Source organism: Flagellimonas alvinocaridis (assembly GCF_004916895.1).
Lineage (GTDB): Bacteria > Bacteroidota > Bacteroidia > Flavobacteriales > Flavobacteriaceae > Flagellimonas > Flagellimonas alvinocaridis.
On sequence record NZ_SNTZ01000001.1, the window covers coordinates 1,036,991 to 1,093,807 of the forward strand.

57 protein-coding genes and 1 tRNA gene (2 of these 58 only partly in view) are annotated in these 56,817 nt (G+C 42.3%); 23 read left to right on the plus strand and 35 right to left on the minus strand.

From position 1 onward, the window contains the following. On the plus strand, positions 1-1,600 hold the 3' portion of the coding sequence (locus tag EZV76_RS04665) for a glycoside hydrolase family 65 protein (protein ID WP_136565404.1). 707 nt of this gene lie to the left of the window's left edge; 1,600 of the gene's 2,307 nt are visible here — the last part of the coding sequence; its start codon lies beyond the left edge, outside the window; its stop codon occupies positions 1,598-1,600. Between the two features lie 43 nt (positions 1,601-1,643). Further along, positions 1,644-3,422, plus strand: coding sequence for an alpha-amylase family glycosyl hydrolase (locus EZV76_RS04670; protein ID WP_136565405.1), 1,779 nt, complete (start codon positions 1,644-1,646; stop codon positions 3,420-3,422). Between the two features lie 49 nt (positions 3,423-3,471). On the opposite strand, the gene EZV76_RS04675 is transcribed toward EZV76_RS04670, so the two are convergent. Beyond that, positions 3,472-3,891, minus strand: coding sequence for a hypothetical protein (locus EZV76_RS04675; protein ID WP_136565406.1), 420 nt, complete (start codon positions 3,889-3,891; stop codon positions 3,472-3,474). Positions 3,892-4,140: 249 nt separating this feature from the next. Here EZV76_RS04675 and EZV76_RS04680 point away from each other — a divergent pair, with 249 nt between their 5' ends. Beyond that, entirely contained in the window at positions 4,141-4,836 is a 696-nt protein-coding gene (locus EZV76_RS04680; RefSeq protein WP_136565407.1) for a glycerophosphodiester phosphodiesterase, read from the plus strand. Next, entirely contained in the window at positions 4,836-6,107 is a 1,272-nt protein-coding gene (locus EZV76_RS04685; protein ID WP_136565408.1) for a BaiN/RdsA family NAD(P)/FAD-dependent oxidoreductase, read from the plus strand. The genes EZV76_RS04680 and EZV76_RS04685 overlap by 1 nt, the downstream gene beginning before the upstream one ends. Here the strand turns inward: EZV76_RS04685 and EZV76_RS04690 are convergent, their stop codons facing one another. After that, positions 6,108-6,836, minus strand: a complete 729-nt coding sequence (locus tag EZV76_RS04690; RefSeq protein WP_136565409.1) for an MIP/aquaporin family protein — start codon at positions 6,834-6,836, stop codon at positions 6,108-6,110. A gap of 34 nt (positions 6,837-6,870) precedes the next feature. After that, positions 6,871-8,367 (minus strand): glycerol kinase GlpK, encoded by a 1,497-nt coding sequence (glpK, locus tag EZV76_RS04695; protein ID WP_136565410.1) that lies wholly within the window; start codon positions 8,365-8,367, stop codon positions 6,871-6,873. Between the two features lie 56 nt (positions 8,368-8,423). Here glpK and EZV76_RS04700 point away from each other — a divergent pair, with 56 nt between their 5' ends. Beyond that, positions 8,424-8,966: a DUF1697 domain-containing protein gene (locus EZV76_RS04700; RefSeq protein ID WP_236640858.1), complete on the plus strand. Its 543-nt coding sequence runs from the start codon at positions 8,424-8,426 to the stop codon at positions 8,964-8,966. 92 nt (positions 8,967-9,058) lie between these two features. Here EZV76_RS04700 and EZV76_RS04705 read toward each other — a convergent pair whose 3' ends face one another. Further along, positions 9,059-9,535, minus strand: coding sequence for a TspO/MBR family protein (locus EZV76_RS04705; RefSeq protein ID WP_136565411.1), 477 nt, complete (start codon positions 9,533-9,535; stop codon positions 9,059-9,061). A 90-nt stretch (positions 9,536-9,625) separates the two neighbouring features. On the opposite strand from EZV76_RS04705, the gene EZV76_RS04710 reads away from it, so the two are divergent. The 4 genes from EZV76_RS04710 to EZV76_RS04725 all read left to right on the plus strand — a co-directional run bounded on the left by EZV76_RS04710 (position 9,626) and on the right by EZV76_RS04725 (position 13,611). Beyond that, on the plus strand, positions 9,626-10,711 hold the full coding sequence (locus tag EZV76_RS04710) for a diphosphomevalonate decarboxylase (protein WP_136565412.1): 1,086 nt from the start codon (positions 9,626-9,628) through the stop codon (positions 10,709-10,711). A gap of 138 nt (positions 10,712-10,849) precedes the next feature. Beyond that, a complete protein-coding gene (locus tag EZV76_RS04715; protein WP_136565413.1) occupies positions 10,850-11,788 on the plus strand; it encodes a mevalonate kinase family protein in 939 nt (312 codons plus the stop codon). A gap of 9 nt (positions 11,789-11,797) precedes the next feature. Beyond that, positions 11,798-12,703, plus strand: coding sequence for a geranylgeranylglycerol-phosphate geranylgeranyltransferase (locus EZV76_RS04720; protein WP_136565414.1), 906 nt, complete (start codon positions 11,798-11,800; stop codon positions 12,701-12,703). A gap of 62 nt (positions 12,704-12,765) precedes the next feature. Continuing rightward, positions 12,766-13,611: a pseudouridine synthase gene (locus EZV76_RS04725; RefSeq protein ID WP_136565415.1), complete on the plus strand. Its 846-nt coding sequence runs from the start codon at positions 12,766-12,768 to the stop codon at positions 13,609-13,611. Between the two features lie 443 nt (positions 13,612-14,054). Here EZV76_RS04725 and argH read toward each other — a convergent pair whose 3' ends face one another. From argH to EZV76_RS04805, 16 genes are all read right to left on the minus strand, one after another. Continuing rightward, positions 14,055-15,335 carry an argininosuccinate lyase gene (gene argH, locus EZV76_RS04730; protein ID WP_136565416.1) on the minus strand — a complete coding sequence of 427 codons (1,281 nt, stop codon included), beginning with the start codon at positions 15,333-15,335 and terminating at the stop codon, positions 14,055-14,057. Positions 15,336-15,382: 47 nt separating this feature from the next. Continuing rightward, the gene (locus EZV76_RS04735) at positions 15,383-16,468 is read right to left on the minus strand and encodes a M20 family metallo-hydrolase (RefSeq protein ID WP_136565417.1); all 1,086 of its coding nucleotides are present in this window, start codon (positions 16,466-16,468) and stop codon (positions 15,383-15,385) included. Further along, on the minus strand, positions 16,465-17,244 hold the full coding sequence (argB, locus tag EZV76_RS04740) for an acetylglutamate kinase (RefSeq protein ID WP_136565418.1): 780 nt from the start codon (positions 17,242-17,244) through the stop codon (positions 16,465-16,467). Before argB ends, EZV76_RS04735 begins: the two co-directional genes overlap by 4 nt. A gap of 1 nt (position 17,245) precedes the next feature. Continuing rightward, complete coding sequence (locus tag EZV76_RS04745) at positions 17,246-17,992, minus strand: SDR family NAD(P)-dependent oxidoreductase (protein ID WP_136565419.1); 747 nt, start codon at positions 17,990-17,992, stop codon at positions 17,246-17,248. Further along, positions 17,989-18,930 carry a Rossmann-fold NAD(P)-binding domain-containing protein gene (locus tag EZV76_RS04750; RefSeq protein ID WP_136565420.1) on the minus strand — a complete coding sequence of 314 codons (942 nt, stop codon included), beginning with the start codon at positions 18,928-18,930 and terminating at the stop codon, positions 17,989-17,991. Before EZV76_RS04750 ends, EZV76_RS04745 begins: the two co-directional genes overlap by 4 nt. Further along, positions 18,927-20,054: an aspartate aminotransferase family protein gene (locus tag EZV76_RS04755; protein WP_136565421.1), complete on the minus strand. Its 1,128-nt coding sequence runs from the start codon at positions 20,052-20,054 to the stop codon at positions 18,927-18,929. The genes EZV76_RS04750 and EZV76_RS04755 overlap by 4 nt, the downstream gene beginning before the upstream one ends. A gap of 85 nt (positions 20,055-20,139) precedes the next feature. Then, positions 20,140-20,934 (minus strand): pyrroline-5-carboxylate reductase, encoded by a 795-nt coding sequence (gene proC, locus EZV76_RS04760; protein ID WP_136565422.1) that lies wholly within the window; start codon positions 20,932-20,934, stop codon positions 20,140-20,142. A gap of 66 nt (positions 20,935-21,000) precedes the next feature. After that, positions 21,001-21,975 (minus strand): N-acetyl-gamma-glutamyl-phosphate reductase, encoded by a 975-nt coding sequence (gene argC, locus EZV76_RS04765; protein ID WP_136565423.1) that lies wholly within the window; start codon positions 21,973-21,975, stop codon positions 21,001-21,003. After that, positions 21,968-23,158 (minus strand): argininosuccinate synthase, encoded by a 1,191-nt coding sequence (locus EZV76_RS04770; protein WP_136565424.1) that lies wholly within the window; start codon positions 23,156-23,158, stop codon positions 21,968-21,970. The genes argC and EZV76_RS04770 overlap by 8 nt, the downstream gene beginning before the upstream one ends. A 76-nt stretch (positions 23,159-23,234) precedes the next feature. Then, positions 23,235-23,849, minus strand: coding sequence for a GNAT family N-acetyltransferase (locus EZV76_RS04775; protein ID WP_136565425.1), 615 nt, complete (start codon positions 23,847-23,849; stop codon positions 23,235-23,237). A gap of 221 nt (positions 23,850-24,070) precedes the next feature. Continuing rightward, positions 24,071-25,423: a polyprenol phosphomannose-dependent alpha 1,6 mannosyltransferase MptB gene (mptB, locus tag EZV76_RS04780; RefSeq protein ID WP_136565426.1), complete on the minus strand. Its 1,353-nt coding sequence runs from the start codon at positions 25,421-25,423 to the stop codon at positions 24,071-24,073. 4 nt (positions 25,424-25,427) lie between these two features. Continuing rightward, the gene (locus EZV76_RS04785) at positions 25,428-26,912 is read right to left on the minus strand and encodes a cellulose synthase family protein (protein WP_136565427.1); all 1,485 of its coding nucleotides are present in this window, start codon (positions 26,910-26,912) and stop codon (positions 25,428-25,430) included. A gap of 1 nt (position 26,913) precedes the next feature. Beyond that, complete coding sequence (locus EZV76_RS04790) at positions 26,914-27,603, minus strand: glycosyltransferase family 2 protein (RefSeq protein ID WP_136565428.1); 690 nt, start codon at positions 27,601-27,603, stop codon at positions 26,914-26,916. 81 nt (positions 27,604-27,684) lie between these two features. Beyond that, positions 27,685-29,295, minus strand: a complete 1,611-nt coding sequence (locus EZV76_RS04795; protein WP_136565429.1) for a 4Fe-4S binding protein — start codon at positions 29,293-29,295, stop codon at positions 27,685-27,687. After that, the gene (locus EZV76_RS04800) at positions 29,292-29,705 is read right to left on the minus strand and encodes a four helix bundle protein (RefSeq protein ID WP_136565430.1); all 414 of its coding nucleotides are present in this window, start codon (positions 29,703-29,705) and stop codon (positions 29,292-29,294) included. Before EZV76_RS04800 ends, EZV76_RS04795 begins: the two co-directional genes overlap by 4 nt. Before the next feature lie 40 nt (positions 29,706-29,745). Beyond that, positions 29,746-31,095 (minus strand): NAD(P)/FAD-dependent oxidoreductase, encoded by a 1,350-nt coding sequence (locus EZV76_RS04805; protein ID WP_136565431.1) that lies wholly within the window; start codon positions 31,093-31,095, stop codon positions 29,746-29,748. A 135-nt stretch (positions 31,096-31,230) separates the two neighbouring features. Between EZV76_RS04805 and EZV76_RS04810 the strand changes: the two genes are divergently transcribed. Together EZV76_RS04810 and EZV76_RS04815 are read left to right on the plus strand one after the other, a co-directional pair. Next, positions 31,231-32,250, plus strand: coding sequence for a glycoside hydrolase family 113 (locus tag EZV76_RS04810; RefSeq protein WP_136565432.1), 1,020 nt, complete (start codon positions 31,231-31,233; stop codon positions 32,248-32,250). A 96-nt stretch (positions 32,251-32,346) separates the two neighbouring features. After that, positions 32,347-33,279, plus strand: coding sequence for an N-acetylmuramoyl-L-alanine amidase (locus EZV76_RS04815; protein WP_136565433.1), 933 nt, complete (start codon positions 32,347-32,349; stop codon positions 33,277-33,279). 3 nt (positions 33,280-33,282) lie between these two features. On the opposite strand, the gene EZV76_RS04820 is transcribed toward EZV76_RS04815, so the two are convergent. The 6 genes from EZV76_RS04820 to EZV76_RS04845 are packed head-to-tail and all read right to left on the minus strand — an operon-like array spanning position 33,283 to position 37,622. Then, a complete protein-coding gene (locus EZV76_RS04820) occupies positions 33,283-33,987 on the minus strand; it encodes a TIGR04283 family arsenosugar biosynthesis glycosyltransferase (RefSeq protein WP_136565434.1) in 705 nt (234 codons plus the stop codon). Beyond that, complete coding sequence (locus EZV76_RS04825; RefSeq protein ID WP_136565435.1) at positions 33,977-34,714, minus strand: DUF547 domain-containing protein; 738 nt, start codon at positions 34,712-34,714, stop codon at positions 33,977-33,979. Before EZV76_RS04825 ends, EZV76_RS04820 begins: the two co-directional genes overlap by 11 nt. Before the next feature lie 14 nt (positions 34,715-34,728). After that, positions 34,729-35,694 (minus strand): arsenosugar biosynthesis arsenite methyltransferase ArsM, encoded by a 966-nt coding sequence (arsM, locus tag EZV76_RS04830; protein WP_116216282.1) that lies wholly within the window; start codon positions 35,692-35,694, stop codon positions 34,729-34,731. Beyond that, the gene (locus tag EZV76_RS04835; RefSeq protein ID WP_136565436.1) at positions 35,691-36,506 is read right to left on the minus strand and encodes a purine-nucleoside phosphorylase; all 816 of its coding nucleotides are present in this window, start codon (positions 36,504-36,506) and stop codon (positions 35,691-35,693) included. The genes arsM and EZV76_RS04835 overlap by 4 nt, the downstream gene beginning before the upstream one ends. After that, entirely contained in the window at positions 36,503-37,117 is a 615-nt protein-coding gene (locus EZV76_RS04840) for a TIGR04282 family arsenosugar biosynthesis glycosyltransferase (protein WP_136565437.1), read from the minus strand. The genes EZV76_RS04835 and EZV76_RS04840 overlap by 4 nt, the downstream gene beginning before the upstream one ends. Then, positions 37,107-37,622 carry a rhodanese-like domain-containing protein gene (locus EZV76_RS04845; RefSeq protein WP_136565438.1) on the minus strand — a complete coding sequence of 172 codons (516 nt, stop codon included), beginning with the start codon at positions 37,620-37,622 and terminating at the stop codon, positions 37,107-37,109. Before EZV76_RS04845 ends, EZV76_RS04840 begins: the two co-directional genes overlap by 11 nt. Positions 37,623-37,713: 91 nt before the next feature. Between EZV76_RS04845 and EZV76_RS04850 the strand changes: the two genes are divergently transcribed. Next, the gene (locus tag EZV76_RS04850) at positions 37,714-39,261 is read left to right on the plus strand and encodes a glycoside hydrolase family 32 protein (RefSeq protein ID WP_136565439.1); all 1,548 of its coding nucleotides are present in this window, start codon (positions 37,714-37,716) and stop codon (positions 39,259-39,261) included. A gap of 523 nt (positions 39,262-39,784) precedes the next feature. Here the strand turns inward: EZV76_RS04850 and EZV76_RS04855 are convergent. The 3 genes from EZV76_RS04855 to EZV76_RS04865 form a co-directional block, all read right to left on the minus strand. Then, positions 39,785-40,012, minus strand: coding sequence for a hypothetical protein (locus tag EZV76_RS04855; protein WP_136565440.1), 228 nt, complete (start codon positions 40,010-40,012; stop codon positions 39,785-39,787). Between the two features lie 225 nt (positions 40,013-40,237). Then, the gene (locus tag EZV76_RS04860) at positions 40,238-41,530 is read right to left on the minus strand and encodes an alpha-L-fucosidase (RefSeq protein WP_201741821.1); all 1,293 of its coding nucleotides are present in this window, start codon (positions 41,528-41,530) and stop codon (positions 40,238-40,240) included. A 121-nt stretch (positions 41,531-41,651) separates the two neighbouring features. Beyond that, positions 41,652-42,089, minus strand: coding sequence for a hypothetical protein (locus tag EZV76_RS04865; protein WP_136565442.1), 438 nt, complete (start codon positions 42,087-42,089; stop codon positions 41,652-41,654). A gap of 110 nt (positions 42,090-42,199) precedes the next feature. Here EZV76_RS04865 and EZV76_RS04870 point away from each other — a divergent pair, with 110 nt between their 5' ends. The 4 genes from EZV76_RS04870 to EZV76_RS04885 all read left to right on the plus strand — a co-directional run bounded on the left by EZV76_RS04870 (position 42,200) and on the right by EZV76_RS04885 (position 45,024). Then, positions 42,200-42,442, plus strand: a complete 243-nt coding sequence (locus tag EZV76_RS04870) for a helix-turn-helix domain-containing protein (RefSeq protein ID WP_136565443.1) — start codon at positions 42,200-42,202, stop codon at positions 42,440-42,442. Positions 42,443-42,687: 245 nt separating this feature from the next. Further along, the gene (locus EZV76_RS04875; protein WP_136565444.1) at positions 42,688-43,341 is read left to right on the plus strand and encodes a hypothetical protein; all 654 of its coding nucleotides are present in this window, start codon (positions 42,688-42,690) and stop codon (positions 43,339-43,341) included. After that, the gene (locus tag EZV76_RS04880; RefSeq protein WP_136565445.1) at positions 43,334-43,909 is read left to right on the plus strand and encodes a hypothetical protein; all 576 of its coding nucleotides are present in this window, start codon (positions 43,334-43,336) and stop codon (positions 43,907-43,909) included. Before EZV76_RS04875 ends, EZV76_RS04880 begins: the two co-directional genes overlap by 8 nt. After that, complete coding sequence (locus tag EZV76_RS04885) at positions 43,900-45,024, plus strand: MBL fold metallo-hydrolase (protein ID WP_136565446.1); 1,125 nt, start codon at positions 43,900-43,902, stop codon at positions 45,022-45,024. Before EZV76_RS04880 ends, EZV76_RS04885 begins: the two co-directional genes overlap by 10 nt. Positions 45,025-45,084: 60 nt before the next feature. Here EZV76_RS04885 and EZV76_RS04890 read toward each other — a convergent pair whose 3' ends face one another. Then, the gene (locus tag EZV76_RS04890; protein ID WP_136565447.1) at positions 45,085-45,576 is read right to left on the minus strand and encodes a hypothetical protein; all 492 of its coding nucleotides are present in this window, start codon (positions 45,574-45,576) and stop codon (positions 45,085-45,087) included. 70 nt (positions 45,577-45,646) lie between these two features. After that, positions 45,647-45,719: transfer RNA gene (locus tag EZV76_RS04895), tRNA-Phe, on the minus strand. A gap of 100 nt (positions 45,720-45,819) precedes the next feature. Between EZV76_RS04895 and EZV76_RS04900 the strand changes: the two genes are divergently transcribed. From EZV76_RS04900 to EZV76_RS04930, 7 genes are all read left to right on the plus strand, one after another. Beyond that, positions 45,820-46,548 (plus strand): type III pantothenate kinase, encoded by a 729-nt coding sequence (locus EZV76_RS04900; protein WP_136565448.1) that lies wholly within the window; start codon positions 45,820-45,822, stop codon positions 46,546-46,548. Continuing rightward, positions 46,549-47,814 carry a BamG family beta-barrel-assembly machinery protein gene (bamG, locus tag EZV76_RS04905; protein ID WP_136565449.1) on the plus strand — a complete coding sequence of 422 codons (1,266 nt, stop codon included), beginning with the start codon at positions 46,549-46,551 and terminating at the stop codon, positions 47,812-47,814. 102 nt (positions 47,815-47,916) lie between these two features. Continuing rightward, on the plus strand, positions 47,917-49,287 hold the full coding sequence (locus EZV76_RS04910; protein ID WP_136565450.1) for a tetratricopeptide repeat protein: 1,371 nt from the start codon (positions 47,917-47,919) through the stop codon (positions 49,285-49,287). Position 49,288: 1 nt separating this feature from the next. Further along, positions 49,289-49,894 (plus strand): LPS export ABC transporter periplasmic protein LptC, encoded by a 606-nt coding sequence (gene lptC / locus EZV76_RS04915; protein WP_136565451.1) that lies wholly within the window; start codon positions 49,289-49,291, stop codon positions 49,892-49,894. Position 49,895: 1 nt separating this feature from the next. Then, entirely contained in the window at positions 49,896-50,099 is a 204-nt protein-coding gene (locus EZV76_RS04920; protein WP_136565452.1) for an NfeD family protein, read from the plus strand. 2 nt (positions 50,100-50,101) lie between these two features. Further along, entirely contained in the window at positions 50,102-51,391 is a 1,290-nt protein-coding gene (locus EZV76_RS04925; protein ID WP_136565453.1) for a hemolysin family protein, read from the plus strand. Positions 51,392-51,475: 84 nt separating this feature from the next. Beyond that, positions 51,476-53,596, plus strand: a complete 2,121-nt coding sequence (locus EZV76_RS04930) for a peptidylprolyl isomerase (protein ID WP_136565454.1) — start codon at positions 51,476-51,478, stop codon at positions 53,594-53,596. A gap of 55 nt (positions 53,597-53,651) precedes the next feature. On the opposite strand, the gene EZV76_RS04935 is transcribed toward EZV76_RS04930, so the two are convergent. From EZV76_RS04935 to EZV76_RS04950, 4 genes are all read right to left on the minus strand, one after another. Then, on the minus strand, positions 53,652-54,224 hold the full coding sequence (locus EZV76_RS04935) for a hypothetical protein (RefSeq protein ID WP_136565455.1): 573 nt from the start codon (positions 54,222-54,224) through the stop codon (positions 53,652-53,654). Between the two features lie 143 nt (positions 54,225-54,367). Continuing rightward, positions 54,368-55,099 carry a subclass B1 metallo-beta-lactamase gene (bla, locus tag EZV76_RS04940; protein WP_136565456.1) on the minus strand — a complete coding sequence of 244 codons (732 nt, stop codon included), beginning with the start codon at positions 55,097-55,099 and terminating at the stop codon, positions 54,368-54,370. 30 nt (positions 55,100-55,129) lie between these two features. Beyond that, the gene (locus tag EZV76_RS04945; protein WP_136565457.1) at positions 55,130-56,038 is read right to left on the minus strand and encodes a GYDIA family GHMP kinase; all 909 of its coding nucleotides are present in this window, start codon (positions 56,036-56,038) and stop codon (positions 55,130-55,132) included. Then, a protein-coding gene (locus tag EZV76_RS04950; protein ID WP_136565458.1) for a hydroxymethylglutaryl-CoA reductase, degradative crosses the window boundary here: on the minus strand, positions 56,038-56,817 show its 3' portion. Its footprint extends 525 nt past the window's final position; 780 of the gene's 1,305 nt are visible here — the last part of the coding sequence; its start codon lies beyond the right edge, outside the window; the stop codon is at positions 56,038-56,040. The genes EZV76_RS04945 and EZV76_RS04950 overlap by 1 nt, the downstream gene beginning before the upstream one ends.

Below are 56,817 nucleotides of genomic sequence, written 5' to 3' on the forward strand. Positions count from 1 at the left end.
AAAAGATGAAGTTTCCATATCCCATACCTATAAGTTAAACCTCCAAAAGGATGAAACCCTGACCTTGATTAAATATGGCGGTTATACCGTGGATAGAAATCATCCGGCAGACAAACTTGTCGAAGTTGCCAATCGGGTTCTGGACCAAGCATCCAAACTAGGTTTTGAAGCCCTATTGCAAATGCAAAAGGAAGCCTGGGCTAAAATTTGGGAAATGAGCGACATTGCCATTGAAGGTGATGTAAAGGCACAGCAAGGAATCCGATTCAACATATTTCAGCTTAACCAAACCTATCTTGGAAAAGATTCCAGACTGAATATTGGCCCAAAAGGGTTCACCGGTGAGAAATATGGAGGAAGCACTTATTGGGACACCGAGGCATACTGCCTGCCCTTTTATATGGCCACCAAAAACCAGGAGGTGGCATGGAACTTATTGGAATACCGCTATAACCATTTACAAAAGGCCATAGAGAATGCGGAAAAATTAGGATTTAAAAATGGTGCGGCACTCTATCCAATGGTCACCATGAACGGCGAAGAATGCCATAACGAATGGGAAATTACCTTTGAGGAAATTCACAGAAACGGGGCGATCGCCTTCGCCATATACAATTATCACCGTTTCACAGGAGATTACAGCTATATCCCCAAAATGGGCTTGGAAGTCTTGATAGGGATAGCTCGGTTTTGGTACCAGCGGGTCAATTTTTCAGAAGAGAAGCAACAGTATGTAATGTTGGGCGTAACCGGACCCAATGAGTATGAGAACAACGTCAACAACAACTGGTATACCAATTATTTGGCCAAATGGTGCATGGAATATGCCGTGGATCAGGCCAAAATTGTATCTGAATCCTATCCGGAGGATTACCAACGTATAATTTCTAACACAAAGTTGTCTCCAACTGAAATTGAAGACTGGGCCAAAGTGGCCGACAACATATATTTTCCTTTTTCTGAAAAACACAAAGTGTTCTTACAACAAGATGGATTTTTGGACAAGGAATTGGTAAGGGTGCAAGATTTGGACAAGTCCCAAAGACCCATCAACCAAAAATGGAGCTGGGATCGTATCCTTAGGTCCCCCTACATAAAACAGGCCGATGTGCTTCAAGGCTTTTACTTTTTTGAAGATCATTTCAGTCAGGACGAATTGGAACGTCATTTCGATTTTTACGAACCTTTTACCGTTCACGAATCCTCACTTTCGCCTTGTGTGCATAGTATTCAAGCTGCAAAACTGGGACGAATGGAACAGGCCTATACCTTTTACTTAAGAACATCCCGGTTGGATCTGGACGATTACAATAAGGAAGTGGAGGAAGGGCTTCACATTACCTCCATGGCAGGCACATGGATGAGCATTGTGGAAGGTTTTGGGGGAATGCGGGTCGTGGATAACGTACTCAGCTTTACCCCCCAAATTCCAGAACAATGGAAATCCTACTCCTTCAAGATCAATTTTAGAAATCAAATTGTTACCATTACTGTTTCACATAAAGGAAGCTCTTTTCAAATTTCAGGTGACGATTCTTTAGGTATTCAGGTGCATGGAAAATCTATTACATTGATGCCCGGAGAAACGGTAAACACCTAAAAAAGTTCCCTTATTTTGCGGTTGGAAAACCACAAGAGACCTCATGAAGCAAAAAACCATAGTATACCAAGTCTTTACCCGACTTTTTGGAAATACCAATACTACCAACACCCCTTGGGGCACCATTGAAGAAAATGGAGTAGGGAAGTTTGCGGATTTTACTGAAAAAGCTTTGGGGGAAATCCAAGCTTTAGGGGTCACCCATGTCTGGTATACCGGAGTGCTACACCATGCCCTAGTCAATGATTATACTGCATGTGGCATTTCCAATGACGATTACAATGTGGTCAAGGGGCGTGCAGGCTCACCTTACGCCGTAAAGGACTACTACAATGTAAACCCCGATTTGGCCATGGACCCTTCCAAACGACTCGATGAATTCAAGGAACTTATCCAGAGGACCCATAAATTGGGGATGAAAGTGATCATTGACATAGTGCCCAACCATGTGGCCCGCAAATATAAAGGGACCAATAACCCTAAAGGAGTGGTGGACTTGGGCGCCCGTGACGATGTTACGAAGGAATACGATGTTGACAATAATTTTTACTACATCCCTGGTCAACCCTTTCAATTGCCACATTGGGAGCATGGCTATGTACCTTTAGGCGGAAAAAACGTTCCGTTATCAAATCAAAAACTTGAGGAGAACCCCGCCAAATGGACAGGAAATGGTTCCCGAATGGCCCAACCCCATTTCAACGATTGGTATGAAACGGTGAAAATCAATTATGGGGTGCGTCCGGATGGAACCAAGGATTTTGATGAGTTGCCGGGGGACTTCAGGAGCAAGGGCTACAAAGAACACTTTCAATTTTGGAGTGATAAAACTGTGCCCGATTCTTGGATAAAATTTAGGGATATTGTGCTGTATTGGTTGGATTTTGGAGTGGATGGGTTTCGTTACGATATGGCCGAAATGGTGCCGGTGGAGTTTTGGAGCTACCTGAATTCCAACATCAAAATGAAGAAGCCAGACGCTTTTTTAATGGCGGAAGTGTACAATCCTGACCTGTATAGGGGCTATATCCATTTGGGAAAAATGGATTACCTCTACGACAAAGTGGATTTTTATGATGGTTTAAAGCATATTATGAAAGGGTATGGTTGGACAGACCATATTCCCGTGGTACAACAAAAGGTGTTGGACATTGAGCACCACATGCTACATTTTCTGGAAAATCATGATGAGCAAAGAATTGCCAGTCCAGATTTTGCAGGCAAAGCGGAACTTGGAAAGCCAGCCATGGTGGTCTCGGCAACCATAAGCACCTCTCCTGTCATGACTTATTTTGGACAGGAAGTAGGTGAGCCAGCCGCTGAGGATGCCGGTTTTGGAAACCCTACACGAACCTCCATTTTCGATTACATTGGAGTGCCCCACCATCAACGTTGGATGAACAATAAAGCATTTGATGGAGGTCAATTGTCACAAGAAGAAAAAGACCTACGGGATTTTTATGCCCGTCTTTTAAATTTTACCAAACAAAGTGAGGCCTTGATGGGCGATTACCAAGAAACTCATTTTTATAATAAAGAACGTACCGAGAACTATGATCATAGGGTCCTTTCCTTTGCAAGATGGACCGATGGGGAAAAACTGCTGGTCATTTCCAATTTCGATACCCAAAAAAGCTATGCCTTTGAGCTTAAGGTTCCGGAAGATATCATTGCCAAATGGCAATTGAAGGATAAAGCGTATGGCCTTTCCGAAGAATTATATGGAAAAGTGGAACCGACCTTATCAGTAGAAAATGGGCAAGGAAAGGTTTGGGTAGAGCTGAAACCTTTAGAATCCTATATTTTTAAATTGGAACAGTAAAAAAGCGGATTGCAAAGCAATCCGCCCGAGCTTAGGTTGGTTAGTTGCCTTACTCCTTTGCAGCTGTTTTTTTGTAGATCAGTGCAATGATGGCCCCTATGATACCGTAAAAAATAATGTCGATTATGGCTTCGACCAAATGAGCAGTAATGTCCATCCAGCTTACAGTGGCATAAGTAATAAGTCCCATTCCCAATCCTATTAGAGCCCCAATCCAGGCCCCGAACTCAAATCCTTGACCCAAAGAATGATGGCCTCTGGCCCATTTGCTGTAGAGGTTACTAAGGATAAAGGAGGCAATAAGATTCGCTAAGGCTATAATTCCCAAATCGGGAACCTCTTTCATGGCGTTGACAATGGTGTGTTCTGTAAAAAAGTCTACAGTGGCAATACCCCAAATGAGGTATCCCAGAAAAAACATGACAATCGTGGCAACCAAGGTGGCCAACAAATTAGATTTAGAAAACATGGTCGTAGTTTTTTATTGGTTATCAATATGATAAATGTATTAAATAAAATTTAACAAATCGATAAAAATCAACGCGTTATAAAATGAATATCTCTTTTTTAAGCCATAAGACCCATAAATATTTCATTTTTCCGCTTAGCTCCCAGATTAAATTTTTCAAGTTGTATTTTTAACTGTATTTAAAACCAAAAAATGAAGAAAAACCTACTTTGGGCATCGATTGTCATTTTCTTATATAACAGTTGCGGAATGAAAGATTTAAAACCATTGGTCATTGGCCATAGGGGGGCCATGGGCCATGAAACTGAAAATTCACTGGCCTCAATACAGAAGGCCATGGATATGGGTGTGGATATGATTGAAATAGATGTATTCCAGATTAAAAGTGGCGAAACTGTGGTATTTCATGATGATACAGTGGATAGATTAACAAATGGGGAAGGTGAAATAGAAGCATATAGTTTAACTGACATGCAGGAACTTGTTTTGGATGGAGGACACAAGATTCCGTTGCTAGAGGATGTGTTGAATCTTATTGATAACCAAGTGGGATTGAATATTGAATTGAAGGGAGCAGGAACGTCAGAACAGGTCAACTTCATCACAAAAAGTTTTATTGAAAACAAGGGCTGGTCACTAGATAATATTGTTATTTCCAGTTTTAAGTGGGATGAACTCCGTGAGATGCGAAGAATCAATAAAGACATTAAGATTGCAGTTCTAATAGGAGAAGACCCACTGGAAGCCATTGCGGTCGCTAAGGAATTGAATGCAATGGCCATCAATCCCAGATATACCACATTGACTGCTGAAAACGTGCAAAAAATGCAGGAAGAAGGATTGAAGGTCTATACGTGGACAGTCAACGAACCAGAAGATATTCAACGAATGAAAGATTTTGGGGTAGACGGAATCATTACCAATTATCCTGAACGAGCGCATTGATGTTTGATGTAATCATCGTTGGAGGTGGTGCTGCCGGGTTTTATGCCGGAATCCACATTGCTGAAAAGGCTTCCCATTTAAAGATTGCCATTTTTGAACGGGGCAAGAGTGTATTGTCCAAAGTAAAAGTTTCAGGGGGCGGTCGGTGCAATGTAACCCATGGTGAGTTTTCGCCACGCGATCTTTGTACCAACTATCCCCGTGGTGAGAGAGAACTATTGGGACCGTTCCACAATTACGCCCCCATGGATGTCATGGCATTTTTTGAAGAACGTGGGGTGCCGCTCAAGATTGAAGAGGATGGACGCGTATTCCCCCAGAGCGATTCTTCACAATCCATAATAGATTGTCTAGTAGGCGAAGCCGAACGATTGGGCGTTAAAATTTTACGAAACAGCTCCGTGAAGCATTTCCAGAAAAAGGATGGGGAATGGCAGGTAACCACTATGAACAAACACTACCAAGCCAAAAAGTTGCTTTTGGCCACAGGGAGCAACACCAAGATTTGGCAACAACTTCAGACGTTGGGACATACTATTGTTACACCGGTACCCTCTTTGTTCACGTTCAACATCAATGATGATCGCATTAATGGGATACAAGGCATAAGCACCAACGTTTCTGCTGAAATCCCCCCCAAGAAAATTTTCGCTTCCAATAAAGTTGACCTCAATTTAAAAAGTGCAAAGAAGGAAGAACCCGTTTTACAGTCCGAAGGCCCCTTATTGATAACGCATTGGGGGTTAAGTGGACCGGCAATCCTAAAATTGTCTGCTTGGGGAGCCAATATTTTGAATGGATATAATTATGTATTTCGAGTGATCATCAATTGGACACCTGAATATACAACAGCTTCCATGGAAGGCTTACTCCGAAAAATTAAAGAAGTAGAACCCAAAAAGACAGTTTTAAGAACCCATGCCGTTGAACTTCCAAGACGACTTTGGGCAAAACTGGTTCATGCGGCACATATTAAGAAAGAGGAAAAATGGGCAGATTTGACCAAAGAGAAACTTCAAAACTTGGCAAAACAGCTTACCGCATCCTCCTTTAAGGTTGATGGGAAAAGCACTTTTAAGGAAGAGTTTGTCACCGCTGGAGGGGTAGACTTAAAAGAAATCGATTTTAGGACATTCGAAAGTAAAATTATTCCCAACCTTTACTTTGCCGGGGAAATTATCAATGTAGATGCCATTACTGGTGGATTCAACTTTCAAAATGCATGGACAGGGGCCTACTTGGCCGCACAGGCAATTGCATCATCGGAATAATTACTGCAAGAGCATAGCGATAGCAGCAGCCAATGCCGCACCCAAAATAGGACCTATGACTGGAATCCAAGAATAGCCCCAACCATTGGAGCCTTTATTTTTTATGGGTACCAAAGCATGAATGATTCTAGGCCCCATATCTCGGGCCGGATTGATGGCATAGCCTGTAGTACCTCCCAAGGACAACCCAATTCCCCACACGATCAATGCTACAGGTAAGGCGCCCAAGGAACCCAGACCAATGATGGTGTTGTCAGAAGACATCACGGCATCGGTAAAATAAAGTACCGCAAATACGAGGACAAAAGTGCCCAAGATTTCGGTCAATAGATTTAAGAAGGTATTTGAAATGGCAGGAGCATTGCAAAAGACCGCACGCTTTGCGTTCCCGTCCTCCGTGGCATCAAAATGGTCTTTGTTAATTAGCCACACCAAAAAGGCACCCAACATGGCGCCTATGAACTGCCCCAAAATATAGCTTAAGATGGCATCAACTGGAAATTCCCCTGCCACGGCCAACCCAATGGTAACGGCGGGGTTAAGATGGGCACCGCTGTAGGGGCCGGCTACCACGACCCCGGTATAAACCGCAAAGGCCCATCCGGTGGTGATCACAATCCAACCGGAGCCATTTCCGTAGGTTTTTTGTAGAGAGACGTTGGCATTGACACCACACCCCAAGAGAATCAAAAGAAAGGTGCCCACAATTTCGGCGATAAAGGGAGTCATATGGATTTTGGTTTAGCGTTTACAGTCGGTTAATTTATGGGTTTTCCGTCCAATGTTCCAAAGCTTTTATGGCCCGGTACCATCCTTGTATGCCTTTATCTATGGTTTCCCGCTCCTTGGAAGGCTTAAAATGGACATCGGCTTGCCAAATATCTTGTATTTCCGTGGTGCTTTTCCAATACCCAACGGCCAATCCAGCTAGATAGGCGGCACCCATGACTGTGGTTTCCACAATTTTCGGTCTAACGGTAACCGTATTCAATACATCGGCCTGAAATTGCATGAGCATATCATTTATGGTGGCACCACCATCCACCCGAAGCTCTTTGATGGAAATGCCTGAATCAGCCTCCATGGCTTTTAAAATATCCATGGTTTGATAAGCAATGGATTCTAAAGAGGCTCTTGCAATATGGGCATCGGTACTTCCTCGTGTCAATCCAAAAATGGTGCCTTGTGCATGTTGGTTCCAATGCGGCGCCCCCAAACCTGCAAAGGCGGGAACAAAATAGACCCCATCCGAACTATTGACACCCCCTGCCAGTTGTTCAACTTCCGAGGAGGTTTTAATGATCTTTAAACTGTCCCGAAGCCATTGTACCACAGCACCAGCAATAAAAATGCTCCCTTCCAGGGCATATTGGGTCTTTCCGTTGATTTTCCATGCCACCGTGGTCAATAGATTATTTTTGGATACTACAGGGGTCTCCCCAATGTTCATGAGCATAAAACAACCCGTGCCATAGGTGTTTTTGACCATTCCCTTTTTGGTACACATTTGGCCAAAGAGGGCTGCTTGTTGATCTCCGGCAATTCCCGCAATGGGGATTTTGGAGGCAAAGAAATTGGGGCTGGTGTAGCCATAGACCTCACTGGATTGATGTACTTCGGGAAGCATGCTCTTTGGGATGGTGAGCAACTCCAGCAGCTCATCGTCCCATTGCATGGTATTGATGTTGAAAAGAAGGGTGCGTGAGGCATTGGTAACATCCGTGATATGCAACTTGCCCTCTGTCATTTTCCAGATGAGCCAGGTATCTATAGTGCCCATGATCAAATCACCGGCCTCGGCTTTTTCCCGGGCGCCTTCCACATGATCCAAAATCCATTTTACCTTGGTTCCCGAAAAATAAGAGTCAATAACTAAACCTGTTTTTTTACGGATCAAGTCTGATTTCCCTTGTTTTTTTAAGACATCGCAATAGTCGGCCGTACGCTTGTCCTGCCAGACGATGGCATTGTAGACAGGTTCCCCGGTATTTCGGTCCCAAACTACTACGGTTTCACGCTGGTTGGTGATTCCAATAGCAGCCATTTGTTCCCCTTTCAATCCTTTTTTGCTAACGGCTTCGGCGGCCATTCCTGCTTGGGTAGCCCATATCTCATTGGGGTCGTGCTCTACCCAACCCGGTTTAGGGAAAATTTGGGTGAATTCTTTCTGGGCCACAGAGATAATGCTTCCCTTTTGATCAAAGATCACGGCCCTGGAACTGGTAGTGCCTTGATCCAAAGCAAGGATGTATTGGTTCATTTTTGTTAATTTAATGCGATTGAATTTACTAAAATTAATTTGGGTAGCTTTTTAATATGATGCATAACTACATAGCACTTCTAAGGGGAATCAATGTGGGTGGCCAAAAGAAGATAAAAATGGCAGACCTAAGGGAAACCTTGATCAAAACAGGATTGAACCATGTGGAGACCTACATTCAGAGTGGTAATGTGGTTTTTAGGGATGGGGAATCGAACAAGCGAGTGCTTGAAAGCCGCATCCATAAGGCCATTTTGGATGATTTTGGGTTTGAGGTACCCGTTTTGGTGGTATTGGAAGAGGATATCAAAGGAATATTGGATAAAAATCCGTTCAATCAAAATGATGAGGATAATAAATTATATTATGTATTGCTCAAAGAACCTCCAAGGACGGATGCCGTAAATGAATTCAATGAGCTCCATTTTGAACAAGAAGATTTTCACATCACGGATGCCTGTGTCTACCTACTATGCAAAAAGGGATATGGAAACGCCAAACTCAGTAATAATCTGGTAGAGCAAAAACTCAAAGTGGAAGCCACCACCCGCAATTTAAGAACCATGCAAAAGCTGCTGGATATGGTCCAAAAAAAGTAGTCAGCCAATAGTCTTGTCTTTCTCCAAATAGTATTGAACCTGAACTTGCCCTTCAACTTATATTTGAATTTACACTGCCCTTGAACTTGTATTTAAGGGTTAAGCTCCCAGACCTTATAGTTGAGAACGGCGGCAAAACAGACCCATAATAGATAGGGGACCATTAAAATGGCAGCAGGCTTACTGACCACCTTGAACCATTTAATGGTCAACATGATCAAAGTAAGCAGCACCAAAATCACCAGAAGGGCCAATAGTGGATTCTTCAATCCAAAAAAGACAATGCTCCACAAAGCGTTGAAAAGCAGTTGGAAAACAAAATGATAAAGTGCCGTTTTTACCCAAATGTGGTGGTAACCCTTGGACCAGACCACTCCGGCCGCAACACCCATCATCACGTAAAGCACAGTCCAGACTGGGGCAAAAAGTTCATTGGGAGGGGTAAAAGAAGGTTTGTTCAATGTGGTATACCATTCATTCACAGAGCTTTGGGTCGCAAAACCTGAAAGGAAGCCTATGAGTAGACAAACGGCGACACTTATGGCAATGTAGATGATTCTTTTTTTCATGGCTGGCACTAGGTCAACTAAAATAAGAATTTATTTGAATCCACTTTCCAGTAAGGGACTTGCTATCTTATATTTGTCCAAACATTTCCCATGACCGAAAAGGACTTTTCCCAAAGAACATATTCCCATTTTCCAAAAGAGGGCAAGGTCACATGGAAGGCACCCAGCAATATCGCCTTGGTGAAATATTGGGGAAAATTGGCCCATCAGATACCGGCCAACCCATCCATTAGTTTTACGTTGGATGCGTGTGCCACCACCACTTCAATGGCGTTTGTGAAAAAAGGGGAAAGCTCGGATACGTTTTCTTTCGACTTCTTTTTTGAGGGAAAGCCCAAGGAAGATTTCAAACCCAAGATTAAGACCTTTTTGGATCGTATTGATATGTATGTTCCTTTTTTAAAGGAATACCACTTGGTTATTGAAACCTCCAATTCCTTCCCGCATAGCAGTGGGATAGCTTCCTCTGCAAGCGGTATGGCCGCATTGTCCTTGTGTATCATGGACATTGAAAAGCAAATGAACCCTGATATGGACGAGGTCTTTTTCAATAAAAAAGCGTCCTTTTTGGCCCGTTTGGGTTCGGGAAGTGCCTGTAGGAGTATTGAGGGTGATTTGATCCAATGGGGGACACATAAAAACATACCCGAAAGCTCCAATCTGTACGGGATCAAATACCCGTTTGAAGTCAATCCGGTATTCAAAAATTATCATGATACCATTTTATTGGTCCATAAAGGGCAAAAACAAGTGAGCAGCACCGTGGGGCACGAATTGATGCACGGACATCCTTTTGCCAAGAACAGGTTTCGGCAAGCACATGAAAATTTGGATGCGCTAAAGTCTGTTTTAGCCGATGGTGATGTAGAGGAATTTATAAAAATTGTGGAAAGTGAGGCACTTACCCTTCACGCCATGATGATGACCAGTATGCCCTATTTCATTTTAATGAAACCGGATACTTTGGAGATTATCAACAAGATTTGGGCCTACCGAATGCAAACCCATATTCCCATTTGCTTCACCTTGGATGCAGGGGCCAATGTGCATGTGTTCTACCCAGAGTCGGTCAAGGAAAAAGCCATCCAATTTATTCAGGATGAATTGATTGAACATTGTGAGAAAGGCCACTACATTTGCGACCGAATTGGCCAAGGAGCACGAAAAATACGGTAAAACAAACTCAAGGAAGCCGTTTTTTTGCGTTCTTTGCCCCAAATTTTGACGGTGACACAAGATTTTGAAGAGAAAACAGTTTTGTTCATCGGATTAGTTTAATAATCAAACACATAGTTTGTATCTTAGCGCTAGTATATGAAAGGCCCTCTGTTTTATTCCAAGATTCTACTTTTCGGAGAGTATGGCATCATCAAAGATTCCAAAGGACTTTCCATTCCTTATAATTTTTTCAAGGGAGCTTTAAAAAGGGGTAAGGATTTGTCTGGACAAGCCCAGAAATCCAATGAAAGTCTAAAGGCTTTTGCGGGATATTTAAAGCAGCTCCAAAATCAGGAGGAAGATTTGGTGTCTTTTGATTTAAAAGCTTTGGAAGAGGATATAGCCAGCGGAATGTACTTTGACAGCTCTATTCCCCAAGGCTACGGTATTGGCAGTAGCGGTGCCTTGGTGGCGGCCATTTACGATAAATATGCGAATGAAAAGATTACAGTGCTTGAAAACCTAACCCGGGACAAATTGTTGAGGTTGAAGGACATTTTTGGAAAGATGGAATCGTTTTTCCACGGGAAATCTTCCGGTCTTGATCCTTTGAACAGCTACTTGAGCCTACCCATCCTGATCAACTCCAAGGATAATATTGAATCTACCAGCATACCTTCCCAAAACATCAATGGCAAGGGCGCCGTATTCCTTTTGGATAGCGGAATCACTGGAGAAACAGCTCCCATGGTACAGATTTTTATGGAGAAGATGAAGCAGGAAGGGTTTAGAAATATGGTCAAGAACCAATTCGTAAAGCATACCGATGCCTGTGTGGAGGACTTTTTGAACGGGAACATCAAATCGCTTTTTGGAAACCTGAAGCAACTTTCCCATGTGGTCTTTGATCACTTTAAACCCATGATTCCGTCCAAGTTCCACCAACTTTGGAAACAAGGTATTGAAACCAACGATTACTACCTAAAACTTTGTGGTTCTGGTGGTGGAGGATACATTTTGGGCTTCACCCAAGATTTGGAGAAGGCAAAAAAAGCACTCAAAGACTACAATTTAGAGGTGGTGTACAACTTCTAAAATCATTCCATGCTCAGTCGAAAGAACAAACTCTTGCTTTTTAAGCTATTGAGTCTGTTTTCTGTGGTTCGCGGATACAACATTTTGGTGATAACCTTGGCCCAATACTTGGCCTCCATCTATATTCTTTCGCCAGATGTTCCGCTTCGGCAAGTGGTGTTTGACCTTAATCTTTTTTTGATCGTTACTGCTTCTGCCTTGGTCATTGCAAGTGGGTACATCATCAACAATTTTTATGATGCCGAAAAGGATTTGATCAACAAACCCACCAAAAGTATGCTGGACAGGTTGGTAAGCCAACGATTTAAGCTGACGACTTATTTTATCCTGAATTTTTTGGCGGTGTTCGCGGCCAGTTATATTTCGTTTAAGGCCGTGTTGTTTTTTTCGGCCTACATTTTTGGAATCTGGTTCTATTCCCACAAGTTGAAACGCATTCCCTTTTTGGGCAACTTGGTATCGGCCACCTTGGCCATTGCTCCCTTCTTTGTGGTATTTGTCTACTATCAGAATTTCAAGACCGTAATTTTTGTACATGCCCTGTTTCTGTTTCTCTTGATTTTGGCCCGCGAAATGATCAAGGATTTGGAGAACATGGCCGGCGACATGGCACAGAACTACAAGACCATTCCTATAATTTACGGACCCAAAGTTTCCAAATTTCTTATTGGCCTGCTCATTGTCCTGACTCTGGTTCCTGCCCTTTTGCTGATCAAGACCTTTGATGTGGGCTATATGTACCTCTACTTTGTGGCCTGTATTGCCTTGCTTTTGCTGTTTTTGGTGCTTTTGTGGAAATCGCAAGGAAAACGGGACTATGTTTGGCTCCATAACATCCTGAAGTTTATCATTGTAGCAGGTGTCTTTAGCATTCTTCTGATTGATGTGGACTTGGTACTGAACCGAATCCTGTAATTGTTTGCCCTAGAGGTTTTTCGGGAGGTAAAAACACTACATTTGCAAAAAATTGATGACTGATGACGAGATCGGACAATAGCGGGAACAGGAGAAACCCAAAAGGCGGCAACAGGGGAGGAAACAACCGTAAGCCCTTTGCCAAAAAGTACAACACCCGTGAAAAAGGAAATACACCACAGAAAAAATCCAACCCGGATGAGATTCGGTTGAACCGCTATATTGCCAATGCAGGCATCTGCTCCCGTAGGGAGGCCGACACTTACATTGCTGCCGGTAACGTATCCGTGAACGGAAAGGTGGTCACTGAAATGGGCTATAAGGTAAAGCGCTCTGATGAGGTCCGTTTCGATGGAAAGCGATTGAGCCTCGAGAAGAAAGAATACATCCTTTTGAATAAACCCAAAAACTTTATTACCACCACCAGTGACGAAAAGGGAAGACGAACCGTAATGGAGTTGATTTCAAGTGCAACAAAAGCCAGACTATTGCCCGTGGGAAGATTGGATCGTAACACCACTGGACTTTTACTCTTTACCAATGATGGGGATCTTACCAAAAAACTCACCCATCCCAAACATGGGGTCCGTAAGATATACCATGTGCATTTGGATCAAAACCTGAGTTTATCCGATTTGCATAAGATTGAGGAAGGTTTGGAACTGGAAGATGGGCCTATTGATGTGGACAGCATCAGTTTTATCCAAGGAGCACCCAAACGGGAAATAGGGGTGGAAATCCATAGCGGAAGAAACCGTATTGTGCGCCGTATTTTTGAGCATTTGGGCTATGAGGTGACCAAATTGGACCGGGTTATATTTGCCGGACTTACCAAAAAGGATTTGCCCCGGGGCCATTGGAGGCATTTGACCGAGCAGGAAATCATTAATCTTAGAAACATAAAATAAGATTTGGAAAAAGCAAAGCTCTATCATACTCGTTTTTGGTTGTTATCACTTTGCTTTTTTTCACTTGCGGCCGTTTTCAAGTTTTTCTTCGGAAACTCATATGTTGACATTAATGTCCATGACACCTATTTTGTCATGGCCCATGCCGACCTGTTCGTCTTGACGGGTTTGTGGTTTGGCCTTTGCGGATTGGGCTACTGGATTCTTTTTAGGTTAAAAATAAGGGCGTTTCCATGGATGCATTGGGCACACTTTGTATTGAGTCTTTTGCCTTTTTTGATGATATCCCTTGTCAACCTAATTTCCCCGGAACCTAGCTTTGAAAGCCTAGCTTTGCTAAAGCGTATTGATTATGCGTGGTTTCTGGTATTGTTGGGATTCATTGTGGGTCAAACGTTATATTTCGTAAATATTTTAACATCCACAATAAAACATAAAACCAATTAGACAATTTTGTCCATTTTGGCTCGGATTTCTTCCAGACATAGATTCCCCAAACTACCCTCGTGGGAGTGTTCAATATCCCTTTTAGGCTTAAAATTACCATTCTCAATGGCCTTACCCATGGTCTTGTAGGCATCCCGGAACGGCATTCCGCTTTTTACCAGCTCGTTCAAAGTGTCCACGCTAAAGAGATAATCATATTTGGGATCGTCCAAAATATTTGCGTTCACCTTAATTTCCTTTAGACTGAACACCATCATCTCCAAACAGGCCTGCATATCCTGTAAAGCAGGAACAATTACCTCCTTCACCAATTGAAGATCCCGGTGATAGCCACTGGGCAAATTGTTCATGATGAGGATCAATTGGTTGGGTACCGCCTGAATCTTGTTGCATTTGGCCCGAATCAATTCAAACACATCTGGGTTTTTCTTGTGGGGCATAATGCTGCTTCCCGTGGTCAACTCATTGGGGAAAGAGATAAAATCAAAATTCTGGCTCATGTACAAACAGATATCCATGGCCATTTTGGAAAGGGTGGCAGCTACACTCGAAATTCCAAAAGCTGTGGCCTTTTCTACTTTTCCCCGCCCCATTTGGGCGGCAACCACATTGTATTTTAGGGTTTCAAAGCCCATTTCGGTAGTAGTGAAACTTCTATCTATGGGAAAAGAGCTGCCATAACCAGCAGCACTTCCCAAAGGGTTCTGATCGGCAACCTTATGGGCGGCGTCTATAAAATAAAGGTCATCCACCAAACTTTCGGCATAGGCCGAAAACCAAAGCCCGAAGGAAGAGGGCATGGCAATCTGCAAGTGCGTATAGCCGGGCAATAATACATTTTTGTGCTTTTCCGCAAGGTTCAACAATAGGTCAAAAAGTGTTTTTACCAGAGCCTTGATAGCATCCAATTCATCCTTGAGATACAATTGCATGGCCACCAGGACTTGATCGTTCCTAGATCGGGCCGTATGGATTTTTTTTCCGGTATCCCCCAATTTTTCGGTCAACAAAAACTCGATTTTCGAGTGCATGTCCTCAAAATCACCCTCAATGGTAAATTTCCCTTTTTCTATATCCTTGGCGATGTTTCCCAAAGCTTTTACCAAATCCTTGGTTTCCGTTTCGGTAATCAATCCCACTTTTCCCAGCATTTTGGCATGTGCAGTTGAGGCGATCACGTCGTATTTGGCCAAAACCAAATCCAATTCACGGTCGTTGCCTACGGTAAAGTGATCTATTTTCTTATCGGTACTAAAACCTTTGTCCCAGAGTTTCATACTATCCAATTATCAGTTGTCAATGTGCAATAAACAATGGTTGATTGCTAATTGTATTTTGTTTTTTGTAAAAATCCAGAGAGGATTTTGATATAAAGGTCAATCCCTTCTTCAATCTCATTTACATATATAAATTCATCGGCTGAGTGGGAACGGGTGCTGTCCCCAGGCCCCAATTTTACCGATTGGCAGCTCAAGGCCGCTTGATCGGATAAGGTCGGGGAGCCATAAGTGCCCCTGCCCAATGCCAAACCACTTTTTACCAAAGCGTGTTCAGGGTCAATGGAGGATGAGTTCAAACGCAGGGAACGTGGAGTCATTTCGCAAGGCGCTTCTTTTTGTAGAATGTCCGCAATTTCTTGATTGGAATAGCAATCGTTTACCCGAACATCCACTACCATATCTACTTGTGAAGGAACTACATTATGCTGCTTTCCTGCGTTGATTTGGGTCACAGTGAGTTTGACTTCTCCCAAAGCTTCGGAAACTTTATCAAAAGTGCAATTTTTAAACCATTCCAAAACTTGTATGGTATTGTAAATGGCATTGTTATCATTCGGATGTGCAGCGTGCGACGGGGTTCCCTTGACCACAGCATCAAAAACGACGAGTCCTTTTTCCGCAATGGCCAAATCCATCAAGGTGGGCTCACCTACCACAGCTACATCAATTTTTGGAAGGATGGGCAGTAGGGAACGAATGCTTTTTTCCCCGGCATCCTCTTCTTCTGCAGTTGCCGCCATAATAATATTGTGACTCATCCCCTCTATTTCGTAAAAATGGACGAAGGTAGCAAGGAGGGATACCAAGCATCCTCCGGCATCGTTGCTACCCAGACCATACAGTTTTCCATCCTCAATATGGGGGTGAAACGGGTCTTTGGTATAGGCGTTGTTGGGCTTTACCGTGTCATGGTGCGAGTTTAGCAGTAAAGTGGGTTTGGATTCATCAAAATGTTGGTTGAATGCATAGATGTTGTTGTATTGTCTGTGGACATCTATCCCAAATCCTGTGAGAAATGCAGCAATGGCATCACCTGTTTTATCTTCCTCTCCTGAAAATGAAGGAATGGAAATGAGCTGTTTTAAAAGCTCAATGGCTTTTTGGGTCAATTGGTCTTGGGGTATTTTCATAGCGTTAATGTGGTAAAATTTGAATTGCCTTTTTCAAGCATGCTGACATCACCAATACAGACTTTGGATACTTGATTTCTTAAGGCATAAAAGCAATTGTGCATTTTGGGAAGCATTCCGTCAGAAATAATACCGTAGGCCAACAGCTCGTCATAGGCCTTGGTGTCTATATGTTGAATCACGGAGTTTTCATCCTCTACATCCTGAAGCACCCCTTTCTTTTCGAAGCAGTAATACAGGGTGGTGTCAAATTGGTCAGACATTGCAATGGCCAATTCCGCAGCAATCGTATCGGCATTGGTATTGAGCAGTTGTCCTTTACCGTCGTGTGTCAATGCACAAAAGATGGGGGTAAAACCAGACTGCAATAATTTAAAGATACCATAGGAATTAACCATATCCACATCGCCCACATAACCAAAATCCACTTTCTTAATGGGTCTTTTATGGGCTTTTATGGCATTGGCATCCGCACCGCTCATTCCAATGGCATTGGTGCCAAAAGCTTGTAATTGTGCTACCATTTTCTTGCTGACCAAGCCGCCATATACCATAATGGCAATATCCAAGCTCTCCGCATCGGTGATTCGCCGACCATTTATCATTTTGGTCTCAACACCAAGCTTTTTACTCATCTCGGTGGCCTTTTTGCCACCACCATGGACCATAATCTTATTGCCCGGCATTTTGGAAAAAAGCTCCAAAATACGGTAAAACCCTTTCTCGTCCTCAATCAGATTGCTTCCTACTTTTATTATGGAAAGTGTCTGTTTCATATTATACATTTAAAATTCCTCCATCTATGGTTATTGCGGTGCCGGTAATCCATGAGCTGTCTTCCGAGACCATAAAAAGTGCAAGTTTTGCTATATCTTCAGGAGTTCCCAACCGTTTTAACAAAGTGGCTTCCTTTGCCTTTTCCACGGCCGTCTCCGGGTTGTTGAAAGCTTTTGCGGAATCCCATAGCAAAGGGGTGTCCACCGGACCCGGACAAATAGCGTTTACCCTTACTTTTGGGGCATAGTCCACGGCCATTTGCTTCATCAATGCCATGGCTGCTGCCTTTGAAGCACAATAGGCTGGGTGGTTGGGAAAACTCTTGAATGCTGCTATGGATGCGTTGATCAAAATATGGCCCTGTTCGTTATTTTGCAAATGGGGCAGCGCATATTTGGATAGGTAAAAAATTGAACTCAAATTGGTGTTGATGGTTTGGTGCCATTCAGAAATGGGAAGCTCCATTACATTTCCAAGGCCTAGGATACCGGCGTTCAGGGAAAGCATGTCCAATTTCCCAAAGCGGTCCATTGCTGTGGACACCAATTGTTCGTTATAGGATGGGTCGGTAATGTCGCCTGCCAAGAACACAGCTTTGCCGAGCTCCTTTTCGAGTGAACGGCCAGCTTCCTTGTTTCGTCCGGACAGGACTAGTTGAGCCCCTTCAGATGAGAAAGCCTTAGCAATGGCTTTTCCCATGCCACTGGTAGCTCCAGTTACTATACATACCTTGTCCTTTAATTTCATTTTATATCCTCCAATAACTTTTTTAATACGAGTTGTGCTGAAAAGACCCTGTTATTTGCCTGATCCAACACCAAAGATTGATTGCCATCCAATACGGCATCCTCAACAACTATATTGCGCCTTACGGGTAGACAATGCATGAATTTAGCTTTTCCCAATTTTTCTTGGGTCATGGTCCAATCAAGATCCTTGCTCAATACCTTTCCATAATCCGTATAACTGCTCCAATTTTTTACGTAGACGAAATCAGCATTTTCCAAGGCTTTTTTTTGATTGTACTCAATTTTACATCCTTTTGTGATCTCGTGGTTGAGCTCATATCCTTCTGGATGGGTTATTACAAATTCTGCATCCTGTAGCTTCATCATTTCAACAAACGAATTGGCCACGGCATGGGGCAATGCTTTTGGGTGTGGTGCCCATGACAACACCACTTTGGGCTTTGATTTTGTACCGTGCTCTGCGATGGTAATGGCATCTGCAAAAGCCTGAAGTGGATGACCCACTGAGCTTTCCATGTTCACTACCGGAATGGAGGCATATTTGGCAAAACCGTTCAGCACTTCTTCGGCCTCGTCCTTGGCTTTGTCCTTCAGCCCGGCAAAGGCCCTAATGGCAATAATATCGCAGTATTCGGAAACCACACGGGCTGCTTCCTTGATATGTTCTGAAGTACCTTGGTCCATAAGGGTGCCATCTCCAAATTCCAAGGCCCAACCCTCACTGCCAAAGTTCATGATCATTACTTCCATTCCCAAATGTATGGCTGCTTTTTGGGTACTTAACCTCGTTCTAAGGCTATTGTTGAAAAAAAGCAGGCAAATGGTTTTTTGTTTCCCCAGTTCTTTAAATTGATAAGGGTCTTTTTTTAAGGTAATTGCTTCATCTACCCATACGGGGAGGGAATCAATATCGTTTATGGAGAGATAGTGTTTCATTTGAGTACGGTTTTGAGGGCTTCAAAAAATAGGTCGATATGCTCTTTGGTTATGTTCAATGCCGGCAAAAACCGAAGCAGTTTCTTGTTTTTGGCGCTACCAGTGAAAATATGTTCATCATAGATTAGTTTTTTGCGCAAATCGGCCACTTCAAAATCAAATTCCAAACCTATCATCAGCCCTCGGCCTTTTACGTTTTTAATTTGGGGAATTTCTACGGCTTTTTCCTTAAAATAGGAACCCAAGCTAGCTGCGTTGGCAATCAAATTTTCATTGTCAACCACATCTAAGACCGCCAAACAGGCCGCGCAGGCCAAGTGGTTTCCACCAAAGGTAGTGCCTAAAAGTCCATATGAAGGCTTAAAGGTTTCATGAAGCAGCACACCGCCCACAGGAAAGCCATTCCCCATGCCTTTGGCAATGGTTATGATATCGGGTTGGATATTGTGGTGTTGAAAGGCGAAGAACTTCCCACTTCGGCCATACCCGGATTGTACCTCATCCGCAATAAGAACCACGTTGTTCTCCTTACATTTTTTGGCGATGAACTGATAGAATTCCGTGGAAGGTTCATCCAATCCGCCCACACCTTGAATGGCTTCCAAGATTACAGCACAATAGGCATCGGAAGTGATGACCTTTTCAAAGGCCTCAAAATCATTCAAGGGAAGAAAGGTCACTTCCTGTTGCTGGTTAATGGGTGCATTGATGCTAGGGTTGTCCGTAGCGGCCACCGCCGCCGAGGTCCTACCGTGAAAACTGTTCTTAAAGGAAATCACTTTGGCCTTTCCGGTATGAAAAGAGGCCATTTTCAGTGCATTTTCATTGGCTTCGGCACCCGAATTGCACATAAACAGGTCATAATCGGTGCAATCGGATAATTTTCCCAATTTTTCTGCGAGCTCCTCTTGAAGTGGGTTTTGCACGGAATTGCTGTAAAACGCCATCTTATCAAGTTGGTCCTTGATTTTCGCCACATAATGTGGATGGGTGTGCCCAATGGAGATTACGGCATGACCTCCGTAAAAATCCAAATATTTTTGCCCTTTATCATCCCATACCTCAATGCCTTTGGCAGATACGGGGGTAACATCATAAAGAGGATATACGTCAAATAATTTCATAATCTTTTTACTGGTCACCTCGAACGGATTCGAGAGATGGTTTTTTATGGTTGAAGGTCAATACTACGCTCGACCTCATATTGTTTCATCCTTTTTTAATTTGGCTTATTTTTTCATAAGAGCTCACAATTCCGCGAATCAAGGAAGAGCTCAACCCTTGGTGTTCCATTTCATTCAAGCCTTCAATAGTACACCCTTTGGGGGTGGTTACCCTATCAATTTCTTCTTCGGGGTGGCTTCCGGACTCGATCAAAAGGCTTGCGGCACCGTTACAGGTGTGCATGGCCAACTCTTGTGCTTCCTTGGCATCAAAACCCAACTGAATGGCTCCTTGGGTTGTGGCGCGTATCAAGCGCATCCAAAAGGCAATACCACTTGCACAAATAACCGTAGCGGCCTGCATTTGTTCCTCGGGAATTTGCATCGTGTGTCCCATACGGTTAAAGATGGCCTTGGCCAAATCAACCCTTTTTTTACCCAACTCATTGCTACAGATACAGGTCATGGACTTTCCTACTGAAATGGCCGTGTTGGGCATGCTACGGATGATGAATTTGTCCGCGCCAATGATCTCTTCAATTTTAGGAATACTAAATCCTGTAATGGTACTGATCAACACATGTTTTTCCGAAAGTAGGTCCTTGACGTCCTTTAGAATGGTGGCAAAATGCCCGGGCTGCACGGCAAAAATCAAGATGTCGGAATTTTTTACCGCTTCTTGGTTATCCGAAGTCACTGTAACGTTTCCGTACTTTTCAAATTCTTGGATGGATTTGGTATTTCTCTTGGTGAGGTACATGGTGGTGGCTCCATTGCTGTGTAAAATGCCCTTGGCAATGGCCAATCCCAAATTTCCTGCTCCTATGATGGCTACTTTCATTTTTTCTTAATTAGGGGGTCTCGCATCTCGACTACGCTCGATATGACAGCTCGACCAAAATTACTTTTAAAATACTCCTGCTTTTAATAATAGACCTTCGGTCTCAGGGAAACCGAACATCAGGTTCATATTCTGTACCGCCTGACCGGACGCGCCTTTCAATAAATTGTCAATGGCAGAGGTGATCAAGATCAAATTCTCATGCTGGTGCAGGTGGATATGACATTGATTGGTATTCACCACTTGCTTTAGGTGGACGGGTTCATCGGAAACATGCGTGAAAACCGCGCCTGTATAAAATTCTTTGAACAAGGCTTTTGCGTCCTCTAAACTTCCGTCAAAGGCAGTATAGGCCGTGGCCAATATTCCCCTTGTGAAGTTTCCACGGTTTGGCAAGAACAAGAGTTTGCCCACAGGATTTCCATACGAGTCCAGGCTTTCCCCAATTTCTCCCAGATGTTGGTGAGAAAAGGGTTTATACCAGGATACATTGTTGTTTCTCCAGCTAAAATGGGAGGTGGACGATAGCCCGACCCCTGCACCGGTACTCCCCGTTACGGCATTGATATGTACTTCGTTTTTCAACAGTCCTGCTTTGGCCAAGGGCAACAATCCCAATTGGATTGCGGTGGCAAAACATCCGGGATTGGCAATGGCGTCAGCGGATATTATGGCCTCCTTGTTCAGTTCGGGAAGTCCGTACACAAACTCTTTTCCATTAAAATGGGTATCGGCCTTTAGCCTAAAGTCGTTGCTGAGGTCTATGATCTTGGTGTTTTTTGAAAAGGTGTTCTCCTGTAAAAAAGAGGTGGAATTGCCATGTCCAAGGCATAGAAAAACCACATCCACATTTGGATTCACCTCACCCGTAAAGGCCAAATCTGTCAATCCCAAAAGATCTTGATGGGCAGAGGTAATGGATTTTCCAGCTCTAGTGGTACTGAACACAAAGTCAATTTCGGCCTGGGGGTGGTTCAATAGGATTCGGATAAGTTCCCCGCCAGTGTATCCGGACCCGCCTATGATGCCTGCTTTAATCATTGTTCTGGTTTACGTGGTTTGCAATTTTACCGGAATTGGATAAAATTTTAATGAATCCTTTGGCATCATCAGCCGTCCAGCCCTTGTTCATTTCACCATAGCTTCCAAAAGAAGCGTTCATAAGGTCATGGTCTGAAGCAATTCCATTGAGTTCAAATCGGTAGGGGTGAAGCGTGACAAAAACGTCGCCAGAAACATGTTTTTGGGTATCCGCCAAGAACGCTTCAATGTTTCGCATCACTTCATCCAAATAGTTTCCTTCATGCAACAACATGCCATAAAAATTGCCCAATTGCTCTTTTTGGTACTGCTGCCATTTGCTCAAGGTGTGTTTTTCCAAAAGATGGTGCGCTTTAATGATGATGAGAGGTGCGGCAGCCTCAAAACCGACCCGACCCTTGATGCCGATAATGGTATCACCAACGTGGATATCCCTGCCAATGGCATATTTGGATGCAATGGCCGATAACTTTTCAATATTGGCTACAGGGGTATCAGTTTCTCCATCCAAAGCAACCAACTCTCCTTTTTTGAAGGTCAGTTTCAATTCTTTGGGAAGCTCTTTTTCCAATTGGCTTGGGTAGGCACTTCCGGGCAGGGCCGAATGGGATGTCAGGGTTTCTTCACCACCCACAGAGGTTCCCCATAGTCCCTTATTTATGGAGTATTTTGCTTTTTCCCAAGAATAATCAATACCATTTTGTTGTAGATAGTTGATTTCCTCTTCCCGGGCCAATTTTTTGTCCCTGATCGGGGTGATGATTTCAATTTCAGGGGCCAAAATTTGAAAGATCATATCAAATCGCACTTGGTCGTTTCCGGCACCGGTACTACCATGGGCAATGTACTGTGCCCCTATTTTTTTGGCATGGTTTACAATTTCGATGGCCTGTACAATCCGTTCCGCGCTTACCGAAAGGGGATAGGTATTGTTCTTAAGGACATTTCCGAAGATGAGGTACTTGACCACTTTTTCATAAAATGTGGCAATGGCGTTGATGGAGGTGTAGGAACTTGCACCAAGGGTCAGGGCCTTCTCCTCAATTTCCTTGATTTCTTCCTTGCTGAAGCCCCCCGTGTTCACACTTACGGCGTGTACTTCAAAACCTTGGTCCTGTGAAAGATATTTTGCACAATATGAGGTGTCCAATCCACCGCTATAGGCCAAAACTAATTTTTTCATGTTGTATTTCTTCTATTAATTGATGTTACGAAGGCAGTGGAAAGTATACCGTTCTCGACTGCGTTCGAACTGACATTTATTTTTGCTTCTTTTTTAAAAAAAGGGCTTCCTTAATTTTTTTCAGTCTTTGAAAGGCTTTCTCGTTCCACTTTTTGGTTACCGGCTTTTTGGAATTGGGATCGTAAAGCATACCGGTGCACAGACACATTTTTTGTTCTGTGCGGGTAAGGATGTCAAAATTCTTACAGGTCTGACAGCCTTTCCAGAATTCGGGGTCGTCGGTGAGTTCAGAAAATGTAACAGGTTTATAACCTAGTTCGTAATTCATTTTCATTACGGCCAAACCTGTGGTGATGCCAAATATTTTTGCGTCGGGGAATTTTTTTCGGGAGAGGTCAAAAATGGCCTTTTTTATTTCCTTGGCCAATCCTTGGTTTCGGTAATCTGGATGTACGATTAATCCAGAGTTGGCCACAAAGTCCTTGTTGCCCCATACTTCTATATAACAGAACCCTGCGAATTTATCACCATCCAGGGCAATAATCGCATTCCCATTCTGTAATCGCTTCATAATGTACTCCGGGGTTCTTCTGGCAATTCCGGTGCCTCGTACCTTGGCAGATTCCGTGATGGTATCACTTATGATGTGTGCGTATTTAAAATGTGATTCGTTAGCAACTACAATTTCCATTGCAAGCGTTTAAACTGATAAAAAATTAATGAAAGATGTTGGTTTGTTGTTGCGGAAATGGACTCACCTATTTCCATAGATCGTGATGCACCCTTACGGGCGACGACGGGGAGAAAATGGACGTACTGGAGCAGGAATGCTCAATGTATGTAATATGTATTGTTGTCCTTTCATTTCGGGATTAAAAGTACAAATTAATTCCAATTGACCTAAGAACAGATTTATTTTTTAAAGAAATATAACTTTTTTGGGCCTTTGCTTATCATTTCATAAATAAAAAAGCCTATGACCAAAATGTATTCAAAAGCCAACCACCACATATTTTCCTTAAAATCTGGATTTGAATAAGCTTGATAACTCAACACAACGGCAAAAGACCAAATCAAGGGGAAGCGATAATCCGTTAAAAGGGAGACTCCCAAAAGGAACACAACATACCATGGGTGAACTGTGCTGGATATGAAAAAATATATCGAGAGTACCAGTAGAGTTGAAGTAATTAGGGTTTGTAGGCTTTGATTCTTCCGCAAGAAGGCAAACAATAGGATGACGATGGCCATTACCTTGATCACCAATGTTCCATAGGCTTCAATGAGTTCCCAAGGCTTGGCGTCATAAAAAGTGACCGCTATTTTTTTGATGCCATTGTAGATTCCGGCATTGAATTCAAAATTGGAGAACCATAGACCAATGGTATCCGAATAGTTGTCGATGAAAAATGGAGCGTAAAAAGGAGTAAGCAGGATAAGACAGCCCAGTCCTGTTAAGGCATAGAAGAAAATACTTTTTCGTAATCCCAAATACTTCAAAAAAAGAGGCAGAAAGAGTATTGGGACCAATTTTACCATTATGGATATGGCATACAATGGAGCCCCGAGCCACCATTTTTGGCTTGAGATTAGATAGAGTGCCCAAACAAAGAAGAACAGCATGGTTCCTTCAAAGTGCAGGTTTCCGGTGAGCTCAATGATGACCAAAGGGTTTAGGAAATACCAAAAGGCCAAATAGCTAGGACGGTTGAGTTTTTGGAGCAGTTTTCTTCCAAAATACAAAACTCCTAAATCACCAAGGATGGTGATCAGTCGCAGGGCAATGATAGCACCGAGCACACTACCGCCTCCAAGAATAGACGCAAGGGCAAAGAAAAATTGGTTTACCGGAGGGTAGTTGCTATAATGTTTGGCATGAAGGCTTCCCATACCGGCATATAGTTCATCAGCATTGGCTATGGAAAAATTGGGTTGCTCCATAAGCTGGTCCGGCGTATACAAGTAGGGGTTGAAACCATTTTTGATGAGCTCCCCATCCCAAATAAAGCGATAGAAATCTTGGGAGAGATTAGGTTCTGCAACAAGGAAAATCAACCTAAAAAGGATTCCCGCTACCAAAAGGAACTTAAAGTTCCATTTTTCAAACTGAATAATCTTGTAGCAAAAAAAGAACAGTCCGCTAAACAGTGTTAGCAGCTTTATGTAATCGGTGCGGTCTAAATCATACCCAAAACTGGTGTAGAACAACATACTCCCGATAACAAAGAGTATCGGGTATTTGTGCAGGTTCCAGTAAGAGCGCATGAATTTAAGCCTTGGATGTCAGCGACTTAAAGAATACAAAGCCAAATCCTAAGAACAACATTAAATGGAATGGAAAAAGTCCGTAATCATTTAATGGAATGGCACTGTACATTCCAAAAAGGAAGTAGACCATCAGGGCAAATTCCAAAATCATATTTGGCGATAGTTTCTTGGCCAAATATTTATTGCCCTTCCACGTATCGGTAAGGTTGTTGATGTTGAATTTTGGAGTTCGCACAAACTCACTTCGCTTTCCTAAATGTCCTTCCAAAACAGCAACCGTGTTATGCAGGGAGAAGCCCAATGCTACTGAAAAGAAAGTAAAGAACAACTTGATGTAGTCCACAAAATTATCAAAACTACTTCCCTGTATACTTTTATAGGTGAACCAGTAACAAATGAATAGGATAATGGTACTGATGATAAAGAAGCTGGTCACTTCAAATATCCATCCCAAATGGCCATACATATTTTTAATGTATAGCATGGGAATGCTCAATAGAGCAACGATGAACACGCAAAGGAACATAGAACTGTTCAATAGGTGCATTACGCCGTGGAACTTGGTTTTAAAGGGAATGTTTTTGGCAGTGATCACACTCCAAACCGTTTTTCTGAAGTTTTCGGCACCACCTTTGTTCCAACGGAATTGCTGGGAGCGGGCTGCACTGATTACTACGGGAAGCTCGGCAGGGGTTTCCACGTCTTCCAAATACTTGAACTTCCAGTTTTTCAATTGGGCACGGTAGCTCAGGTCCAAATCCTCGGTCAAGGTGTCGCCTTCCCAGTTGCCGGCATCCAAGATGCACTCTTTTCTCCAGATACCTGCGGTACCGTTAAAATTTATGAAATGCCCCTTGGAGTTTCGCCCCACTTGCTCTAAGGTGAAATGTGCATCCAAAGCAAAGGCTTGGATGCGGGTAAGTGTGGAGTAATCACGGTTGATGTGTCCCCAACGGGTCTGTACCACACCAATTTCCTCGTCTTTAAAGTAGGGAACGGTCTTTTTGAGCCAATCGCTTTCAGGAAGAAAATCTGCATCAAAAATGGCGATGAACTCTCCTTTGGCTATAGCCAAACCTTCTTTCAAGGCACCGGCCTTAAAGCCTTTTCGGTTTTCCCTGCGGATGTGTTGGATGTCCAAACCTGTTTTTTGGAGCTCTTTTACCCTTCTGGCTGTTTCTATTACAGAGTCATCGGTAGAGTCGTCCAACACTTGGATTTCCAATTTGCTTTTAGGGTATTCTATTTTGGCAATATTGTCCAACAAGCGCTCCATTACGTATTCCTCATTGTAAATGGGAAGTTGAATGGTAACAAAGGGAATTTCTTTTGGATCTAGTAAATTGAATTTTGGGGCTTCCTCGTTTCGCTTTTTATATCCTAGATAGTTTATCAAGAGGTTTAATTGGGCTAGACTGTAGAAGAATATCAAAATCAGGGCCGTACTGTAGATAGCAATGATGATAAGAGCGATAGTGAGTCCCATGTTATTTTAAACTGTATTTAAAGATCCAACCCAAAATTTTTATGCCTGCAAATATAGTACCTTTTACCGTTCCTGAAACTTTTGACACTCCAATTCTTCGTTTATAACGTACTGGTACTTCGGTATATGTCATTTTTTTTCTTAAAATTTTTAACTGCATTTCCACGGTCCACCCGTAAGTCGTGTCCTGCATTCCCAATTCTTTGAGCTTTTCATATTTAATGGCCCTAAAAGGTCCTAAATCCGTAAATCTTGACCTAAAGAATAATCGCATCAAAAAAGTGGCCAACCAATTGCCAAAAACCTGTTGCGGTGTCATAGATCCTGGTTCACGGAGTTCTTTTTTGCGTGCGCCGACCACAAAATCAATGTCCTTCTCCAAGATAGGGGCGATTACTTTATCCAGTTCTTCTGGATAATCAGAGTAATCTCCGTCAATAAATACGATGATATTGGGTGTTTTGGATGCTTTGGATATGTAATCTATTCCTTTTAGGCAGGCAGAGCCATATCCTTTGCGGGTTTCGGTGATTACGGTAGCTCCTGCTTTTTGCGCATTTTGAATGGTATTGTCGATAGATCCATTGTCCACCACAATGATTTCAGAAACATGTTTCGGCAATTCGGAAACCACCTTGCCTATGGAATCTCCTTCATTGATTGCGGGAATGATTACCTTGATGTTGGTCATAGGCATTCTTAGGTTTATCTTGAAGTTGCCAAAACTACACTATTCCACCGATTTTGACTTGATAGATATGACCAATGGAAATTATTTTTGGTTCACCAAGTCCATAAGGTCAACATCGTTGCCCAACAGCACTTGGTTGCTGTCTATACGTCCTTTTTGTGGGCCATTTTCCAATTTTAGCACTCCCCTTGGGCAAACAGCGGAGCAGATGCCACATCCCACGCAACTAGATCTGACAATGTTTTCCCCTTTTTGGGCATAGGCACGGACATCGATACCCATTTCGCAATAGGTGGAGCAACTTCCGCAAGAGATGCACTGGCCTCCATTGGTGGTAATGCGGAATCGGGAGAACAGACGTTGTTGAAAACCAAGCATGGCGGCCATGGGACAGCCAAATCTACACCAGACCCGATTCCCGAAAATGGGGTAAAACCCAGTTCCGATCACCCCTGAAAAAATACTGCCGATCAAAAAGGAATAGGATTTGCGAAGGGTTTCGGATTTGAACAGGAATACATACCCCTCCCCACTAAAAAAATGGAATCCGATCAACGCCATAATGATGACAAAATAACCTATGGCTCCATATTGGGCATCTTTTTGAAGCTGTTCCCTTTTAAAGAGCATTACCCAACCAAAAACCAAGGTCAACAACGAAGCCACACCGATTAAAAAGGTGCTTTTGGTGAGCCAGTACTTGCTCGTATCCGTTCCCAAATAGGAGTAGATGACGGCAGTGGTCATGAGAGTCACAAAAACCACTACGCTGTGTACGACCCAACGTTCAATCCGCCATGCCTTTACAGATTTGTCACTGAGCTGTCGGAAAGAATCCCCAGCAGTCTCGGCCAATCCGCCGCATCCACAAACCCAAGAACAGTACCAACGTTTTCCGTATTTGTAGGTAAGGATGGGTGTAATCACAAAGATGGAAAGAATACCAAAAATCAAAAGTGCAAATCCAATATCCCCAGAACTTAAAAAACCTTTGATGCGATAGCCTTCAAAATTATAGTAATTGAGGGGCCATACATTTTTAAGGTCGTAGTAAGGTAGACTGCCACCATTTAATAGTTTATCACCATTCAAACGGGCCATCAATTCGGGAATGATAAAAGCAAAAGCCGTTTGGAAGAACATCACACTTAATGTTCGTAACCTTTCGTAGCGATTGTGTCTGTATTTCCACAAAAACTTGACCCCAAAAGCCAAAATGGCCACGGTGTAGAGCGTTCCATACACAAACCATTGGCTGGCCGGGTTCCCGCTCAAGGCTTTGCTAAGTGGGTCGAACAAGGCAATCACCCCTTTGTTGCTGCCTTTGCTGGCCAATCCCAAATATTCGGGATAAAAATAGAGGATGATGTAAAATCCAGTAAGGGCGATTCCCGCAATCCAACCCCAAAGCCCTTGGCTTGAAATGGATTTGAACCATACCCCATCGTTCTTGATGCCGGGCAGTTTTTGGGAATAGGCTTCCCATGAAAACCAGAGAATACCCGTGAACAGTGCGGAAAGGGAAATGGTCAGCCATAGTGTCTTGTTGGGGAAAGAGACATTAAAGGCGGCCAATAGCATCACGGCCAAACCAAACATCCCTACCAAGGTGGCGAATTTTTGGTTTCGGGTAATATTTTTAGGCGGTTGGCCGGTAAGGGCCATGCTTTGACTATGCGTTTTATAGTTCATGGTTTGTTGTCCTTTTTTAATGATTTGAACTTTTGACCTTTGAATTCTGATTTTCTTAAATAGAACATGAAAGCCCCAATTTTGTTAATCTCCATATCAATGATTGATTGTAGATGTTCAATTTGTTCTTCATGGATCAGCTTCTTGTCCAATGCTCTGTAAAGTTGTGATTTAAGTTCAGAGCAAGACGCTTTGGAATAGCTTAAAAAATTATGGAATTCACGATTTCCATCTCTGCCAAACCCTTCGGCAATATTGTCCATAATTGAACCAGAACTTCGCTCCATTTGGTCCCTTAATGAAAAATTCTTGCCAAGTGGGGTTGTTCCAAAAAGGTTTTCGATTTCTTTACAAATGGTTCTGGCCAATTGCCAAACTTCCAAATCTTCAAATTTTTCTATTCTTCCCATATCAAATTTTAGAAACACTGAACCATGAACATTAAACCATTTAATTGAACTGAAAGATGCGTTTTAAACTTTTCTTTTTAGGTTTGATAGAGGTTCCGAAATCAATATTGTACTTGGAAACTATATCTGGTTCATACTTTTTATAAAATTCCGGGTCAAAATTGGCATCCGCCAAGTGTTCTAGGACAAAATCCACGGTGCGTTCCTCTTTGAGCCAACGGTCAAATACTTCATGGCGCATTCGGATACCAAAGGTATTGATGCCCAAAAATTGCTTGGAATCTTGGTGAAAAGCAATCGTAATGCAGATTTTTTCCTCTGGGTGTCGCCAGTGGAAATGCATCTCATGGGTTTCCTTTCTCCGCTCGGAAAATACCCATCCATAGGTTTGATACTCAATGTCCAAAAACTTGGCGGAGTTGAACCAATGCCCTGGATTATAGGCAATCCGGTTCCCGCAAATGGTCTGAGCCAAGGTTTCGCCCATCATGCGACCGGTGTACCAAACTGCTTCAATGGGCCTACGGTTGCCAATGGCCTCATGTTGTTCGGCACAATCGCCAATGGCATAAATATCTTTGATATTGGTTTCTAGGAAACGGTTCACTTTTACACCTCGTCCCAGTTTAATGCAGGAATCTTTTAGGAAATCAACATTGGGGGTGACCCCTGCGGTAAGGCCCACCAAATTACATGGGATTTCTTCATTGGTGTCGGCGATGATTACGGATTTTACCCTCCCATTTTCATCCGAAACAATTTCTTTGAGGTTGGTGCCCAATCGAAGGTCGATATGGTGCTCCAAGATATGTTCATTGATCATCTGCGATTCGCCCTCAGGCAAAACCCCGTTCCAGAAACTGGTTTCCCTTACCAAAAAAGTAACGGGAATATCCCTGCTTCGGAGCATTTCCGCCAATTCAATGCCGATCAATCCCCCGCCCACGATTACGGCCCTCTCACAAACCTCTTTATTGGGTGCGTTTACTTCCAAAAGGTCCAAATCTTGTTTGGAATAAAGCCCTTGGACTCCATGAAGATCCTGTCCGGGCCAACCAAATTTATTGGGTTTGGAGCCTGTGGCAATGATGAGCTTGTCGTAATGTAGGGAGCTTACGTTGTCAAGGATAAGTTTTTTTTCTTCAGTATTGACTTGGGTAACGTAGCCACGCACCAATTCTATCCGATTCTTTTCCCAAAACCAATCTTCATAGGGTTGAATGTGCTCAAACTTCATATGGCCCATATACACATACATGAGGGCCGTTCTTGAAAAGAAATGGTCGGTTTCCGCAGAAATGATGATGATACGTTTATCGGAAAGTTTGCGGATATGCCGCGCTGCGGTCACTCCAGCTATTCCATTCCCGATAATGACAATGTTCTCCATAGGATTAGATTGATTGTGGCTATTGTGTCGTTTTTAAAGATAGGAACTTAACCCTTTGGGTTAATTTAGAAAGGTTTTAATTAACAAGCCCCAACAGATAAAAAGATTATTTTTAGGATTTTACATTCCAAATACATGAAACAATTTGCCTTTCTATTGTGGTTTGCCCTTCTTTCTTGCAGCGGACAAAAGGGAGATAAGATCAATGGGATAAGTTTTGTGGGGTCTCGTGAAGAGGTGTTGCAGGCCCATGTAAATCCTGTATTGGATATCCATGCCAACTATGCAGCGGTAATGCCCTTTGGTTTTATTAGGGATTTGCAATCTCCGGAACTGGTATTTGATACGGAACGACAATGGTATGGTGAAACCAAACAGGGGGCCAAGCAGTATATAGGGATGTTGCATAAGAATGGTATAAAAGTGATGTTGAAACCCCAAATTTGGATTTGGCGTGGAGCGTTCACAGGGGATATGGTCATGCAGTCCGAAACAGATTGGAAGGCTTTGGAGAGTGCGTACGCCAAGTTCATTCTGGCTTATGCGGAACTGGCCCAGGAAACCCAATGCGATATGTATTGCATTGGTACCGAACTGGAAGAGTTTGTAAAGAACCGACCTCAATTTTGGCAAGATTTGATTATTCAGGTTAAACATATTTATAAGGGCAAGCTTACCTATGCGGCCAATTGGGACGAGTACACACGAACCCCATTTTGGGATCAGTTGGATTTTATTGGGGTGGATGCATATTTCCCATTATCTGAGCATCGGGAGCCTTCCCAAGAGCAATTGAGAAGTGGTTGGCAACCATGGAAAAAGCAATTAAAAGCGTTATCCGAAAAGTTTGAAAAACCTATTCTTTTTACAGAGTTTGGATACCGTAGCATGGATTATACAGGAAAAAAACCTTGGCTGGTGGACCGAAACCAAATGGAGGTAAATCTTGAGGCACAGGCAGAGGCGACCCAGATGATTTTTGATGAGTTTTGGGACGAGGATTGGTTTGCCGGAGGGTTTGTCTGGAAATGGTTTATACACCATGATAGGGCTGGAGGGCATGCCGATAATAGATTTACGCCCCAGAACAAACCTGCAGAATCGGTGATACGAAAACACTATGCCCGGATTAAGAAATTGAACCCTCAAGGTTAAAGAAAAGAATTGTTAAGAATTTTCCCCTAACCAATCGCAATCGTAGCTGTTTTTTTGCCATATTTGTAATGCACCCTTCCCCAAAAAATTACAGTTATGAGATTAATGCCAACCCTATTCTTCTGGGTCTGTGCTTGCTCTGTTATTTTGGCGCAAGAGGACCATTACACCGTAGTTGCCCAACCCGGGGACGGAATTTTTTCGCTCTTGAGAAAGCAGGGGTTAGACCCTGTCAAACATTATGAAGAGTTCATCAAGTTGAATTCTGAAAAAATAAAGAATGGCAGTCTGCTACAAGTGGGTGTAGGCTATGAAGTGCCACGGGCTAAAGATTCGTTTAAAAAAACCGGGGTGGTGGTGCAGTCCAAAGATGGTGTTGAAGAACCCATTTTTGATTCTGAGTTGGCACAAATGTCCTTGAAAAGTGAAACCTTAAAAAATGCCGTGTATTATCTCATTGTTGAGGACAAGAAAGATATAAATAATGGGTATGCAAAAGGTGTTACGGAGAGTTTGGCCGCAGAATTGATGGTTCACGGAGCCCAAGTCTATATTTTGGGACAAGAAATTCCGGATTCCCCTGAGTTGGTTGAGCCGCTGACCGAAATGCAGCAAATGGGAAATTATATTGAAGCCATTAATAAGCGTTATATTCAAAACACAGGCAAATACCAAAGGGTTATTGTGATACGTGCAGTTGACGTAATTGCTGGAAGCAATACAGATGTGGCTGTGTACCATTACAATAAGAGTGAGCAGGGACAGCGTTTGGCCAATAATATTGAGAACGTGTTCAAAAAGAACAGTGTTTCAAACCGCACGTATGAAGATGTCCATTTGATTTTTGAGGACAAGGAAAATCTCTATCTCGCTCGAAATATTCTACCAGCCATAAGTCTTATCACCTTAGAAAACGCATCTAAAAAATCCAAGGAAAAAATTGCGATGCAACTGGATAGAAAAAAGTTCGTCAATGTGCTTACCAATGGCATTATGAACGATTATGTTGATTTGGAAATCAATGAATAATATTTAGGTCAGGATATTTTTGTTGTAATACCGATGCAGTTCTTCGGGTCCTGCGCCAAAAAAGTTTTTTAGGTGGATCATGGCAAAGTGAAACTGCAATCTAAACCATCCCACCTCATGGTATTTTCTGGCCGATGTGACTACATAGTGTGGCAAAACCATAAATTGGTCATGTCTGTATACTCTCGATATAAATTCCGTATCCTCGTAAATTTTATAGGTTTCATTGAACCCGCCCAGTTGGTTAAAAAGCGCTTGTTGTACAAATAAGGATTGATCCCCACCCCTGCACAGGATATGGTTGATGCGTGAAAACCAGGCAAAGAACCCCAAAAAACGATTTTTGGTGTCAAATTTCATCCGGAAACACCCAGCCTTATGCCCTTTCTCGGTGGCTTTGAGGATAATTTGGTCAAAATGTTTAGGAGGAAAAGTGTCTGCATGTAAAAAATAGAGTACACTGCCTTGGGCATGTTTGGCTCCAAGGTTCATTTGAACGGCACGCCCTCTCTCTGAAAGTATGACCCTTGCACCATGTTTTTTGGCAATAGCACTTGTATTGTCCGTGCTGCCACCATCCACACAGATTATTTCCGATATCAAATGTGGGGATGAATTCTTTGAAAGGTATGTGAGTAAATTGCCAATATGCGGTGCTTCATTGAGCACAGGAATAATAATACTTAAGGTTTGAGGTTTATTTGGCATCGTTCAAGCTCCAATCATATTCCAAATAATCAATTTTGGTGTCCTTGATAATGGGTTTGTCCAAATAGGAACTGATATACTCCTGAAGCGACCCATTCTCAGTGAAATCACCTTTGTACCACTTGAAAATTTTGGATAAATAAGCGGTATTGCCTTCAAATTGGTTCCGTTTGGGGTCATTGATGAAATCCAAAGCGGCTTGGTGTAGTTGATCCTCCATGTTCTCGGCGGTAAAAGCCGAATTGAGCAATTTGGGGCAGGAATAGGAAGCGCAATTGATGGCAAAATGAATACGGGCTTCGTTCATTTTCCGAAGAATCTTGTGCTCAATGTCATTTAAAGATAGAACATCGTTTCCCACCCTGAGCCATTCCTTGTCCCAACGGTTGGGAATATCCTTTATGCTTTCCACCGGAAAATGGTCCACGATGAGCTTAACGGTCCCGGCATTGTACAGGTTGATGTAATAGGCCAATTTTTCGTTTTTGGACCAGGAGGTTGCAGGTGGATTAGTGGAGAGTTCCCCCAAATAGGTATCCAAACGGGATACCTCTTTTTGCAACCCACCGTAGTCCACATCCCCATCTTCATCTACATACTGTTGCACCAAAGTGTTCCATAGGGTGTGCGATGGAGGGGTCGATGTTTCTTGATGCTCAATTTTTACACTCTTTCCGCCGCAACAAATCAGAATCAACCCTAAAACGATGTACAAAACACTGTTCATGACCAATAATTATCTTAACAGCATCCGCCCCCGTTATAGTGCCAGGTGCTTTCACTGATATGGATTTCATCCGACGCATTGCCCAAAGCTGCCGCCGTTTTATCACATACGGCCAAGGGTTGGTTTTGAAGAAGTACATGCCCCTTTCCATCATCAAAATACTCCTCTCCTCCATAATAAATGGCTGTTTTTCCAGTGAACATGCAAGGTCCATCTTCTGGCATGGGATCTTTAATGGCCGCTATTTCAATGGACTCAATATGGATGAGCTCATCGGTGGGGTAGTGGTTGGGCGAGAGTACCCTGTACGACCTTCGCCCCCTGATTTCTATGGTGCCGAAACCGGCATCGGTCAACACTTTTACGTAATCCTTCAAGGGGATACTGCCGCTAAGGCATTGGGCACGGAGTCTGTCATCATTTCGTAGTTCATCATTCATAGGCTGTTCGCAGATGGGGTCGCTCATGACCAAACGGCCATGGGGTTTGAGGACCCGGTACATTTCTGCAACGGCCTTTTTCAGGTCTTCCATTTTAAAGATGTTGAACAGACAGTTTTGGGCTGCAACATCAATACTTTCATCGGCTACGGGCAGGTTTAATGCATCACCTTTTACGAGATCCACAAACTCACTTTTGAACCAATCATTTTCCGTTTCGGCCACCTTAAAGTTTTTTCGGGAGGCCTCCAACATTTCATCCACGGAATCTACACCTATGACCCCGCCTTTTTGTCTGGAGAAATAGGAGAACTGTAGCAATTCCATTCCGCCACCAACGCCTACGTAAAGAATTTTGGGGTCGTTCACCAAATCTTGCGCGGAAACGGTGCTTCCGCATCCGTAGTTCATCTCCTGCATAATTTTGGGAATGGACAGTCCCGGGAACTGCCAAATGGGATTGGTGGTACAGCAAAGTCCAACGTCTGGGGTAAGTGCGGCCTCTTTATAGAGGTCTTGGGTGGCATCTAAATAACTCATATTTCCAGTATCAATTCTTTAAACAATTGTATCATTTTTGGTTCTGTTCTATTGGCGACGGCTATGATTTCCTGAATGTCAATGGGTTGAAGGTTTTCAGGGTCGCATTCATCGGTTAAAACAGATACCGCTACAATGGGTAGTCGTAAATGATTGGCGACAATTACTTCTGGTACGGTACTCATTCCTACGGCATCTGCCCCTAAAATTTTCAACATGCGATATTCCGCCTTGGTTTCCAGTTGTGGTCCCACTACTGAAGCGTAGACTCCTTTTTTGAGGGAAATGCCATTTTTGTTGGCGATGTTCTCAATTTTTTTGCGCATGTCCACATCGTAGGGTTCGCTCATGTCCACAAAACGTTCTCCAAATTCGGAAACACCCTTAAAAGCCAGTGGAGATCCCCCTTGAAGATTAATGTGGTCTTCAATGAGCATGATGTCCCCTTTTTTAAAGTCAAGGTTCACTGCCCCAGCCGCGTTGGACACAAAGAGCTTTTTTATGCCCAAGAGGTGCATCACCCGAATGGGGTAGGTGATATCCACAAAATCATATCCTTCGTATAAGTGGAAACGCCCTTGCATGACTACGACCTTTTTGCCGGAAATGGTTCCATAGATCAGTTTTCCTGAATGAAACTCCACGGTGGCCAAAGGAAAATGGGGAATATGGTTGTAGTGGGCCTCAACCGGATTTTCAATGTTATCTACCAATTGTCCCAGTCCGGTGCCCAGTACAATTCCAATTTCAGGGGCTTCAAACCCTCGTTTTATTAAATAATCAACAGATTCGTCAAGTTGTGCTTGGGTCATTTTTTCATATGTTTTAAAAAAGGCTGAAAAGCCTCAATATCTTTTATGTCTTCGTAATGGTCCACATCGTTTTTTTCGGAAAGTAAAAAAACAGAATCAGCCCTTAAGTCCTTTAATGTATCCGAGAGAACAGTATTTGTTCCCCATGTTTTGTTCAGAAACAATTCCTTTTTCAAGGTGGTCATTCCAAGAAGATAGTACCCTCCATCTTCCGCAGGTCCTACCACAAAATCATGGTCGTCCAATCTGGAAAAAGCCTCCTCCAAATTGGCTTGGGAGAGGTGGTACATATCACTTCCAATAATACAGATTTTTTTAAACCCAGCCTTGAAACCTTCTTCAAAAGCGTTTAACATGCGTGTCCCCAAATCAGGACCGCGTTGCAGTTTTTTTGTATAGATATGGTTGTCCCAAATATCGTGTTCCCAAATGTCTTCGGAATAGAAAACCCATTTTTCCACAGTCAGGTTTTTGGTGAACGAAACGGTATGCTGGAGCAGGAACTTGTAAATATCCAGTGCGGCCGTATCCCCTACCTTGGCTGCCAAACGGGTCTTGCATTTGCCAAGTTCAGGGTTTCTGGTGAGAATTATGAGAAGGCTACTGCCCATGTGTGTTACTTTTGTTGGCGTACACTTTTTCGGCATTGGTCAAAAATCGTCCCCAATACTTACTAAAGGCATGTACTTTTTCGGTCTGTTGTTGATTTTGGTCATACACCGGACGGCCTTGGTTTTTCCATTCAAAAATGCCCCCATATAGGTTTTTGACGTTGGTGTATCCGGCCTTTTTCAATTGCTTCCCAATCTCTTCGGACCGAACGCCCAAGGAACAGTAGACTACTAGGGGCGTTTTTTTATCAGGGACCATCTCTTGGACGGTTTCCACATTGAAATTCGTATACCCTACCCATAACGCATGGTCCAAATGACTTACCTCAAATTCTTCGAGTTCCCGGGCATCCAGTAGCATGGGAGTGTTTAGGGTGTCCAAGGAAGCAACCGTTATGTATTCAACCGTGTGGTCGTTGTACTTTTCAAGCACATCGGGTATGGACTGTGCACAGGAAACCACGCCGAGGACCAAAAAAAGAAGAAGATGTAGGTGTCGCTTCATGGATTTTGGATGTAATCCAAAGATAGCCTTTAAATTTTCATTCATTATTATGATTAACTTAAGGGAATATTCATGAACAAAATCCAATCCGATGCAAAAAGCAATGGTCGTATGTGTTTTTTTGGCAGGTTTTATGGCCTGTAAGGAAACAAGGAAAAAGAAGGTTGATGAAGGGCAAGAACCTCAAGTGTATAAGGAGCAATACCGCCCCCAATACCATTTTTCACCTCCCAAGATGTGGATGAACGACCCCAACGGACTTGTATACCACGAGGGGATCTACCACCTTTTTTATCAATATTATCCAGATGATATTGTATGGGGACCTATGCATTGGGGGCATGCGGTTAGTAAGGATATGGTACATTGGGAACACAAGCCTATTGCCTTGTATCCGGATGAGCATGGCCTTATTTTTTCAGGAAGTGCCGTGGTGGACCGTAACAATACTTCGGGTTTTGCCAAGAATGGAGAGACACCCTTGGTGGCTATTTTCACCTATCACTCCATGGAAGGAGAAAAAGAGGGCAGGACCGATTTTCAGACCCAGGGCATTGCGTACAGTCTGGACAATGGGGATACATGGACCAAGTACGAAGGAAATCCGGTTATTGGCAATGAGGGAATAAAGGATTTTAGAGATCCCAAGGTTTTTTGGCACGAATCCACAAAGCGATGGATATTGGCTTTGGTGGCAGGGGACCATGCCAAGTTTTACGCATCGGAAAATTTAAGGGAATGGGAGTATCTCAGTGATTTTGGAAAAAATCAGGGTGCGCATGGCGGTGTATGGGAGTGCCCGGACCTTTTTAAATTACCGGTAGAGGGCACCGATGAGGAAAAATGGGTGTTGATCATCAGTATAAATCCGGGAGCACCCAATGGAGGGAGTGGTACGCAGTATTTTGTTGGGGATTTTGATGGGGAGAAATTCACTTCAGATCAGAAAGAGGCAAAATGGTTGGATTATGGAACGGACAATTATGCTGGGGTCACCTATAATAATGTACCCAACGGTGACCGAATATTTATAGGGTGGATGAGCAACTGGGATTATGCCAGGGATACACCGACCCAAGTTTGGAGAAGTGCCATGACCTTGCCCAGAAAACTGTCGTTGGTAAAAATGGGAGAGGAATATGCCTTGAAAAACTTCCCATTGGAGCAAGTAGATGGATTGACTGCAGAAATGATGGCAAAAGATGTAAGGGTTCCATCAGGTGGAAAAAGGGAGGTGGTTTTAGATGGACTGAACCAATCCCGAATCAAATTAAGAACAGCTTGCAAGGATTTCAGCATCACTTTTAAGAACCATTTAGATGAAGCATTGGTATTGTCCATGGATTCCAATACCAATATGTTCAGGTTGGATCGGACCAATTCGGGGCAGGTTGAATTTCAACAAGAGTTTGGCAATAAGCATCACCAAATGCCATTGGATTGTTCCAAGGCAGGGGAGCTGGAGCTAAGTATCTTTTTGGACAGGTCGTCTGTTGAGGTTTTTATAAATGAAGGGCTTTGGGTGATGACCGACCAAATTTTCCCAACCGCACCGTATACCATCTTAATCATATCCAATGGGCAAAGTGGGCAAGACATTTTATTGGAAGGCATAGAAACCATGCAAACCATTTGGTGAATTTTTGATGACGGGGAATAAAAAAGGGCATCCTAAAAAAGATACCCTTTGGAGAGACTACATTTTCTAATTGGGAATTTTCGTGAATGGTGTTTAGTATAGCTTAACTGATATAATTGTATAGACTGCTAATAAGGGAAACTACAGAAATGGCAATGACAAAATACCAGAAAAGGTAACCCAGTTTTACTTCTACAGTGTTCATTTTGCAATAGTGTTTGTTCTTGGTTGAGATGTTCTGTCACCGAAAGTACTAAAAGCAATGTCCCTACAATTCACAATTTTATTTATGGCAGTAAATGGGATATAATTGGTGCAAATTGCTTTGTAAATGGAAAAACCAGCCCCTATTTTTTTGAAAATCAGAAAGGAAAGGAATGGAAGGTAGTGGGTTTTTGTTTCGTTTTTTCTGAAAACCAGAAAGTTACCTAGATGTGGTGTGGGTCGGAATCAAAAATAAAAGAAATGGGGCCGTAAGCTTTTCGCCTACGGCCCCATTCCTGCCTTATCAGGAAACCTTACCTTAAACCAAAGGGGTTCCTTTAAGACGCTTTTCAATTTTTTGCTTTTTAAGGGTCAGATTTTTCATCACTTCCATCAATTTGGAATCTTTGGTCTTTTTATAGATCTCATTAATGGATAATATAAGCTGTTTGGCTTCCCTGGAAGCTTCAACCCTATCGCTTGTGGACATGTGGCTCAGAGGTCTGTTTTCAAACTCTTGGGCCTTTGTAAGTAACTCTTGAGTCATTTTTGTTTAAAATTAATCTGAATTGGCTAAATATAAGGGTTTGTTTTATAGTTTGTGCTTATAATACCATTCGATTTTTGTATTTATGAAAACCTTAAGAGAAAAAGGTCGCTTTAACTTTTTTTTCTAAGTTTCAAAAACGTGGACGGGTGAAAAACAGCTTTTTAAAGTGATTGGACCCGTGTCAACGCAGTTGCGCACTAGTATGGAATGCGTTCCGGTCTTCTAAGGTTTTTGAAACTCCACCCCTTCTATTTTCACCACCACCGGGTTGGGCCAGGTCTGGTCGTTGTAGAGGCGTTGCGATCGCATCACACTTATGGTAAGACCACCTTCCGTGGACAAGATCTTGGGAGCTGGGTCCGTGTTCGGGGCGTACTCCAACACTTTTCCATTTTGTCCCAAAACGCTGATCTTGGTATTGGGACCCGCCTTTACGGAATTTAGGGTAAATGCCTTCCGTTTTCCAAAGGGCATGGCCTCTTTGGTGATAAAGGCATAAACGGTATTCTGGTTCTTCTTTTTGGTGAACCAGATGTTTCCTTCGCGGATCACGCCCCAAGATTCCACCTCATGGATGGACTCCCCGTTCACAAACTGCCAAAGGGCCACTTCGCGAAGGCGCTCTTCCTGTTCAATGGGCAATGAGCCATCCGGTTTTGGTCCCACGTTCAGCAACCAGTTGCCGCCTTTAGCCCTGATCTCAATAAGTTGCTCAATAATATCCGTGCCGCTTTTATAAGTCTCGTTGGTGGGTTTGTACTGCCATTGGGTACCCATGGTATAGCAAGCCTCCCAAGGGGCGGGCATGGGTTCGTTGGGTGTGTTCTGTTCGGGGGTGTGCATAACGCCGCGGGTCACTACAATGTCCGGGTCCATGGACCAGGCCACCTTGGCCAGTTCCGTCTCTGCATATTGCTCCATACCGTCCAGAAAGATGAGGTCCACCTTACCATAGTTGGTCAACAGTTCCCGCAACTGCTTTTTGGCAAAAGCGTTGAGTTCTGGGTTGCCGGAAGCCTTGGCCTTGGGATCTACCCGACTGATGGTAACGCCCTGCTCATATAAAAAATGAAAATCGTCCGGGGAAAAATATACGCCAATGGCAATGCCTTCTTTTCGGAACGCATCAAAGACCTCGCGGGTGGCATCCCGCCCAAAGGGCGTGTTCATGATGTTGTAGTCCGTGGTCTTGGTATCGTACATGCAGAAGCCGTTATGGTGCTTGGTGGTGAACATTACGTACCGCATCCCGGCCAGTTTGGCCAGTTTGGCCCAATTTTCGGGGTCAAATGCCTTGGGGTTGAAGGTCTTTGGTAGCTCTTCAAAATAGCGTTTGGTGTAATCTTCCGATGCCCCGACAAGGGAGTGGCTGATCACGGAGCCCAGTTCCACATCCACACTCCAATGGATGAACATGCCAAAACCTTGCTCGGAAAACCAAGCTTCCCTTTCCGGTTTGTTCAGGTTAAGGACTTCTTCTTGGGCGTGTAGGGAAACAGGCAGCAATAACAACATACAGCCTAAGATTTGGAAACAACAGGTTGTAAAAAACTTCATTGGCTATTAAGGTTTGGTGTGGTCCGCTAAGATACGCACTTGAAAGGAAACGAAAGAAACTAAACCCTAATGTTGGTGGTTACCCGCAACATGGGGCACAGCAACGGTTGCGTACCAGTATGCCTTGGTACACATGGGTCACCTGTAGCCGTAGAAAAGGGTCCGGGGGATCTATGAAAAAGGAGAGCTGCAGTTTATCATGGTCCACATACCAACTGCCTTGGTGCAGGGGGCGGGGCAGCTGCAGCATTTGGCCCTCATGGGGCCCTTGGGCACCGGGCATGGCAAATTGAAAGGCGAAGGGAAACACCATATAGTCCAGCACCGTTATTTGGGCCACGCCCTCTTGTGTTGTTTTCTGGAGGATCACATGGCCCTGCGGCCTATGCACCCGTTGCAGCAATTGCCCGTTTTGGTGGTTTTGGATCTCCAAGTTGGCAAAGCTAAGGTGCAAGGGAGCTTGGGAGTTTTGGTGGAGAAAGCGGTCAAAGGCGGATAAAATGGAGGGTGTTGGCATAGTAGATAGTTGATTTTGGGATTCTCTATATTCAAAAATAGTAAAAAGGTTGTAAATAACCTATTGTATACAATTCGTTGCATAAAACTTCTTGTATGCATTTTTGATATATGTCGAAACGTGAACGAAAAAAAGAAATCCCAGCCTTTTGTGTTGAATTTGGGAAACATCTCAGAGCACTTAGGGTTGAAAATGATTTGAGTATTGAAGAAATTGCCTTCAAGGCAGGCATAGATGCTCAGAACCTACGGAAATATGAATTGGGTAAGCAAGAAATGAAAATTTCCATGTTGAAAAGATTGGCGGATGCTTTTGGAATAACGACTTCGGAATTGTTGGCTTTTGACAATTGATTACAAGGAAATAAATTGAAGGTAGTACATTTAAAAATCTAATGCCAGGTTCGATTTCATTCGTATCCAATGATTACTTTGGAAATCAGCCATATTATTGATAACTGCTGAATGGTAGACATTTTGGTTGATTTATTTGCCTTTTGAGAAATTTTTCAAATAATTTTAACTTGAAAGGAAATGGATTCAAGTGAAATAGATTTGTATATTTAAGCGTTCTAATGAATGAACTATAAGCAGTAACCGTGCAAAAACCAGATATTTATAGCTTATCTATTGTTCTCTTAGGCAACTTCAATCCTATAATAATTAACCCCCATTGGCTAGAGCTAAAAGGACTGATTCGAGCTTCTGATAAAGATCAAGAAGGCATTATCGAAGTGGTACATCCAGAAGTTAGTAAGTTTGATTTATCCTTTGCGAAAATTCAAGTGACTAAAGATAGGTTTCAACTTGATTGCTATAATGAAGCTGAATTTATTCTTTGCAAAGACTTAGTGATAAGTATATTTAGATATCTTGCTGAAACCCCGATTCGGGGAATAGGGATTAATCATACACGACACTTTAAGCTAAAAGATGTAAATGAATTTAAAAAATTTGGTCATTGGCTTGTCCCAGTGGAACCTTGGAACGATGACTTAAAGGAGCCGGGTGTCCTAGAATTGAAAATGGTAGAAAATGAAAATCCGGATGCAAAAGTTAGAAATACGGTAATAATAAGCCCTTCAGGTGTGGTTAGGCCACTTGGGGTTTCTTTTCAGCTTAACTATCATATTCACTTTGATAGAATCTCTGATGCAACTGTTGATGGAACAATAGAAAAGCATTGGGAACTTTCTGCAGTTAAGGCTATGAATTTATATGAAAATATTTTAAAGCGTTTTCAAAATGAGTAATACACTTGTTCAACCGGTTTGGTATGAAGATGCTCAGTTATTAAGAACTGATATTGATGAAGAATCAATACTGACTAAGCAAATCGACGACCTATATTCTGGATATGGTTTGATTGACCATGGTTCAAAAGGATTTCTTTCTGAACAAGAAGCACCATCCCTATATGAATCTTCAAAGGGTTTTATTGTATCTCAAGAATTGGGTTATTTAAGAAAGATTCCAAGGTATAATTACTATAAGGACCCCTCAACTATTACTAATGATTATCTCAAAATGAAAGGATTTGTTACTTCCATCGAAGAAGATAGTTTTAAAGGGCGTTTATTTAGCGATGATGGCACCTATGAATTAGTGGAATTTGAAAAGGATTCAGTTTCAGAGGAAGATTTACCTCTTTTCAAAGAAGGAGCCATATTTTATTGGATTTTTGGACTTTTTACTATAAGGAAACAAAGAAAAAAGGTTTCAGAAATTAGATTTCAAAGAATAGCCCCTTTGAATCCAAATGAATTTGATTCTTTAATGGATAAGGCTGACAAATTGAATGAAGCTATAGATTGGGATTAAAACGTAACTTTTTTACTCTGCCAAAAGAGACAGAAGCAGAAATAACGCTTATCGGTACTGGTGGTGGTTATGGGGAGTCTATGGTTGTTAGGGTAGGCCGCAATTGGATAATTGTTGATAGTTGTATTAATCCTAAAACTAAGGATGTTTTACCCTTACAGTATTTGGAAGAAATTGGAGCAAACTTAAATGATGTAAGCCTTGTTATATGTACACATTGGCACAATGATCATATTAGGGGCCTTTCCCATATTTTGGAAGTGTGCGAGAATGCAAAATTTATTGTCCCAAGAGTTAATGACAAGGATAAATTCGTAAGGTTTATTACCCTTGATTCTGAGAAAGAAGCAAAGGGTGGATTTTCTTCAATTGATGAATTTGGAAAATGTTTAGAACTATCAGTGTCTAAGAAAATTAAAGTTGTTAGAGCGTCTTCGAATCAAGTTTTAGGAAAAATACAATTTAATGTTGGGGGAAACGATTTAGGGGAGTTTGAAATTGACTCTTTATCTCCTTCGGAAAGTGTTGTTGCACATTTTGACAGAGAACTGGGGGCATTATTAGACAAGAGGTTTTCGGTTGTAAGCGTACCGGAAAAAGGTCCAAATGATAAATCTGTAGTTATCTTAATTAAGCATAAAAAGTTTTCTGCCCTATTGGGAGCGGATTTGGAGGTTAAGGAAAATCAGGATCAAGGATGGCATGATATCATTAACAACTGTCTTATGTTTAATACCAAACCTGTAATTTACAAATTACCACATCACGGGTCCCAAAATGGATATCATGAAGATATTTTTAAGAATATTATAGGAGACAATGCAATTCTTAAATTGACACCATGGAATAGAGGGTCGAAACTTCCCGAACTAGAGATGCTGAAAAAATACAGGGAACACTCAACTGATCTGTTTATAACCTCTCCTGTGCATAATAACCAACCAAGACCAAAAGCAAGGTCTAAATCATTGCATAAAATGGCGGAGTTATTTTCAAAAAATCTGTCGGAAATGAAATTCGAGCTAGGAATAGTTAGGTCAAGAATTGATCTGTCTGATTCTCATCCTATGGTATCTGTTGAATTATTTGGAAGTGCTTTTAAGGTCGCAGATTGAATATCTAAACAGGTTGTGCGGGTAAAGAAAGTCCAATCATATTTAAATTTAACAGAAACATTAGATGGGTTCATTTTTTCTGTTCAAAATGTTTTGTATTTCTTCTACACAATCCTTTTGTTTTTTCTTAGCTTCTATTATTTCTGATACAAATTCACTTATTTTTTCTATTTCTATATAATAGTTCAGCAACGAATTCAGAGCATTTAGTCTAGCTGTTGTTTTTAAATTGTTTGATTGACGCTCAAGTTGCTTTTCAGATCTATCCTGAGCATCTGCGGACCTTTTTAATTCCTTTCGAGTCTCTATTAGTTCTTGTCTTTGCAGGGATAGTTCATTCCGTTGAAGTATTATGGTGTAAATGATGCCGGCAAAAGCCAAAGCCGAAAACAAACTATTTATTGTTCCAAAACTATCTCCAAAAGCTCCAATATCTTTACGGTTTTCGGGCCCCCACCAATGTTCAAACCCATACCAAAGTCCTCTCCAGACTAGAATAACGAGCAGAAGTAATAATATCAATCCAACGTAATTTTTGAATTCTTTACTCATGATATTTAAACTTAAATTGTCAACCAAAAAACAAAACCCCCATAACCATTGTGGTTGTGGGGGTTTGCTGTGGTACCTCCAGGAATCGAACCAGGGACACACGGATTTTCAGTCCGTTGCTCTACCAACTGAGCTAAGGTACCATGCCGTTAAGCGGGTGCAAATATAATTTCAAAATTAGGATATACAAACAAAATCTGGAAAAAAGGCTAGGGTTTTTTTTCAATTCTCGATCTTTGCAGAATGAATTTGGTTGTGGATGTCGGGAATACCTTGGTAAAGTATGCGGTTTTTGAAAACGGCAGAATGTTGCATGACCAAAATTCAGAGTCCGGATTGTTCCTTTCCCAGATCAAGGAACTTTTTGAACAATACCCCAGAATTGGCAACGCATTGATCTCTTCGGTTGGGAAAATGGATAAAAAAGAGCGCGATGTTCTGGCCTTGTTCTGTAAGGTGCATGTGCTCACAAATGCATCAAAAGTTCCTTTTAAGAACAGTTATGCCACCCCACAGACCTTGGGGGTAGATAGGTTGGCATTGGCAACGGCGGCTTTTTACCATAACCCTAGAGGCAATACATTGGTGATAGATGCCGGGACCTGCATCACATACGATTTGGTAAATAATGTAGGGGAGTTTGTTGGAGGAGCTATTTCACCCGGTATTCGGATGCGATATAAAGCCATGAACCAGCAAACGGCCGGATTACCTCTGCTGGAACCTACTGAGGTTTTGGATTTTATTGGAAACTCCACCAATGCTTGTATGCATAGTGGGGTAATTAATGGTGTGTCCCGGGAAGTGGACGGTGTTATTGACCAGTATCGGGCTCGGTTCCAACATTTAACAGTTATTTTAACAGGCGGTGACTCCCATTTTTTTGACAAAAGGCTAAAAAACACCATATTTGCGAACCCCAAATTTCTCTTGGAGGGACTAAATTACTTGCTGGAATACAACAAAAGCTAGATGGTTAGGAAATTTTTGATTGCTTTTTTTTGTGTGATTGCCCATGGCATTTTTGCGCAAAACGGTACAATATCACCGTATTCATACTTTGGAATAGGGGACCTGAGAAACAATGGAACGGTGGATAACCAAATGATGGGGGGCGTTAGTATGTATGCGGACAGCATCCATATAAACCTTTCCAATCCAGCGGCCTATTCAAAACTAAAACTTACTACATATACCGCTGCACTCTCCCATACAGAGTACAGGTTAAAAGATTGGAGCGAACAGCAGAACATCTCGGTTACAAACCTGGATTATTTGGCTATTGGCTTCCCTGTGGCAAAAAATGTGGGCATGGGCTTTGGATTAATGCCCCTGTCATCTGTAGGCTATAGTTTAAGGAATGAGACACAAACTTCCGATGGAGCAGAGGTCACCAATGTGTTCACGGGAGACGGTGGGCTAAACCGTATATATGCCTCTATAGGAATGCAAATTCTTAAAGACTTGAGCATTGGTGTTACGGCAAGCTACAATTTTGGAACGTTGGAATACAGAAGGATCCAAAGTGTGGAAGATGTTCAGTTTGGAACTTTGGACGATCGCGAGTCACGTATAAATGGGTACGACTTTAAATATGCACTCAATTATAACCCAACCATAAAAGATAAGTACACACTATATACCTCGGTTTTGGTGAATACCCAAGGCAATCTTGTTTCAAAGAATACTGCAAAACTAGGTTCGTTCTCGTTGGTCACAGGAGACGAAATTGAAGTGATAGATGTGGATTTGGATGCAAACAACCTAAGGAACACCGAGCTCAAAATACCCACAAGAACTACGGTTGGATTAGGTTTTGGGGAAAACAAAAAGTGGTTTATGGGCGGTGAATACAGTTTCCAACAATTCAGCGATTTTGAAAACACATTCCTAGGCTTGGAAAATGTAACCTATAACGATGCAAGTACATACGCCTTTGGAGGGTATTTTGTGCCGGATTATCGTTCCCTGACCAGCTATTTTAAAAGAATTACATACCGTGCAGGACTCCGGTACGATGTAACCGGGCTTCAGGTGAACAATAAGGAAATAAACAACTTTGGCATAACTTTTGGATTTGGATTACCGTTGGGGAATTCGTTCTCAAATCTAAACCTAGGTTTTGAACTGGGAAGAAGGGGTACCACGGATGCAGCTCTTATTGAAGAAAGTTATTTTAAGGTTAATGTAGGATTGTCCTTAAACGATAGATGGTTTGTCAAGAGAAAAATAAATTGATGGCCCTTTTTTTAAAGAAATAATAAATAACCACCCATATAAGTTCCTTTAACAGGATTTATTAATGAAAATTTGTACTTTAACCACTTTAAAATTAGTAAGATGAAGAAGAAACACTACTTAACGATGATAGCGGCCATTATGTCGACGGGATTAAGTATGGCTCAAGCACAAAATCCAGAGTGCATGACCAATCTTTCCATTTACGCAGAACACGCTAAAGTAAAAAACTATGATGCCGCCTACGAACCATGGAAAATGGTTTATGAAAGCTGCCCAGACATCAACAAGGCCAATTTCTCCTACGGAGAAAAAATTCTGGCGCACAAAATAGACAACTCTTCAGGCGCCGATAAAGATGGATATATCCAGGAATTGTTGTCATTATATGACAACAGTAGAAAATATTTCCCAAAGAACTACCCGCCAGCGGCTACCGAAATCGATAAAGCACTTTTGCTTTACGACAACAAAATGGCATCCGATGAGCAGTTGTTCGGTATGTTGGACAAGGCTTTTAAGGAAGACCGTGATAACTTCAAAAACCCTAAAGCCCTATACCTATACTTCTCAGCTTTGGTGAATCTACATGATACAGGCAAGAAAGACCTGCAAGATGTTTTTGATACCTATGATGATGTAACCGAGAAAGTAGAGGAAGAAAATAAAAAATTGACCGATGTTGTCACCAAGTTGCTTCCGAAGGATTCATTGGGAACATTGACTTCCAAAGAAAAAAGACAATTGAGAGTGGCCAGCACTAACTCTGAGTCTTACGGGAAAATTGCAAGTAGCATCGACTCCAAATTGGGTGCCTTGGCAGATTGTGACAATCTTATCCCGCTATATGAAAAGAGTTATGATGCCAAAAAAGGAGATGTAAAATGGGTGAAGCGTGCCGTGGGAAGAATGTTCTCCAAAGAGTGTACGGACGACCCTATGTTCCGCAAGTTGTTTGAAGCCCAATTGGCTTTGGATCCTTCCGCAGATGCCTACATGTATGGAGGTGTTTTAAAACAAAAATCTGGAGATAACAAAGGAGCTATTGCAGACTTTAATAAAGCCGTGGAACTGGAAACGGATTCCTATAAGAAGTCCAATATCCTATACAAGATTGCCACTATTGTTCGAAAAAGCAGTAAATCACAAGGTAGAAGCTATGCGCTAAAAGCAGTTGATGCCAATCCAGCAAATGGTAAAGCATATTTGTTGATTGCCAATCTTTATGCTGGAAGTGCCAACGATTGTGGAACCTCTGCATTTGAGAAAAGAGCCATCTATTGGAAAGCTGCCGACATGGCCAGAAAAGCAGGAAGAGTAGATCCCTCTTTGAGCGGTCACGCCAGTCAAACTGCTGCAAGTTATGATGCAAAAGCCCCTACCAAGGAAATGATTTTCAGCTCTGGAATGGCAGGAAAAACCATTAGTTTCAGCTGCTGGGTAGGAGGTAGTGTTAAAGTACCTAATCTATAAGTTGAAACGAACATCCAGAAATATTTTAAAGTGTTTTGCCACGGCTTTTGTCGTGGCAATCCTTTTTATGTCCTGTAAGGACGACTATCAAAGGGTGGGTGAAGAAGCCATAAAACCTGTTTTCCCTGAAAGGATTGCCCATAACTTCACCTTCACATATACCGAGACCGTTGATGTCATGAGTTCCCAAGATTCTGCACAGTCCCGCGTAATTGCAGTGCTGTCCAGTCCTTTATCTGAGGATTATGACAACCAAAACTTTAAATTCCGTACCTTTCCTAATGGACTCAAGGTCGATTTTTTTGACGAGAAGAATCAAAAAAGTATTGTCAAGGCAGACTATGGGATTGTATATTCCCAGACCGGATTGATAGACTTACAGGGCAATGTGGTAATCGAAACCCATGATGGTAAAAAATTGGAAACTCCCCAACTGTTCTTTGATAGAAAGAATAATTGGATTTTTACCGAAGAGAAATTTACATATACCAACCCCGAAGATGGAACTATAATGGATGGAGAAGGAATGGATTTCAATAAGGAATTTAGTTTTTTAAAAGCCCATAAAACATATGGTCTAATGACTATCAAGGAAGAAAAAGAATAGTATGATAAAGATTTTACGATACACGGAATACCTTTATTTGGTCGTTGCCATTGTAGCTATATATAAGATTGTTACCCTTTGGCAGATAGACCCAAAGGAAACCTATATTTTTATATTTTTTGCGGTGGTCTCCATAGCCATGTTCTTATTTAGAAGGAGGTATCGCAAACGTTTTGAACAACGTAAAAAGGACAACCAACAATAATTTTGGACTTCTCTTTTGGTATCATAGCGCTTTCGCTGTTGTTCTCGGCCTTTTTTTCAGGAATGGAGATTGCTTTTATTTCTGCAAACAAAATCCATATCGAGATTGAGAAAAAGCAACAAGGATTTTTGGCAAAAGTATTGACACTGCTTACCCAAAAACCATCAAAATTTATAGCCACCATGCTCATTGGAAACAATATAGCATTGGTTATTTATGGACTTTTCATGGGAGATGTACTCATGAGATGGTTTCAAAGCCTGTTGCCCACAAACTTGGATTTTCTTAATGTGCTGCTCACAGATTTTAGTTTGGTGGCCCAAACAGTGATTTCAACCTTGATCATTTTGCTTACCGCCGAGTTTTTGCCCAAGGTACTTTTTCAAATCTATTCCAATACCCTACTGAAGTTCTTGGCCGTACCGGCCTATATTTTTTATGTGTTGTTCTCGTTCATCTCTTGGTTTGTAATCAAGGTATCGGATTTTATTCTCAAGATATTTTTTAAAACGGATGGGGATGAAGTGCAGTTATCATTTACCAAACTGGAACTTGGAGACTACATTACCGAGCAGATGGAAGCTGTGGAAGAGGAGGATGAGGTGGATTCTGAAATTCAGATATTCCAGAATGCCTTGGAGTTTTCTACCGTAAAGGCAAGGGAAGTTATGGTGCCAAGAACGGAAATCACCGCAGTGGAAATCTCCGAGACACCCAAAAATCTGGCAAAATTGTTCTCAGAGACAGGGTACTCCAAGATTTTGGTGTACAAGGAAAATATAGATGAAATCATTGGGTATGTGCATTCGTATGAGCTTTTTAAAAAACCCAAGACCTTAAAAAGTATCCTCTTGCCGGTTGAATTTGTTCCAGAGACCATGCCCATTCAGGATATTTTGAATGCCTTGACCAAAAAGAGGAAAAGTATGGCCGTGGTGTTGGATGAGTATGGTGGCACAGCGGGAATAATGACTGTTGAGGATATTATTGAAGAACTTTTTGGGGAGATAGAAGATGAGCACGACTCTACAGACCTTCATGAAGAACAACTAAGTGAAAATGTATATAAGTTCTCTGCCCGACTGGAAGTGGATTATATCAATGAAAATTATAAGTTGGAGCTGCCCGAAGGCGAGGAATACGAGACACTGGGCGGACTCATCATGAATGAGACAGGTGAAATACCCGAACAAGACTCAGAAGTAAAAATTGAAAATTTCACTTTTCACATTTTGGAAGTGTCCAGCACTAAAATCGATTTGGTGGTTGTGCGCGTTCATACTGAGGATTAACAAATTCCACGCTTTTTTAAGCTTTCCTATTTGAAAAGAAAGTGGTATTTTCGCCCACCGTAATTAAAGAAAATAAGCAGTAAAATGGCAATATTAGAGAATATTAGAAAACGGACAACCGTGTTGATTTTGATCATTGGTTTAGCGTTGTTCGCATTTGTAATATCCGGAGTCTTTTCCAGCAACGATTTTGCAGGAGGCAAAGTAGGCTCCTCGGTAGCTGAGGTAAATGGGGAAAGTATTTCCATTGATGACTTTAGAAGACAGGTAGAGACAGCCTCAAGACAGTACGGGCCCAATTTCTCTTCAACACAATTGGTGAACACCGTTTATGATCGCGAAGTAAGAAAAGCGATTTTGAACCAACAATATGAGGATTTGGGGATTGATGTGGAAAGTGACCAAATCATTGAGTTTGTAAAGACTTCGGGATATGCCCAGATTCCTGACTTTTTGGATGAAAATGGAATTTTCAACGAAGAAGTATTCAAAAGTGCGATTGCAGATTGGAAAGTGAACGATCCATTAAGATATGAAGCTTGGTTGCAGGATGAAAAAGCGATTATTGAAGCCGCCAAGGAACGCTTGTATTTTAACCTGATCAAAGGTGGAGTTGGTGCAACACTCGTTGAGGGTGAGTTTGACTATAAATTGGCCAATGAGAAGGTAGACATTCAATATGTACGTGTACCTTATACCTCCATTGCCGACAGTACTATAGAAGTTTCCAAAAGTGATATTCAGGCGTACATCAGCAATCATAAAAAACAGTTTGAACAAGATAAGGCACGGGATATACGCTTCATTTATTTTGAGGAAAGACCCTCCGTTGAAGATGAAAATGCCGTGAAGGAAGCCATTACTTCGCTGTTGGGGGATACGGTAGAGTATGATGAAGAAAGAGATGCAACCGATACTATTCCTGGGTTTAGAAACACAACGGACATGGTTGCTTTCTTGGATCGGAATTCCGATACAAAATTTGATACCATCTACAAAAGGCAGAATGAATTGCCAGCCGTGGTTGCTGATACACTGATGACCTTGGCCATTGGAGAAGTATACGGACCCTATAAAGATGGAAATTTCTATAGGGTTTCGAAGATCATGAACAAAAAAGCCAATGGATCGGTAAAGGCAAGCCATATCCTTTTTACATGGGAAGGTGCTGAAAGAGCCAATCCAAGCATAACCAGAACCAAGGAAGAAGCAGAAGCAAAAGCAAAAGAAATTTTGGCTGAAGCAAGAAAAGAAGGAGCTGTTTTCACAACATTGGCAAGAGAAAATTCAGATGGTCCATCCGCACCACGAGGCGGAGACTTGGGATATTTCCAAGAAGGAGTTATGGCTGATGGGTTCAATGACTTTTGTTTTGACAACCCAGTTGGAACAATTGGTCTGGTAGAAACTCAATTTGGTTTCCATGTCATTAAGGTTGATGATAAACAAGATGTAGTACAAGTTGCTACCCTTTCAAGGGAAATTGAACCTTCCGAGGAGACCATCAATACCTTGTTCACCGATGCCACCAAGTTCGAAATGGCGTCCATGGATGCCAAAGCAGAGGACTTTGGCGATATTGCCAGGGAGAGTAGCTATACCGTACGTCCTGTGAACAAGATCAAGGAAATGGATGAAAGTCTTCCCGGTTTGGGTTCACAGCGTAGTATTGTTCAATGGGCGTTTAATGAAGACACCAGTGTTGGCGATATTAGACGATTTAATGTGAACAACGGCTATGCGGTTGTACAGTTGACCAAAAAGTACAAAAAAGGGTTAATGACCCCTGAAGATGCTTCTACAATGGCTTTGCCACAAATCAGAAAAGAGCGTAAAGCAGAACAGATTATCGCTGCCAATCAAGGTAAGGCAATGGATGCAATAGCTTCTGACAACAATGTGAGTTTAAGCAATGCTACGGCAGTAACCTTAAAGTCACCAACCATACCAGGAGCAGGAAGAGAGCCGTTGGTAGTGGGCACGGCCTTTGCCCTTGGCCAAGATCAAACATCTGGATTGATCCAGGGTGAAACAGGTGTTTATATGCTAAAAGTGACAAAGAAGGAAGATGCTCCAGCTATGGAGAACTTTAGTACGTATGCGGGTAACTTGCGTGCAAGTGCGGCAAATAGAGTAAATGGAGAAGTATACAATGCACTTAGGGAAAATGCCGAAATAGAGGATAACAGAGCTACATTCTACTAAAATGTAGTTATTGGAAATATAAAAAAAGCGCCCAGTACTGTACTGGGCGCTTTTTTTATGACCTGTCCGGAACGTCCCATTTCATTTTGTATCGCATGTCAGTAATTTTTCCTCCAGAATCCACAGTTATTTCAAAGCCTTGTTTGGACCTCATATAAGCATCACGCAGAAAATACCATTTGCCGTTCTTAAAAAAGAATTCCCGTTTATCCAATTTCCAATCCTCCACTGGGTATAGAATGTCCAGAAGATCTTGAAATAAGGGAGCGGTCGTAGGGGTAAGAGTAAAATCTTCATGGAAGTGGCCTAAGAAATACGCCATGGAAGTATTTTTTTTGAGCTTCTGACAGCTTTGAATATCCGTACCGTCATCAATCACAATGAATTCATCCAAATCCCTGCCAGGGTCATCATAAATGTTGGAAGTCTCCAAGGCGATGCAGTATACTTTGTGTTTTAGGATATACTCTGTGGCTTCAGAAGTAATCTCAGTATAGGTGACTTTGGAATTCTCCTTGACAAATTGGTCAAGTCTTTGCGTGGTTTCAGGGGTTTGGGTGTATACATCCATTATGGATATGAACCCAACTGACAGATAGATAATGGGGATTTTACCGAACCATGGCATAATAGTCAACTTTTGGTTTATAGCTTAAACCTAGTGGATACTTCCATGGTATGGGCATTCCAATTGATGGATACCTTATTTGGGTTTACGAAATGACCAAAAAGATGACTTTGATGTTAAATTGGGTGGGGAGTATTTTTGGTTTAATCCCTAAAGAGTGCCATGGTAAAATCAAGGAGGTCGGTACCGCCTGGTTTCCCATGGCCCGGAATTATAATGTTTGCTTGGGGATACTTGGCTTTTACATTCTGGATGGTTTGCGGCCATGCCTCCGTATTGGCATCTTCCAGATTTCCCTTTCCGGCCCCTAGGGATTTTACCAAACATCCACCAAATAGTACTTGTTCACTTGGAAAATAACCGATGCTGTTGTCTTGGGTGTGGCCTTCTCCCAAATAATCTAGAATTACTTTTTTACTCCCAAGTTTTAGCTCTTTGGTATTGACAAATCCATTTTGAGGTACGGGATGGTCCTTTGCAGTGGCTAGTTCGATGGTTCTTTCGGTTGCATAGGAAGAAATGTTATGCTTGTGAAAAGCCTGCAGCCCTCCCAAACAATCGGTATGAAAATGCGTTGCTACGATTCCCGTCACCTTACATCCCAATTCTTCATCGACCCAACGAATCAATTCTTCAGATTCGGCATCAGTGTTGGGGGTATCAAAAATGATTGCTTCTCCTTCGTCAATAACAATTAAACCATTGCAGGCCACTTTTCCAAAATCCTGGGTATTCAGATAGGTAATGTGTTGAAAAGTATTTTCAGACAGTTGCTCTACCACAAGTTGGTCGCCTTCATACCTAACAGGTGTTTTTTTTGAGGTACAGCCCAAAAGGACAAAAAAGAAAATGACGTATGAAGAGAGTTTGTTCATGATGAGGTATTTTGGGAATGGAGCCAAAACTCACAACGCCATTTTGGAAAATGGGATGATGGTTTTGAATCCTTTGCCACGAAAATAATCCAAAGTATTTTCATTTCCCACGGCCAAAACAAAATCTCCACCCCAAGCCCCCAAACTTTTAATGGCGTTGGGATAGTCTGGAAAAATTCGTGATTTTACCGTTGGGATTTGAAGAATTTCGGATAAGATGGCCTCATGCTCTTCCATTAGACTTTCAAACTTCGTCAAAATGTTTTCCGATACCATATTGTTTGTGATATCGGATATCCGCCCCAATAAATCATCTTTGTTAAACTGCTGCTTTCTGTAGTTGGCGATGGCCTCTTTACTGCTCTGTTTTTGGTTCAGGTGGATAAAATAAAGCGAGTCTTTAAACTTAGGGTCAAACGACACCTTATTGATTTCCGGTTTCCCATCTTTTAATTGGTAGGTAATTGCTGAAACATGTTGGGCACAAGCAATATCGTACCCGCTTCCGCCAAAAGCGTTCCATAAAAGTTGATAGGCATCCACGCGCGCCCATTGGGCCAAATTATTAATGAGTGTAGAGGAAGTTCCCAATCCCCAAGATGTTGGGAAGGTAAGATGTGTTTCAATTTGAAAACCCTCACTATCTGTCAATAGCAGGGGATTTTGTTCGTTGGCTTCCAATAGTAAGGACTTCAGGGTTTTGGCCACTGATTGGTCCGATGTGGAAACAATACTCAAATTGGTAAGGTCCAATTTGGCGGAGAACCAAATGTTCTTGTTCTCTTCAAAACTGGTCCATTCCAGAAAACCAGTAGTGGTGGGAGTTACATGGAGTGATTGCCCATAGCTGGTAGGAATGGCCAATCCTAAAGCTCCATCCAAAATGGCATACTCGCCAGAAAGCAATAATTTACCATTACTGTAAAACTCTTTCTTCATTATTCTGCTTTAATCTTCTCCAATGCAGCCTTAACCGAAGCGTTGGTAACAGTTCTGTCCTTAAAATACTGGACCAGTTGCTGTTTTTCACTTTCTGAGGCTCCCATTTGGTTGAGCATGTTCATCAAGTGCATTTTCATGTGCCCTTTCTGGATTCCGGTGGTGACCAGAGATCGTAGCGCTGCAAAATTCTGTGCCAATCCGGCAACGGCAACAATCTGCATCAACTCCTTTGCGGATGGATTTTGAAGGATTTCCAGTCCCAATTTCACCAAAGGATGTAATGTGGTTAAACCACCTACAGTACCCAAAGCCAAAGGGATTTCAATCCAAAATGAGAAAATGTCGTTTTCTATGGAGGCATGGGTCAGGCTGGAATACTGCCCGTCTTTTGAAGCATAGGCATGTACTCCGGCCTCCACGGCCCTAAAATCGTTTCCAGTGGCCAAGACCACCGCATCCACTCCGTTCATGATTCCCTTGTTGTGGGTCACGGCCCGATAAGGTTCCACTTTGGCTATATTCACCGCCTGTACAAATTTTTCAGCGGAGACCCCACCTTTTTCAAATTCTGATACCGTACAACTTACCTCGGCCCTTACCAAACAATTGGGAACGTAGTTGGAGAGGATGCTCATGACGATCTCAATCTCCTTTTCCTCTTGGGCGAAGTTGGCATATAAAGCTGCTTCATCCTTCAGCGTCTTGGCAAACTGTTCCAAACACGAATTGATGAAATTGGCCCCCATGGCATCCAACGTCTCAAACGTACAATGCAG

What these genes read in the sequence shown, in the direction of transcription:
- EZV76_RS04670 (WP_136565405.1), top strand. Translation starts at nt 1,644, where the DNA reads ATGAAGCAAAAAACCATAGTATACCAAGTCTTTACCCGACTTTTTGGA.
- EZV76_RS04675 (WP_136565406.1), bottom strand. Translation starts at nt 3,891, where the DNA reads ATGTTTTCTAAATCTAATTTGTTGGCCACCTTGGTTGCCACGATTGTC.
- EZV76_RS04680 (WP_136565407.1), top strand. Translation starts at nt 4,141, where the DNA reads ATGAAAGATTTAAAACCATTGGTCATTGGCCATAGGGGGGCCATGGGC.
- EZV76_RS04685 (WP_136565408.1), top strand. Translation starts at nt 4,836, where the DNA reads ATGTTTGATGTAATCATCGTTGGAGGTGGTGCTGCCGGGTTTTATGCC.
- EZV76_RS04690 (WP_136565409.1), bottom strand. Translation starts at nt 6,836, where the DNA reads ATGACTCCCTTTATCGCCGAAATTGTGGGCACCTTTCTTTTGATTCTC.
- glpK (WP_136565410.1), bottom strand. Translation starts at nt 8,367, where the DNA reads ATGAACCAATACATCCTTGCTTTGGATCAAGGCACTACCAGTTCCAGG.
- EZV76_RS04700 (WP_236640858.1), top strand. Translation starts at nt 8,424, where the DNA reads ATGATGCATAACTACATAGCACTTCTAAGGGGAATCAATGTGGGTGGC.
- EZV76_RS04705 (WP_136565411.1), bottom strand. Translation starts at nt 9,535, where the DNA reads ATGAAAAAAAGAATCATCTACATTGCCATAAGTGTCGCCGTTTGTCTA.
- EZV76_RS04710 (WP_136565412.1), top strand. Translation starts at nt 9,626, where the DNA reads ATGACCGAAAAGGACTTTTCCCAAAGAACATATTCCCATTTTCCAAAA.
- EZV76_RS04715 (WP_136565413.1), top strand. Translation starts at nt 10,850, where the DNA reads ATGAAAGGCCCTCTGTTTTATTCCAAGATTCTACTTTTCGGAGAGTAT.
- EZV76_RS04720 (WP_136565414.1), top strand. Translation starts at nt 11,798, where the DNA reads ATGCTCAGTCGAAAGAACAAACTCTTGCTTTTTAAGCTATTGAGTCTG.
- EZV76_RS04725 (WP_136565415.1), top strand. Translation starts at nt 12,766, where the DNA reads ATGACGAGATCGGACAATAGCGGGAACAGGAGAAACCCAAAAGGCGGC.
- argH (WP_136565416.1), bottom strand. Translation starts at nt 15,335, where the DNA reads ATGAAACTCTGGGACAAAGGTTTTAGTACCGATAAGAAAATAGATCAC.
- EZV76_RS04735 (WP_136565417.1), bottom strand. Translation starts at nt 16,468, where the DNA reads ATGAAAATACCCCAAGACCAATTGACCCAAAAAGCCATTGAGCTTTTA.
- argB (WP_136565418.1), bottom strand. Translation starts at nt 17,244, where the DNA reads ATGAAACAGACACTTTCCATAATAAAAGTAGGAAGCAATCTGATTGAG.
- EZV76_RS04745 (WP_136565419.1), bottom strand. Translation starts at nt 17,992, where the DNA reads ATGAAATTAAAGGACAAGGTATGTATAGTAACTGGAGCTACCAGTGGC.
- EZV76_RS04750 (WP_136565420.1), bottom strand. Translation starts at nt 18,930, where the DNA reads ATGAAACACTATCTCTCCATAAACGATATTGATTCCCTCCCCGTATGG.
- EZV76_RS04755 (WP_136565421.1), bottom strand. Translation starts at nt 20,054, where the DNA reads ATGAAATTATTTGACGTATATCCTCTTTATGATGTTACCCCCGTATCT.
- proC (WP_136565422.1), bottom strand. Translation starts at nt 20,934, where the DNA reads ATGAAAGTAGCCATCATAGGAGCAGGAAATTTGGGATTGGCCATTGCC.
- argC (WP_136565423.1), bottom strand. Translation starts at nt 21,975, where the DNA reads ATGATTAAAGCAGGCATCATAGGCGGGTCCGGATACACTGGCGGGGAA.
- EZV76_RS04770 (WP_136565424.1), bottom strand. Translation starts at nt 23,158, where the DNA reads ATGAAAAAATTAGTTTTGGCCTATAGCGGTGGATTGGACACCTCATAT.
- EZV76_RS04775 (WP_136565425.1), bottom strand. Translation starts at nt 23,849, where the DNA reads ATGGAAATTGTAGTTGCTAACGAATCACATTTTAAATACGCACACATC.
- mptB (WP_136565426.1), bottom strand. Translation starts at nt 25,423, where the DNA reads ATGCGCTCTTACTGGAACCTGCACAAATACCCGATACTCTTTGTTATC.
- EZV76_RS04785 (WP_136565427.1), bottom strand. Translation starts at nt 26,912, where the DNA reads ATGGGACTCACTATCGCTCTTATCATCATTGCTATCTACAGTACGGCC.
- EZV76_RS04790 (WP_136565428.1), bottom strand. Translation starts at nt 27,603, where the DNA reads ATGACCAACATCAAGGTAATCATTCCCGCAATCAATGAAGGAGATTCC.
- EZV76_RS04795 (WP_136565429.1), bottom strand. Translation starts at nt 29,295, where the DNA reads ATGAACTATAAAACGCATAGTCAAAGCATGGCCCTTACCGGCCAACCG.
- EZV76_RS04800 (WP_136565430.1), bottom strand. Translation starts at nt 29,705, where the DNA reads ATGGGAAGAATAGAAAAATTTGAAGATTTGGAAGTTTGGCAATTGGCC.
- EZV76_RS04805 (WP_136565431.1), bottom strand. Translation starts at nt 31,095, where the DNA reads ATGGAGAACATTGTCATTATCGGGAATGGAATAGCTGGAGTGACCGCA.
- EZV76_RS04810 (WP_136565432.1), top strand. Translation starts at nt 31,231, where the DNA reads ATGAAACAATTTGCCTTTCTATTGTGGTTTGCCCTTCTTTCTTGCAGC.
- EZV76_RS04815 (WP_136565433.1), top strand. Translation starts at nt 32,347, where the DNA reads ATGAGATTAATGCCAACCCTATTCTTCTGGGTCTGTGCTTGCTCTGTT.
- EZV76_RS04820 (WP_136565434.1), bottom strand. Translation starts at nt 33,987, where the DNA reads ATGCCAAATAAACCTCAAACCTTAAGTATTATTATTCCTGTGCTCAAT.
- EZV76_RS04825 (WP_136565435.1), bottom strand. Translation starts at nt 34,714, where the DNA reads ATGAACAGTGTTTTGTACATCGTTTTAGGGTTGATTCTGATTTGTTGC.
- arsM (WP_116216282.1), bottom strand. Translation starts at nt 35,694, where the DNA reads ATGAGTTATTTAGATGCCACCCAAGACCTCTATAAAGAGGCCGCACTT.
- EZV76_RS04835 (WP_136565436.1), bottom strand. Translation starts at nt 36,506, where the DNA reads ATGACCCAAGCACAACTTGACGAATCTGTTGATTATTTAATAAAACGA.
- EZV76_RS04840 (WP_136565437.1), bottom strand. Translation starts at nt 37,117, where the DNA reads ATGGGCAGTAGCCTTCTCATAATTCTCACCAGAAACCCTGAACTTGGC.
- EZV76_RS04845 (WP_136565438.1), bottom strand. Translation starts at nt 37,622, where the DNA reads ATGAAGCGACACCTACATCTTCTTCTTTTTTTGGTCCTCGGCGTGGTT.
- EZV76_RS04850 (WP_136565439.1), top strand. Translation starts at nt 37,714, where the DNA reads ATGCAAAAAGCAATGGTCGTATGTGTTTTTTTGGCAGGTTTTATGGCC.
- EZV76_RS04855 (WP_136565440.1), bottom strand. Translation starts at nt 40,012, where the DNA reads ATGACTCAAGAGTTACTTACAAAGGCCCAAGAGTTTGAAAACAGACCT.
- EZV76_RS04860 (WP_201741821.1), bottom strand. Translation starts at nt 41,530, where the DNA reads ATGTTGTTATTGCTGCCTGTTTCCCTACACGCCCAAGAAGAAGTCCTT.
- EZV76_RS04865 (WP_136565442.1), bottom strand. Translation starts at nt 42,089, where the DNA reads ATGCCAACACCCTCCATTTTATCCGCCTTTGACCGCTTTCTCCACCAA.
- EZV76_RS04870 (WP_136565443.1), top strand. Translation starts at nt 42,200, where the DNA reads ATGTCGAAACGTGAACGAAAAAAAGAAATCCCAGCCTTTTGTGTTGAA.
- EZV76_RS04880 (WP_136565445.1), top strand. Translation starts at nt 43,334, where the DNA reads ATGAGTAATACACTTGTTCAACCGGTTTGGTATGAAGATGCTCAGTTA.
- EZV76_RS04890 (WP_136565447.1), bottom strand. Translation starts at nt 45,576, where the DNA reads ATGAGTAAAGAATTCAAAAATTACGTTGGATTGATATTATTACTTCTG.
- EZV76_RS04900 (WP_136565448.1), top strand. Translation starts at nt 45,820, where the DNA reads ATGAATTTGGTTGTGGATGTCGGGAATACCTTGGTAAAGTATGCGGTT.
- bamG (WP_136565449.1), top strand. Translation starts at nt 46,549, where the DNA reads ATGGTTAGGAAATTTTTGATTGCTTTTTTTTGTGTGATTGCCCATGGC.
- EZV76_RS04910 (WP_136565450.1), top strand. Translation starts at nt 47,917, where the DNA reads ATGAAGAAGAAACACTACTTAACGATGATAGCGGCCATTATGTCGACG.
- EZV76_RS04920 (WP_136565452.1), top strand. Translation starts at nt 49,896, where the DNA reads ATGATAAAGATTTTACGATACACGGAATACCTTTATTTGGTCGTTGCC.
- EZV76_RS04930 (WP_136565454.1), top strand. Translation starts at nt 51,476, where the DNA reads ATGGCAATATTAGAGAATATTAGAAAACGGACAACCGTGTTGATTTTG.
- EZV76_RS04935 (WP_136565455.1), bottom strand. Translation starts at nt 54,224, where the DNA reads ATGCCATGGTTCGGTAAAATCCCCATTATCTATCTGTCAGTTGGGTTC.
- bla (WP_136565456.1), bottom strand. Translation starts at nt 55,099, where the DNA reads ATGAACAAACTCTCTTCATACGTCATTTTCTTTTTTGTCCTTTTGGGC.
- EZV76_RS04945 (WP_136565457.1), bottom strand. Translation starts at nt 56,038, where the DNA reads ATGAAGAAAGAGTTTTACAGTAATGGTAAATTATTGCTTTCTGGCGAG.